Raw genomic sequence first — 47070 nt, 5'->3', positions numbered from 1 at the left:
GGGATCGTCCCGGTCGTGTTGAGCGTCGCCGCCAGCACGACGAACGCCGCCCCGGCGATCCCCGCCGCGCCCTTGGAGGTGAGCAGCAGCACCGCGATCAGCCCGAGTTCGTGCCAGACGGTCAGCTCGGTATTCGTCGCCTGCGCCAGAAACACCGCGACCGTGGTGAGGTACAGGCAGGTGCCGTCGAGATTGAACGAATAGCCGGCCGGGATGACAAAGCCGACGACGCTCTCCTCGCAGCCGAGCTTGCGCAGCGTCTGGATGAGCCGCGGCAGCACCGTCTCGGTCGACGTCGTGGCGGCGACGATGACGATCTCGTCCCAGATATAGCCAAGCAGCCGCCACAGGCTGACGCCGCCATACCAGGCTACCCCGCCCAGCACGGATCCTGGCTAATGACGCCATACACGGATCACCGTCGCCTCCAGGACTTTCGCCCGTTCTTATCGAGGCGGCGGCCCGTATCCGGTGTATGCCGGTTGCATCAGCGCCGCCATCGGTGCTCGGCCGCGTCAGGCACCAGGTGACATATGAGCGCAGTCTGGATCATGGCGGCCGGGAAGCCCGAGTCGGATAGCGACTGCGAATCGGGATGTACAAAAGACCGCTTTTGAGTGGAGACACAGTGCTTCTGAATGGTCGATAATGGTCATCCGTCATCGCGCGCCATACAGTCGCGCCGAGCAGGGTCAGCTTGGCTTACGTAACCTATTGGCGTAGCCTCCCGCCGAAGGGAGAGAATACCATGATAGCTCTTGCGTTGATGGCCTCCGTCGCACTGACTTTCACTGGCCAAGCCGCTCCATCCCCAAGCCGCAACGACGGCAGCGAGAAGAGGATATGCCGCCAAGATCCAAGCACCGGCACCATTCTGCCGAAACGGATCTGCCACACGAAAGCGGAATGGAACGCCATTCGGGCGCACGATGCTGTCGATACCGACAATGCCTTTGATCGGCGAGGTAATAACCGGTTGCCCGACGTTACGAAGTAGCGGCACGCAGGCGGGGCAGCATCTGCGATCGAAGCGCCTGCCGTGCAGCACGGGCAAAGGCGCGGAACGCAGCCTGCCACTTCGCGTCGGCTCCATCCCCCGGGAGATGTTCGTGGATCGTGGCGATGCGGCTGTGCCACAGCGTCTCGACATGAAGCTCGTCGACGGCTTCCACGGCGTTGCTTGGGCAGGGGCGACAGCGCGCGATCATCGTTTCAGCAGATCGGGGCATGGGTGCGGTTCGTGGACGTCCCATTCGCCGACCCGCGAATAGGCGCCGCCCGTCAGGTCGGGTTGCAGGATCACCGTTTCGCTGCGCGGCTCGCCCATGATTCGCTGAACCAGATCCTCGGCCACCGCATCGCGCGCTGCCTCGTCGGTCAGGCCCATCACCCGCTTCGGCGCAGGCTTCAGCACGGTGAACGCCACCCGGATCAGTGTCCGCAACTCGGAGCGTGTCATCAGCCTCAATGTGCCGGCCCCCATGGGTCGCGGGCGTCGAGCGTCCGCTCTTCGACGGTGCGACAGCTCACGAGGTGGAGCCGGTCAACCGATGGCAGGCGCCCAGACAATCCTCGCGTGACAAATTGATCGGAATAGGTCACGGATCGCCAGATCCGCGCAGGCAGATCGGCGAGGCTCTCGCCGCACGCAGCAGCGAGTGGGCGAAGGTTTTCGCGGGGCGACATGGGCGACTCCGAGTTCATCGATACCAAAGACGTTCTACATATGTTCCGGCAATAGCAACCCTGTCGTGTCGCGGAAATTGGGAACGTCCTCGGTCGCTCAGAGCTTTGTGCAGGTGATGACGCCGTCGATCGTGACGGTGTCCGTACCATCGCGCCAGGCGCGGAATGGGTGAGGAGCGTGCGATGCGGTGGCTTCTGGTGGGGATGGGAATGGGCCTGGCGCTGGCGGCATGCTCAAGCCCGGCGAAACAGGCTGAGCAGACCTACGACCTTGCATTTGCCAAGGGCAGCGCCGCCGAGCGCTGTGCGGCTGCGCGGGCGGTGAAGCAGGCCTATCAGAAGGCGGATGATACAGGCCAGGCAGAGACATGGCGCAGCAAGGAGGAAGAGGAGTGTCGGACGGCCCGGCTCGTCGGCAAGGGCAATGCCTCGCCTGCCGTAAGTGCGGCCCAGCTCGGACCCAATCCACCGCAATTCCACGAGACACACTGAGCGGGATCGTTGTCGGGCTCGGCGGCACCATCGTCGATGGCACCTTGCCCAACTCCCGCCTCAAGACCCTATGTCTGCGTCATCCGGTTTTGCGTCCACGCCGCGTGCCGCCAGAACGTCCCGCAGCTGACGCTGGATGCTGGCCCCGTTGAGATGACCATGAACGCCGTCATGGCCTTCCGCGGTCAGCTGTGATCGGATGTCGCCGACCGAATGGCACGCTCCGGCACGCGCAAGCTGGAACGCCCGTTCGATCGTGCTGATGGTGTTGTCTCTGCTCACGCTTTTGCCCCTGCCTTGGATTATTCTTTAGCCTTTTTCGGATCCGTCGCTCTGCGTCCCGTCGTACGCTCCGCAGCGACGAACTCCGAGGAGCGCAGGTTGATACGATCGTAGAGCTCCAGCAGCCGATTGACATCATCCACGACCGCGGCCTGCTCTCGTCGCCAGCGATTGGAAGCATCGGCAGTGGCGATACCGTCGCGACCGTCGTGGATCGTGAAGCCCTGATCGAGCAACCATAACGCATCCTGCGCCCGCGAGCGTTGCCGCCTCAGATGGGACACCCATTGATCAATAACCCCTGATGGGACCAGTCTTTCAAGCTCGCTCATTCTGGCCGCCTATCCGCGTTCCAATGCTCCTACCAGAAAAGGTTGGGGGTCAATTTGGGACCCGCGCCGTCCATGGCGATCCGAAGCCATGCACGCGGCAGGATCGATCGACCTCACAGCCTCATCATCGCCAGAACCAGTCCGGTCGTCGCGCCGTAAAAAGCCACCTGCCACAGCGCCAGAAAGCCGAGCGCCAAGCCCGGATTGCCTTGAGCATATTCGCGCCTGACCGCATTCTTCACGACCGCTGGAATGAGCCAGCTACGGTGCAAGACGTGCAGCATCCTGCGTTCGGCCGGCGACAGTGGATCTTGCATCATACCCCTCGTGATCGTCGCCCGCCGGCCGCATCAAGCGACGGTCAGACCTCGCTTAGAACCCACGCCTTACGATCCGCCACCAGCGTCTGATCCGTTCCAGCCAAGGGCGGCGAACACCTTTTGGCGGCCTTGGCGTCATGCGGCGTCGATCGCGGTAAGTGGTCTTCCGGCGGGCCATGCCCCCTGATGGCGAGCTCGGATTGCATAGACCGTGAACACGATCGTCTGACGCGGTTCAGCTACGCCTGCCGCCGACACAGCGATGATCAAGGCGAGCCGCAGGATTGGCGCGACGTTGCTGCTTGACGTCGCGAAATGGTCGACGCGGTATCGCGAGGCTCGATCAGCGGGCGGAGGATGCCCAATGGCTCCGTCAAAGCAGGTGCACCGGCTGCCAAGCGAACGCGGGTGGGGCGGGCATATGTTCCGCCCGCGCAAGCCCGCCAGTCCGTTTCGCTACGTCAACGCGTCACCTGCGGTGATCCGCTTGGCGGTGCTGCTGTCCGTGCGCCTCCCGCTGTCGCTGCGGACCGTCGAGGATTTGTGCCCCGGGCGGGGGATCGATAGCCGCCCGTTGCGTTCGACGAAGATGATGCCGCGCAACATCCGCGGGTTGCTCACCAGAGGCTTGCCATGGCTCTTGGGACGATACGGTTACAGCCGCTCAATCGGTACGATGCTCACATCAAATGGGTCCCAACGTTGGACCAGCTTGCGACAGGTCGATCCGATGGCCGGCCACCGACAATCAAGAGCCAATCTCCAGACGTATCGGGCGCGGCTGGTCGACGTGATCAAACGGGTGAACGATCTTGCTGTCGGGTCGAGGCGTATTTTCCCGGCGGTGTGCGTACCTCCAGACCCCGAATCCGATCAGAGAGACTGGAGCAGCCTTGTCCAAGCGATCAGCGGAGACCGATTTTGCGCGACTCGCTCTTGCCGAACTCGAAGCAGCAGCGGCTTCCGCCTCGCCTCAAGAGAAGAAGGCCCATTTGGATCAGGCTGCGGTCTATGCAGCCAGGGACGAAGCCGAGCGTCGTGTCATAGTCTCCGCATCGTCACGGCGGCTCGATACGAGACCATGACCCGCGAACCTTACGATGGGATGAGCGGGCTATCGGCCGGCTGAGGCGCCGGCTTCCGGGGTGGCCGCCGCGCGCGGCAGCACGCGGTCCTCATCGACGAACGGCATCGGCAGGGACGCAAGCCGTTCGCCTCGGTCGGCCGAATGTGGGTCTTCAGGGGCGGGTCGGTCGGCGGCCATCCTCGTTGACGACGGCAGCCGACACGCGACCGTCAATCGAGCCTGCCGGTCAGCATCAGATGACGAACAGCCTCATCGGCCTGATTGACCGCGCCGAGCCGCTCGATGAGCTGCGCCGGCCGGCTGCCCCTCAGACCGGCAAGCGTCAGCGTCTTGTCGCGGACATAGGTGTACATGCCGCTGACCGCGAACGCCGTGACGTGGCCGATATGCTGCTTCTGCGCCTCGACCGTATCGGAGAAGACGTCGGACGCGAAGAAGCGTCGCCGAACCAGCGGCGTGGCGAAGGTGAGATCGAGGATCGCCAGGCGCTCGCGTTCCGGCGGAACGGTGTGCGCCACGTCCGGCGCGGGGGGCGCGGGATCGCCATTATCATAGACCTCTGGCAGATGCAGGCGGACGCGCAGCAGCGCCGGGTCGGCGGCGAGCGTTTCGGCGAAAGCCGTCATGAACGCAGCGAACGCGTCCGGGTCTTTGCCACCCGGGCCGAAGTGGATGTGCATGCGATCGAACGCATCGTTGCCATTCGGACTGGGGTCGACGATCCGGTCGACCAACGTCCGCGAGCCGTGCGGCAGCGCATAGGCGATCGTCGCAGCAAACATATTCTGCTCGTCGGAGAAGAGGATCGACGATGCTTCGTTGAAGGTCGCCTGATCGGCAGCATCGGCGAAGCCGATCTCCACCCCGCCATCGAGCACATAGTCGGGGAAGGGTTCGATTCCCGCCTGCGCCGGCCAGAGGTGCGCGTCCTGTTCGCGGTCGAGATGATATTGCACGTACCACCCCAATCCCGGCACCCGCGAGCAGAGCGGTCCGTGTACGTCCCGCCAATAGGTCGCGAACACCTCATGGGGAACCTGCGGCCGCTTCAGGACGGTGGTGTAGGTGTTGATCGCGATGGCAGCGTCGCGGCTGGCGTAATCGGCATCGTGGCGATGATCATGGGTCATGGGCGTTCTCGTATAAGTCGGGTCAGGGGATCAGGCGATCGACACGCAGCTGCTCGAACAGCGCGAAGAAGGCATCGTCGGTCGGCTGATAGGCCGTGAAGCCAAGCCGGCGGCTCTTCGACATGTCGGTCACGACTTCGATGGGGCGGCCGAGATCGGCATCGGTATGCCAGGGGGAGGCGAGCCGGGTAAGATCGGGTTCGGCCAATCCTTCGCGTTCGGCGATGCGACGCCACGTCGGGCCATCATTCGCCATTTGCTGTTCGAGTGGCCGCGGTGTGCCATCGAAGGGCGCGACCTCCAGCCCGAACCAATCGGCAATGCGACCCCACATCCATGCCCAGCGGAAGACATCCCCGTTGACGATGTTGAACGCCTGATCGTGCGCGGCCGGCGTCTCTGCGGCCCACAGCAGCTGTCGGGCCAGCTGGCCGGCGTCGGTCATGTCGGTCAGCCCCGACCATTGGGCGGCCGAGCCGGGGAAGGCGAGGGGGCGGCCGGTCTCGCGGCAGAGGGTGGCGTAGACGGCCAGCGTCGTCCCCATGTTCATGGCATTGCCGACGGCCTTGCCGATCACGGTGTGCGGGCGATGGACGCTCCAGCTGAAGCCGTCCCGCGCCGCCGCCGCGAACACCTCGTCCTCCTGCGCATAATAGAAATTCTCGACGTCAAGCCGGCCCTGTTCCTCGCGGAACGGCGTCTGCGGCAGCGTGCCTTTGCCATAGGCCTCGAACGGCCCGAGATAATGTTTGAGGCCGGTGACGAGCGCGACGTGTCTCGGCCCGGTCGGCTTGGGCAAGCCATCGAGGAGGTTGCGCACCATCGCCGAATTGACGCGAATGTTCTCCGCCTCGCTGTCCTGACGCAGCCAGGTGGTGATGAACACGGCGTCCGGATGGATGCCGGAGAGCGCCGACTTCGTCGCTGCGGCATCCTGCAGATCGGCCGCGATCGGACGGAGGCCGGCTTGTCCGGTGGGACGTCGGGCGAGCCCGTATACCGTCCAGCCTTGCTCGACGAGCAGCTTTGCCGTCGCGCTGCCGACAATACCACTCGCGCCCACCACCAATGCTGTCTTGGCCATGATGATCCTTCCCAGTGTCTCGATCGTCCAGAGCTAGGCAGCGGATCGCCCGGGTTCTAGACGGCACCAAACAGGGGGCCAGGCACCGGGAGGTAACCACATATGCAGCCGGGATCGATCGAGGACGAATGGCGTGAGGATTGCGCGCCGCGGCGCGTGCTGGCGTTGTTCGCGACGAAGTGGACGAGCATGGTTCTGCACACGCTGCACGCCCGGCATCAGGGCGCCTGCCGGACGGGGGCGTTGCAGCGCAGCCTGCCCGGCGTGTCCAAGAAGATGCTCACCCAGACCCTGCGCGAGATGGAGGAGGTGGGACTCGTCACCCGTCATGTGTTCAGCGCCATTCCGCCGGCCGTCGAGTACAGGCTCACGGCGCTCGGCCAACGCTTCGTCGAACCGGTGGAGCTGCTCTACGCCTGGGGTCGCGACAATGCGGACGCGCTCGATCAGCTCGGAAGCCGCCCGACCGCCCGGCGTATCTGATCGAGGCCGCGTCAGGGGTGTTTGAATCGACCGCCGTGCCGCCTCATGCCCGCGACGATGGTGCCGTTTATATCTCGGCTGCGACGTCTGCGGCTTCGCATAGTTTTGCCACGAGCAGCGTTTCGCCGTGTTCCTCGGCAACGGTAATCAGGTAAGCTAGGCATTCGCGGAGATTCGTCATGGCGGATGGATCGTCCGTTCCCGCAGCGCGTGTCCCGCCCCCGTCACCGTCGAGCAATGCCTTGACGATGCAGGATGTATCGATCGGTTTCTCACACCGTTTGAGCAACGCATAGGCGGGGGGGACATCGGCGCGATCGTTGCCCGTGGCGAAGACGCATCTGGCGCCGCGGGCGAGCAGCACGTCGACGACCGGATAGACCTTCGCCTCTCCCAGATTGATGTCGAGCACGGCGGAATCGACATCGTCGTGTTCCAGCAGCAAGGCCAGCGCCCCTTCCACGTCCGATGCGGGGCCGATCACCGTCGCGCCGGCCTTGCGGAGATTGCGGCTCACCGCCTCGGCGATCATATATTCGTCTTCGACGACCAGAACGCGACGATCGTGCAGCAGGGCTTCGCTCATCGGTCTTCCTCACTCTCGTGGCGATCCGCGACCACCGGTACGCTGATCGTGCAGCGGAGGCCGTCGTCGGTAAAGGTGTAGCTCGTTCTGGCTTTCAGCTGGAACGGGAGCGCCCGTTCGATCAGCTCGCGTCCGTAACCGACGCGCGTATCCTTCCCGGCGGCGCGGGGCGGTGCCAGCCCGCTTTCGATCCATTCGACGGTCAGGATCCCGCGTTGGCCATCCTGCCGCGTCACCGACCAGGCAATCGCCAGCCTGCCCGATGCGACGGTCAACGCGCCGTGCTTGACCGCATTCGTGGCGAGCTCGTGCAGCGCCAACGCCAAAGCCTGCACGGCGCCCGACCGCAGCGGAATGCCGGATGGCCCGCGCAGGATGATGCGGGCATCCAGGGTATCGCCATCGTTGGCGCCGAGCGCGCACAGTTCGGATTGCAGCAGCGCGTCGAAGGTGACCTTCCTGCCGGCGCAGGCGTGCGAGAGCAGGCCCTGCACACGGGCGAGGGCCGACAGGCGATCGGCGAAGCGCGTCTTGAAGTCGGCGAGCGACGATGCGCCGTCGAGCGTCTTCTCTGACAGCGCCTGCACAACCGCGATAAGGTTGCGGGTCCGGTGCTGGAGCTCCGCGACCATCACGCCTTGGCGCGCCTGCGCCTGACGGAGATCGTCGATGTCGTTCGCGGTGCCGAGCCATTCGACGATGTGTCCGGCTGCGTCGCGGATCGGCTTGGCGCGCATCGCGAACCACCGATAGGCGCCGTCCTGCCGGCGCAACCGGTGCTCGCCCTCGAAGCAGCCGACCGCTGCCGCTTCGGTCCAGGCGGACAAGGCCGCGGCCCTGTCCGCGGGATGGAGGATGCGCAGCCAGCCGAAACCTCGGCTGTCCGCCTCGGACTGACCGGTGAAGGTCAGCCATTGCGGGCTGGCCCAAGTCCATTCCGTGGAGCAGTCCGCCCGCCAGAGCAGCTGGGGGATTCCCTCGAGCACGACTCGGGTGCGGCGTTCGCTGCCCTCCAGTGCCCGTTCCAGCCGCTTGCGCTCGTCGATATCGATGTTCATGCCGAGCCACTTGACGACGTGACCCGCCTCGTCGCGCAGCGGCACGGCGCGGACATTCATCCAGCGGTAGGTGCCGTTCGCCTTGCGCAGCCGATATTCGGCGTCGATGCTGCGCCGCTTACGAACGGTTTCGCGCCATTTCTCGCTGATGGCGGTACGATCGTCCGGATGTATCGCGCTGAGCCAGCCCTGGCCCTTCCACTCGTCGAAGCTTTGCCCCGTATAGGCGCGCCAGTTCGGGCTGTCCGTCTCAACGAGCCCGTCGCTGGCCGTTTCCCAAGTCGCCAAAGCGACGCCGTCGATCAGCAGCTGCGCACGCGCCTCGTTTTCCCGCAACGCCTCGGAGGCGCGCTTCAGCGCATCGATGTCGCTGATCACGCTCGCCTGGCCAGTGACCCGTCCCTGTTCGTCGTGAATGGGAACGGTGGCGACCCTGGTCCACACATGCCGATCCTGATCGACGCGGAAGAGCATTTCCTGTCCAGGCACGGTGCGCTCACCGCGCAAGGCGCGGGCGCCGGGATAATCGTAAAGCGCGAGTACCCCGCCTTCGTCGTTCCATGCCTGCCATCGGCCCCGGTTGGCCGGATCGCGCGACGGCATGATGCCTCCCGGCAAGAAGCGGCGATATTCGCTGTTCGCGACGACGATGCGGCCCTGCGTGTCGAGCATGGCAATCCCGGCGGGCACGCTTTCGAATGCCGCCGCGAGCTGTGCCTCACTGATGCGCAGAGCGGCTTTGGCGCGCGAAGCATCGATGGCCGTCGACAATCGGTCCGACGTCTCCTGCAGGATTTCGACATCGGCATCCTTGAAGCTCCGGGGATGCCGGTAGTGCAGGAAGATGAAGGCGCACAGCGCAACACCTTCGAACAGCGGAAGGGCGATCGCGGCTCCGACCCGCATGCCGGCATAAGCGGCTTTCTCGACAGAGGTCAAAGCGGGATCATCGGCGACATCGCTACGGACATCGACCGCGCCCCGGCGAAGTCGGTCGCATAACGGTATCGCGAAAGCGGCGGTTTGATGATCCCCGATCAGATATGGAGAGACGATGGCGGTGTCGCTGACCACCGTCACCGACCCGTCCGTCGCCGAGATTTCCGCATAGCCGCTCCGATCCGCCCGGAACTCCTCGTCCAGCATGGCGCAGGCCGTCGCTTGGATCTCCGCGGCGTCGTCGATCGGTCGAACGGCGGCGCCGAGGCGTCGCATGAAGCTCGGCCGATCCCCGATCTCGCCGACAGGCGACACGGAGGGCCCATCGTCGGAGGGTGCCACGCCTTAGGCTCGGTTTCGCATGGTCAATCCAGCGCTCGCTGAGCCGCGTACACGGCCTCCATGGTGGCGATGACGAGCCGATGACCTTTCTCGCTGAGCGCCAGGAACCTGTCCCGCCGGTCGATCAGCCCTTCCTTCTCCAGTGCCGCCACCCATCGTGCCACGACTCTTGGCGACGTCGCGCCGGGAACGTCGAGTTCGCCGATCTCGAGATAGCGGGCGTCGTCCTCCGCCACATGGAGCAGCAGGAGTGTGTCGAGCGGCGTCGACGCGTGATAGCCATGGGGGAGGGAGGCTGCGATCTCGCGAGACGCACTCAGCATGCGCTGGGCAAGCTTCTTGGTGGTCGTCGGCGCGAACCGTGGGTCTCCTCCCGCCGCCTTGAGAACTCTAGACAGCTGACACCCCCTTCGCCGTATCGCGGGAGGCTACCATCCGCCTGTTCGTCCTGTCGATAACCTATTGTTGACGTTGCGTTTGCGCCTTGCGCCGCGGCGTGTCGGGGCGCCGCCGGGCCAAGATTGATGAACAGGTGCCGGACGTCGGGCGGCGTATGCAGCGAGTCGAATGCCTGCAGTTACAGCGATCAGGCCGATGATCACTGTTGAACTATAGTCGAGGCCAGTGCGCATGCAGGATTCCCGCGACCGTGACGTGGCGGCACCATCGCCCGTGACGCTGCCGCCAGCTCCGATGATCGCGTCATCGCCGATCCAGACGGTGCGCCAATCCTTGGGTCGACATCGATCGACAAAGGCTCACCGGGTGGAGGCTGCGACCGCCGTCAGCGCTCGCGACCGTCGGCAATCGACAAAGGCATATCAAACGAAATTCGTCCAACCCATCTCGGTTCTTGCCGGGGCTGCAGGCTGGCCTCCGCGGTTCGCAGCGCTGACCTTCCGTACGCGGACGCCTTGGCTAGCGTGCGCTCCGCCTTCTCCACCGGTAGTTCGGCAGCGGACCAGCGGTGATCGGCCTCGCCCATCAGCAGTCCGGCCCGCCCGTGATGATCGTTGCGCCGCGCTCCAACTGTTCCTACCCTTCCGGCAAAGCGTCGCGTGACAGACGGCGATGGTGGGAGAGGGCGGCATGAAAGCACGGTTTGGCATGGCGGCGATCGCCCTGGCGACGGTTTGCAGCGCCGCGCCGGCGCAGCAGGCTGCGGTGAAGGTGACGGTCACCGGCAACGGCACCGGCCCCCGGATCGATCGCAACATCTTCGGTCAGTTTGCCGAAAATCTGGGGTCGGGCATCTATGGCGGCATCTGGGTAGGGGACCACTCGCCGATCCCCAATGTCCGCGGGATCCGCAGCGACGTCGTCGGCGCGCTGCGCGCGCTCAAGGTGCCGAGCGTGCGCTGGCCGGGCGGCTGTTTCGCGGACGAATATCACTGGCGTGACGGCATCGGCCCACGCGCGAAGCGCGCCGTGACGGTGAACGGCAGCTGGGGCAATGCGCTCGAGAAGAACGATTTCGGCACCGACGAATTCTTCGACTTCCTCGATCAGATCGGGTCCGGCGCCTATATCTCGGTCAACATGGGGTCGGGCAGCGTCAAGGAGGCCGCCGACTGGATGGCCTATATGACCGCCGATCCCGGGACGACGGCGGGCGCGGAACGCGCCGCCAACGGTCACCGCGCGCCCTATCGGGTCAAGTTCCTCGGGATCGGCAACGAAAGCTGGAGCTGTGGCGGTGCGTACAAGCCGGACTATTATGTCGACGAGATGAAGCGCTACGCGCGCTTTGCACGCAATCTCAACATCGAGCAGAACGGCACCGACAATCCGGCCGGCGGCTCGGTCGCCGGCACCGACCCGATGCGCAGGATCGCGGTCGGCCCCGGATCGCCCAACACCGATTATACCGAGGCGGTCATGCGCGCCTGGAAGGGACATGACTGGGCGTGGAGCATCGAGGGGCTGTCGATGCACAATTATACCTGGGTCGCCTGGCCGCCAAAATATGCCAGCACCGGCTTCGGCGAGCGCGAATATGCCACGCTCGTCAAGGATACGCTGAAGATGGAGGACATGATCCGCATCCATTCGGCGGTGATGGACACCTACGATCCCGAGAAGAGGGTGCCGCTCGTCATCGACGAATGGGGCGTCTGGCTGGAGAAATTGCCCGGCAGCCGCGACGGCTTCCTGCACCAGCAGAATTCGATCCGCGACGCGATCATTGCGTCGATCAACCTCAACATGTTCACGCGCCATGCCGACCGGGTGCGGATGACCGCGATCGCCCAGATGGTGAACGTGCTCCAGGCGATGATCCTGACCGATGGTCCGAAGATGGTCCTGACGCCGACCTATCATCTGTTCAAAATGTATGTGCCGTTCCAGGATGCGACGCGGCTGCCGATCAGCTTCGATGCCGGCAGCTATCGCTTCGGCGACGTGACCGTGCCACGCATCGATGCGATCGCGGCGCGCGGCACCGATGGCAAGGTGTGGATCGCGCTGACGAACGTCGATCCCAATCAGCCCGCGCGGATCGACGTGCAGATCGACGGTGTCCGTGGGCGTTCGGCGTCGGGAACCGTGCTGACCGCGGACCGCGTCGACGCGATCAACAGCTATGAGCATCCCGATAGCGTGGTGCCGCGCCCGATCACCGCGCGCGTTGATCAGGGGCGTGTGCAGATGACCCTGCCGTCGAAGTCGGTGGCGGTGATTTCTGTCGAACCATGAGGTGCGGCAAGACGCGCGAAAAGGTCGGGCATGTCGATCGACGACATGCATCATGTACCTTTCCGCAGCACAGGCACCTCTGTCCGGGCTTGCCCGGCCTTTCCACGGCACCTCAGGCGAGGGGAGCCCGATGAGCCGCATCACGCCGGCGCAGAACGTGCGCGGCAGGCATCCGGTCAGAAACGCAGCGTGAGCGCCCGACCTTCATAGGCGATTTGGCGTGTCTCCGGTGGCCGCGCCGGCGCTCCGCCGGCACCGGCCATCAGCGTGACACGCAGCGTCCGCCGCTTGACGAGGGTAGGGAAGGTGCCACGGCGCTCCCCGATCGTCAGGGTCCTCCGGCCGTCATCCCAATGCAGATCGTAGCGCGCCGACTGGCCCTTTTCATAGGCGTAGGTCTCGTTATCGTCCTCGTACAGCGTGAAATCGCCGTCCGCGCCCGGATAGATGCGCACGTCATACGGCGCATCTGGCTGCTCCGTCGCATAGTGGAGAACGGGTCCCATCGGCAGGATCGTCCCGGCGCGCACGTAGAGCGGGATCACGTCCAGCGGCGCGGCGCGTGCGACGGTCTGACCACCCGGATAGCGGTCGTTGGTCCAGAAATCATACCAGCTGGTGCCGCGCGGCAGATAGGTGCGCATCGTCAGATCGCGCGGCGCGTTGCGCACCGCCGCATCGCGGGCCAACGCACCCGGCGTCCGCCAGATGAAGCGGAACACGCGTCCGCCTTCGGGGTGGAAGAACTCCAGCCGCACCGGCAGCCGTTCCCCCCTCTTGAGCGTATTGCGCACCGTGCGGGTACGGGTGGCGCTGCGATTCCAGTCGTCGATGGCGGGCTTGCCGTTGAGGAACAGGCGCATGCCGTCGTTGCCGGTGAGGCCGATCTCATATTCGCCATCCTCCGGCGCGATCAGATCGCCCTGCCATCGCGCGGAGAAATGATCGAGCGAGCCGAGGCCCGGCGGCAGTTCGGCGAGCGGCGGATCGGGCCAGGTGTGATCGATCGTCGCATCGAGCGCACGCCCGGCGGGCCTGTCGAAATTCTCGCCGGCGAAATATTGGACCGCCAGCCCGGTCTTGCCGTCGGCGCTGCGCAAGACGTCGGCCGGCACCGTACCCGCCGCGGAGGGCAGGATATGGTACATCGCGCGCGTCACCGGATGGACGAGCAATGACGATCCGAACATGAAGCTGTCGTTGATGCTGCGCACCGCCGGGTCGTCGGGAAAATCCATCGGCAAGGCCCGCATCAGCGTGTACCCGTCCGACGTCACCCGCGCGCTCAGGCTGTAGATATAGGGCAGCAGGCGATAGCGCAGGTGCGCGCTGTCGAGCAGGGTCTTGTAGACCGCCGGATCGAGCGTCTTGAAGATATACGGCTCGCGCTCGACGCTGGTACCATGGACGCGCATGATCGGGTTGAAGGTCGCATATTGGAACCAGCGGGCGAACAGCTCGCGCCACGCCGGACTCTTCTCGCCACCGGGAAAGTCGCTGACGAAAAAGCCGCCGGTGTCCTGCGTCCAATAAGGGTTGCCGGTGATGGTAACGTTGACGCCGCCCGACACCTGTTGCGCGAAGGTGCGCCAGTTCGCGTAAATGTCGCCCGACCACGATGCCGCCGCGGTACGCTGCGCACCCGCCCAGGCCGAGCGCGTCAGCGTGAAGACGCGCTTGTCGCTGCTGGCGCGCTCGCCGTCATAGGTGCCCTGCGTCGTCAGCAGCGAATAGGGACTGAGGTAGCGCGTGAAGTCGCCCAGCGCGTTGCGACCCAGCGCCTTGGTGTCCCGCACATTGTCGACCGGATTCCACATCGCCGAGCTGACCTCGACCTCGGTGCCATCCATCCACAAGGCGTCGACGCCTTTGTCGAGCAGGCCGGACTTGACGTAGCGGAAATAGATCTGGCGGCCGAGCGGGCTGTACGCGTCGTAGACGCGGGCTTGCTTGGATATCCAGTGCAGCGGCTGGAAGCGAAGGCCGTGGCGGTCGAGCGCGCGGGCGAGCGGCGTGTCGTTGCCGACCGAGGGCCAGATCGACACCATCAGCTTCATGTGCAAATCGTGGATGTCGCGGCTCATCGCCACCGGGTCCGGATAGCGTTTCGGGTCCCACATCATCCCCGACCAGGTGCCGTCCTTCTCGCCGCCCCAATATTGCCAGTCCTGCACGATGTAATCGAGCGGGAAGCCTTCGCGCCGGAAGGTGCGCGCGACGTCGACGAGGCGGTCCTGCGTCGGATAGCGCTCCTTGCTCATGAACAGCCCGAAGGCCTGTTTGGGGAACATCGGCGCGTCGCCGGTCAGCCAGCGATAGGCGCCGACCACGCCGTCCATCGTGTCGGCGGCCATGACGTAATAATCGACACCGCCCGGCGCGCTCTCCGCCCAGAGCCGGGCGCCGTCCGCATCGTCCCTGAAGCGCATCTGCGAATAGCTGTCCCACAGCACGCCATAGCGTTCCGTCGAGACCATAACGGGGATGATGATGCCGACGTTGGTCTGCACCAGCAGCAGATCCTTGCCGCGCCGGTTGACCTCGTCGTCGGCGGTGAAGCCGAAGCCATAAATGCCTTCGTCCGGCTTGAGCGTGAACCGGTTTTCCACCTCGTAGGTCGGCGCGCCGGAGATCATGCGTCTGCTGATCGTCTGCGGCGCGTCGGCCTTCTCGCGCGTGAGCAGCCGGCCCGCCGCGTCATAATAACTGGCGGCACCGGATCGTTTGTCGATGACGATGCGCAGTCTGGCGTCGCTCACCGTAAGCGTGTCTGCGTCGTCGCCAACGGTGAAGGGCACGTCGCCGGGCGCGCGGATCACGACGAGGCTGCGGGCCGTCCAATAGGACTTGCCGAGGTTCGCGCTCACCCGCACGACGCCGGGGGCGTAGAAGATCAGCGATTTGGTCACGCCGCCGAGCGTGAACTGCACGCCGTTGCGCAGGCGCCGGTAGTGGAATCCGGCATCGGCCGGCACCGGCGCGACCGCCTGCACCTGCCCGAGCGCATCGAGGCCGGTGGGCGCCTGCGCGACGACGGGGGCCGTCGCACACAGCGCCGCAGCGGGAGCGATCCAATACCCCTTCATGCCTTCGCTCCCCTCGGCATCGCATCGAACTGCCAGCTATCCACATCCACCAGCGACGCGGTGTCACCGCCGCGGAAGATCAGGTACAGATCGTGCACGCCGCGCGCGGCGGAGACGGCGGCGGTCTTCTCCCGCCACGCGCCCGCGTCGCCGACCGGCAGCGTGCCGATCACCGGCCCGTCGGTACGATCCAGCCGCAGCTCGATCGTCGCGCCGGGCGTGCCGTTGGCGATGCGGGCGCGGAACGCGCGTGCGCCCGCGCCGAAATCGACGCCGGCGACCTTGATGTAGCTGCGATCGCCGGTGCGGGTGACATAGACGGCGCCGTTGCCATCCCCGGCGGTGGTGACGCCGGGCGTCCAGGCATAGGGACGATCGCGGTCGCGTTTGATCCGCGACGTCCAGGCGATCGTCTCTGCCTCGACCCGTCTATAGGGATCGAGCGTGCCGATCCGCGGAGCGCTGGTCCTGTCCCACCAATGGAGGTTGGGGATGGTGCCGTCGGCATTGTAGCTGAACTTCGCGACCGAGACGGAGCGACGCTCGTGGTGGATCGGCGTCAGCGCGAAGTTGAGATCGTAGCTGAAGCCGAACAGATAGGACCCGCCCTTATAGTCGATGATGCCGGGGTGGTTGCCGGTGGCGCGGCTGTCGTGGTCCATGATCGGCCCCTTGTACGTCCACGGGCCGGTCGGCCGCTCGCTCATTGCATAGCCGATGCCTTCGGAGCAGCAGGTCGAGGCGAAGGCCATGTAATAATGACCGTTGCGACCATAGAACCACGGCCCTTCCTGATAGTCGGTGAGGCGCGGCTGCACCTTGGTGACCGGTCCGGAATAGCTCACCATGTCGGGGTTGAGCCGGACGTACCACAGGTCCGGATTCCCCCAATACAGATAGGCCTGCCCGTCCCCGTCGATCCAGACGGTGGGATCGAAGAAGCCCTCGCCCGGCGCGATCAGCGGCTTGCCGAGCGCATCGCGGAACGGCCCGGCGGGACTGTTGGCGACCGCGACGGCGATCACGTTGCGCGGCGATCCCGCGACGGTGATCGGCGCGTAGAGGTAAAATTTGCCGTTGCGCGCGATCACCTGCGGCGCCCAGGCGTCGTTGGTCTGGTTCGCCCATGGGAAGGTCCTCAGCGACGCGACCGTACCGCGATCCGTCCAGTTCGCCATGTCGGTCGAGCTGTACAGGTGCCAGTCGAGCATCCTGAAGCCGTCGGCATCGTCCTCGTCATGGCTGGTGTAGAGATAGACGACGCCGTCATGCACGATCGGCGCGGGATCGGCGGTGAACCGCGTCTGGATAATGGGGTCTGCCTGCGTGGGGACGGGCAGGGTCGCCGCGAGCAGGGCGAGCGCGAGGGGATGGCGGAAGCCTGTCATCGCGGGCGTCTCCCTGAACGGTGCGACGGCGGCCGGTCCGCTGTCGGACATTCGGCGGCGCGGTGCGGGGGAACGGGCCGTACCTTGCGGTGGGTGCGCGTCTTGCGCCGGGCGGAGGCGGAGCCGACCGTGGACTTGGCGCGCACGACCGGAGTCATGAACATCCTACCGACGTCGCCATCGTTCGACACCTTCGGGGTGCGCCGGGTGACGGCAGCGGCGCGAGGCGCTTGGCGAACGGGGATCCCGCTCAGCATCGTTGCGCATCCCGGCAGGACCAGAATGTCCGCACCCTTGATCTCCCGTGGCGCCGTGTGTCCGGCTTTGCCGGATAATCTAGCTCGGGAAGCGGCAATTGTCCTACCAAATGTTCCTGTAGTGGGTTGTGTCCGATCAACCTGCTACGTGCGGCCAGATGAGGCGGCGGCGTCGGCCAAGCCGGTCCGCCCGCGTCACCGCGGGACGTCGGTAGAGCGTGCGCCGCGAGACGCTCGGACGCGGCTATGCGCGCTCAGCGTCTCCGCCACAGCAGGCCGCCGACCACCGCGAGCCCGACAGCCGCCCCGACGCCTGCCGCAGTCGCAGCCTTGCGGCGTCGCTCCGGATGGCGGCGGCCGCCCTCGATGCCGCTCGGCGCGGCGGGCGGATCGAACAAGGTGCCGCTGCCGTCCTCGCCGGGCGCGGCCTTTCCGTTCCAGCTGTCCATGAAGCCGTTCATCATCGCGGCGGCGAGGTTGGGGACGAGGAACTGGCTGACCTTCAGCGCCAGGGCGGGGGCGCCGATCGCCGTGGTGTTGCGGGGATGATCGGCGAGGCGCACCACCGCCTTCGCGACCGTCGCCGGGGCGAGCGAGCCCGGCGGCAGCGACAGCGCCGCCCCGGTGTAATTGGCGGCGTGATCGATGCCGGGCGTGTCGACGAAGGTCGGATAGACATCGCAGACATGGATGTGCGGGCGCTTCGACAGCTCGCCGCGCAGCGCCTCGCTGAACCCGCGCAGGCCGAATTTGCTCGCCGAATAGGCCGCGGCATAGGGCGTCGCGACGAAGCCGCCGACCGAGATCATGTTGATGAAGATGCCGTAATCCTGCGCCAGGAAGATCGGCAGCACGGCATGCGCGTCGTTCATATGCCCGACGAGGTTGGTGGCGATGACCTGCGCGTGCTCGGCGATCGGCACGTCTTCGTAGCGGCCGACGACGCCGACCCCGACGTTGCTGAACCAGACGTCGATCCCGCCGAGCTGCTCGCGCGCTTCGGTCGCGAGCCGTGCCACGGCCCCGGCGTCGGTGACGTCGACGACCCGAACGACCGCCTCACCTCCCGCGGCGCGACAGCGGTCGGCGATCGCCTCGAGGCCGTCCTGCCCGCGGGCGGCGAGCATTAGCCGCGCGCCGCGCTCGGCGAACGCCACCGCGGTGGCCGCGCCGATGCCGCTGGAGGCACCGGTGATGACGATCCGTTTCGCTATCGTGCTGTCGGTCACGCTATATCCTCGCTGAGACGTCACCAAGCGGGACGATCGGTCGCGCGCATCGTTCCGGGCGGCGGCTTTGGCTACATCGTCAGCGGCGTGGTATAGCCGGTCAGCTCCAGATAGCCCCGTCCGCCGTCGGTCCGCACGGCGCCCTCCCAATAGATCGGCTGACCGGCGGCGCGCGCATCGACCTCCTGATCCGGGAAGACCGGGCGGAGCGGAAAGGCGCGGATGCCGCCGGGCAGCCGTATGCGCAGCATCTGCGCGACCGGATAGCGGGCGCCGGTCCGGGCCGAGCGCCACGTCGCGGTGGGCGAGAAGGCGACATCCGCGGGGGACAGCCGGGTCATGCGCCCATCGGCGCGGCGATAGGAGCCGCCGGCCCATAATATGCCGCCGCCCTTGCGGCGGATGCGGAAGGCCATCAGCGCACCGCCATCGTCGAGGTTGAGCCCGGTCCAGTCCCAGCCGGCAGCGTCACTGGCGAGATAGTCGGACGACCATTCCCGGTCGAGCCAGGCCTCGCCCCGCAGCCGCTCGGTCCGGCCTGCGCGGACGACCGCCCCCGTCACCGCGAGATGCGGCATGGAGTAATAATAGCTCGCCTGTTCGGGCTTCGGCCCCTTGCGGCTGTACCCGTCCTGCCCCTGCGGCAGCGGCTGCTGCGTCGGCCGGAAGGTCAGGTCGAGCGCGAAGTCGCGGCCGCCCACCCGACTGGCGAAGCGGCCATCGGCCAGCCGGCGGAAGGTCCAGCCGTTGAGCCGCACGTCCGCATCGCCGGTCGCCGCACCCGCGAGCCCGAAGCCGGCGCGCGCGGCGCGCTCGGCGTGGAGGATGTGGCCGACCCGCGAATCCGACAGGGCCGCATGGGCAAAGATCACCTGACGCGCGGCGAAGCGGCTGGGATTGTCGCCGGCGGCATGCGGATTGACGCGGAAGAAGGTGATCTGGAAGCCGATGTCGCGGCCGTCCTCGCCCTTCAGCCAACCGGTGACGTACCACCATTCGGTGCGGAACGCGGGGTGCGCGCCGTGGTCCGCGGGGAAGGACAGGCGGATGCCGGGACGCACCACGGGATAGGGCGCCGGCGCCGCCAGCCCGGCGGCGGCGGCCAGCGCGAGGAGCGCGCGCATCACCAATCCTCCCTCACCGCGGCGACCGCATCGCCGGCGGTCGCGCGCCGGCCGGCCAGCATCGCGGTCAGCGCCGCCGCGCCGGTCAGCGCCGCCGTGACCCCGGCGATCGTGCCGACCGGCCAGAGCGTCGTCATCGTCCAGTTGAACGACTGCGGATTGACGACATGGATCAGCACCTGGCCGAGCAGCGCGCCGAGCGCGACGCCGGCGACCGCGCCGATCAGCCCGAGCAGCGCGCCCTCGCTCGCCAGCATCGCGGTCACCTGTCCGCGGGTCAGGCCGAGGTGGCGGAGCATGCCGAACTCCTTGGATCGCGCGATCGTCTGCGCCGACATCGTCGCCGCGACCCCTGCGAGGCCGACGAGGATCGCGACCGCCTCCAGCACATAGGTGATCGCGAAGCTGCGATCGAACAATTGCAGCGCGAAGCGGCGCAGCGCGGCGGGCTCCGCGATCGACACGCCCGCAGGCAGCACCGCCGCCGCCGCGCGGCGCACCGTCGCGATATCGGCATGCGGGGGGAGGGTGATCGCCGCCTCGTCGCGGCCGCGGTCGCCGGTCAGGCGGACATAGTCGCCATCCCGGATCACCAGCGCACCCTGCTGGCGGGCATAGTCGCGCCAGACGCCGGCGACGAAGAAGCGCGCCGGTCGACCGCCGATCGGAAGCTGCAGCGTGCGGCCGGGCGACCAGCCGTAGAGCCGCGCCGCGGGCTCCGACACCCAGACCGGCGTCGCGCCGGCGGGTACCGCCGCCCGGTCGAGCAGCACGAGCAGCGGGTCGCCGGCATCACCGCGGACCGGCCGGGCGATCAGCGTCACCGGCGGGCGGTCCGCCGCGACCGTCAGCGGCAATTGGCGACTGAACGCCACCCGGCCGATGCCGGGGATCGCCGCGATCCGGCGTTGCGTCGCAGGATCGAGATCGCCGCTTTCGGCGCGCAGGTACAGATCGGCCGACAACACCTGTCCGAGCCAGCTGTCGACGGCGCCGCGGAAACTGGTCACCATCGTCGCCATCGCGATCATCAGCGCGGTGGAGGCGACGATCCCGCACAGAGCGATCGCCGCCTGGCCCGGCGCACCCTGCACGTGGCGGATCGCCAGCAACCGCGGCACCGACGCGATCTCACGCTCCCGCCACGGCCACAGCAGCCAGCGGACCAGCCACGGCACGCCGGCGACGCCACCCGCGAGGAGCAGCGCCATGCTGACGAAACCGAACACCGGCAGGCCGCCCACGGCCGGCAGCAGCGCCGTGCCGCCGCCGGCGAGCAACAGCACGAGCGCCGGTCGCCACGGCACCGGGGCGCGCGGATCGAGCACGTCGCCGGCATTCTTGAGCGCCGCGGCGGGCGCCGCCCGTGCCGCCGCACGCGCCGGCAGGATGCTGCCGAGCAAGGCCGCCGCCAGGCCGAGCGCGAAGAAGGTCGCGGCGGCGACCGGCTGGAACACGACCCGCGCGGTGCCGCCGCCGAAATAGCCGCCGCCGAGGTCGCCGCCGAACAGGCGCAGCGCCGCCGACGCCATCGCATAGCCGGCGATCAGGCCGAGCGTCGCGCCGACGAGGCCGATGATGATCCCCTCCAGCGCCACCGCGGCGACGATGCCGCTGCGGGGCAGGCCGAGCGTGCGCACCAGCGCAAAGGCGCGCAGCCGACGGGTCACCGAGAGCGTCTGCGCCGAAAAGACCAGAAAGCCGCCGGTCAGCAGCGCGACGAGCGCGAGCATGTCGAGATTGACGCGATAGGCGCGGCTGAGCGCGTCGCCTTGCCGCGCCTGACTGTCGTCCGACACGATGGTCGCGTCCGCACCGATCAGGGCGGGCAGGGCGCGCTCGGCGGCGCTGCGGTCGGCGAGCTTGAGGTCGAGCCGGTCGATCCGCCCGAGCCGGCCGAAGCGCCATTGCGCCGCGGCGATATCGATGGTGCCGAGCGCCTGACCGGCCGCCGCGCCGGGCAGCGTGCCGGCGACGCGCAGGCTCACGGTGCGGCCGTTGGCGGTGACGGGCAGGCGGTCGCCGACGCGGGTCCGGGTCGCGGTCAGCGCGGCGCGTGACAGGAACAATGCATCGTCGGCGAAAACGGCGTCGCTGCGTGCGTCGGGTCCGGTGGGCCGCGTGCCGATGAGGCTGGGCGTCACCGCGGCGGCGCGGATCACGTCGAGGCCGAGCAGCGTGAACCGACCCGACCCGACCCGCGCCGACAGGCTGATCACCGGGCTCGCATCCGTCACGCCCGGCGCGGTCGCGATGCGGGGATAGCGGCGTTCGTCGAAGCCGAGCGGGGTGCGGGCGCGGACCTGGAGGTCGGCGGCGCCGTTGACACCGGTCACCGCCTGCTCGAACGAGGCGAGCGCCGAGCCGTTGACGAGATGCACCGCGAAGCCGAGCGCGACGCCGACGGCGATCGCCACGGCGGTGGCGGCGAAGCGACCCGGATGCCAGCGCCATTCGCCGAGGACGAGCCAGGCGAGCGCCAGCCGCGAGCGGAGCAGTCCCGCCTCAGCCATCCACGGCCACGAGCGGCTGCTCGACCAGGCCGTGTGCGGTGAGCCGGAGCACCCGGTCGGCGACCGCGGCGGTGGCCACCGAATGCGTCACGATCACCGCCGCCGCGTCTCGCGAGCGCACCGCGCGCGCGAACAGGTCGAGGATGCGCGTCGCGGTATCGGGATCGAGATTGCCGGTCGGCTCGTCGGCGAGGATCACCGCCGGCCGGTGGACCAGCGCCCGCGCGATCGCGACCCGCTGCAACTCGCCGCCGGACAGATCGCGCGCATAGTCGCGGCCACGATCGGGGAGGCCGACCTCGCCGAGCATCGCGCGCGCCTGATCCCGAGCAGCGGCGGCGTCCGGCGAGATCAGCGCGAGTGGCAGTGCGACATTCTGTTCGAGGGTCAGATACGGCAGGATGTGGAAGGCCTGGAAGACGAAGCCGATCCGCTCGCGGCGCAGGCGGGTGCGCGGCGCTTCGGCCAGACCGGCGAGCGCGATGCCCTCGATTCGGACCTCGCCCGCATCGGCATCATCGAGCCCGGCGAGGATGTTGAGCAACGTCGATTTGCCGACGCCCGAATCGCCGGTGATCGCGACGAGCTCGCCCGGCGCCACCGCCATCGACAGGTCGTGGAACAGCCGGCGGTCGCGCCCCACCGTCTTCGCCAGCCCCAGCGTCTCGATCGCATGCATCGTCACAAAACGGTCCCGCATCGGCTTCGGTCCAGACGGTCCATAGACGGTCAGGCGCGCCCGTCGACCGCGATCAACGGATCGCCGGAGCGCCCGTCCGCCAGGACCAGCGGCCGGATGTCGTGGAAGCCGGCCGTCTCCATATAGAGCCGGATGAGCGCGGCCTGACCTTCCATGTCGAGGTGGCGCCAGACCGCCACCGCCTTGGTGGGAAAGCAACGGTTCGAGTAGCTGGCGACGACCATGCCACCCGGGCGCAGCAGCCGCCGCAGCTCGCGAAAGACCGTCAGCGGCCGTTGAAGATACTGGACGCCGACGCAGATCAGCACGGCGTCGAAGTTGTCATCGGGCTCGGTCAGCCGGGCATCACGGTTGAGGTCCTGGACGAACCAGCGGGACAGGCGCGGGTTGGCGGCGAGCTCAGCGGCGTTCATGCCGTGGCCGACGACGTCGAGGTCGAGCGTCTCGGGCAGATGGCTGATCCAGCTCGACATCAGGTCGAGCACGCGATCCCCCGGCGCGAGCAACGCGGCATAATGGCGGGTGAGCGCGGCGATGGCGCCCGCGTCGATATGCGTGACGAGGCGCGGGTCGGCGTAGAAGGCAAGATCGCCCCCGTCGTCCTGCTTGTCGAAGGCATGCGCGGGCAGGCCCAGTTCCTCAGCGTCGCTCACAGCGTCTCCCGGTCTTCGCGTATTAGCGCGCGGTCGGCTGCGGAGCTGGCCGGGCGGCATCCATAGGTTCGAGACGCAGGCCGACCTGCAACGTTCCGCAAGCCCTGCACCCGGTGGCTTCCCGGACTGCGCGTTCCCATATCCGGGCGATGGCGTTGCCGCGGACCCTGATCGACCCGAAGCTCATCTATCTGGAACCGGCGGTGCGCGACTATTCGCGCGGTCGGCAGGTGCTGGCACGCTTTCCCGATGCGGAGCTGGTCGAGGTGGCGAGCCACTGGAAGATCCCGCAGCTCGCCGACCCGGCGCTCGCCGGGGACTGGCTGCGCGTCAAACGCGAGATCCTCGTGCTCGGCGTCAAGAAGGGCATGGCGATGCGGCCGAACGGACGCTCCGCCGATTTCATCGCGCCGTCGTCGTCGAACGGCTGCGCGATGGCCTGCGCCTATTGCTACGTCGGGCGTCGGAAGGGCTATGCCAATCCGATCAGCGTCTTCGTCAACATCGACGATGTGACGCGGGCGCTCGCCCGCCATGCCGCCAAACTCGGGCCCAAGCCGAAGCCCGACACCATCGATCCGCGCGACTGGGTCTACGACCTCGGCGAGAATGGCGACCTGTCCGTGGACGCTTCGCTGTCCGACAATGTCCGCGACCTGGTGACCGCGTTCCGGGGCATGCCGAACGCCAAGGGCTCGTTCGCGACCAAATACGTCAATCGTGACCTGCTCGACTATGATCCGCAGGGCCGCACCCGCATTCGCTTCAGCCTGATGCCGGAGACGATCGCGAGGGTGGTCGATGTCCGCACCTCGCCGATGAGCGAACGCATCGCCGCGATCAACGACTTCGTCGCGGCCGGCTATGAGGTGCACGTCAATTTCTCGCCCGTCATCGTCCACGAGGGGTGGGAGGCGGAATGGAAGGCCTTGTTCGCCGAGCTGGAGGCGGCCCTGTCGCCCGCGGCGCGGGCACAGCTCAAATGCGAGATCATCTTCCTCACCCACAATGACGGGCTGCACGACCTCAACCTCCGCTGGCATCCGCGCGCCGAGGACTGGCTGTGGCGGCCCGACATCCAGGAAGCCAAGTGGAGCCAGTCGGGCATGCGCAACCTGCGCTACAAGGCGGCGTGGAAACGGCAATGGCTCGACCGCTTCCTCGGCTGGCTCGACGCGGCGCTGCCGTTCTGCGAGGTCCGCTACGCTTTCTGAAAAAGGCCGATCGACCGCGCCGGCACGATGGCGTGGCCGCAGCGCCGTCCTAGCCAGAGCCATGGAGGCGTTCTTCCGCGACCGCGGCGGTGGCGGCCTGCAGGTCCGCGATCGAGCCGAATTGGAACGACACCTGCGATACATAGGCCGCGCACATCGCGAGCCGGTCGGCGCGATCCTGCTCGGTCAGTGTGTGGCGCAATCGCACCGTCTCGTCGGGTGCGGCGGCGGCGCGGCGAAGATAGGGCCAATCCTCCCAGAGCAGATGGTCCGCGCCGGTCGCGGCGAGCGCGTCGCGGACCACCCAATGGTCGACGTGATCGCCGATCGCGAGCGGACCGAGCAGCCGATCGGGCGCCAGTCGCTCGATCTGCTCGCCGAGCGCGACGGTCAGCGGCGCGAGCAGCCCGTCGTCGCTCCGCCGGTCGGCGAACAGGGCGGGGGCGCTGGCATAGCCGCGGTGCGGCGCCTCGAGAAACGGCAGGTGCACCGCCTCGGCGCCGATCACGGCGCAGGCATCGCGATCCTCGCCACGACGCAGCGCCATATAGTCGATGTCGGCGGAAAGGCCTTTGTCGAGCTGACAGGCGAGCGCGAAGCCGGTCGGCTGCGCGACATTGCCGGTGAAGCAGGTGACGATGGTGACGCGGTCGCCGGCACGCGCCCGCGCGGCGAGATACCCGCCGACCGAGAAGGCGGCGTCGTCGAGGTGCGGCGAGATGGCGACGATATGGGTCACAGCAGGTGCGGCTCCGCGCGAAAACGGCAGGGCTCGAGCGGTATCGCGGCGCTGACCCCGGCCGGCGGCGGCGCGGCGCGCACCCTGTCGTAGATCGCCATGATCTGCCGGCCCACCGTGTGCCAGCTGTAGGTCCGCCGGCATTCGATCAGCGCCGCGTCGGCAAGCCAATGGCGCAGGCCCTCGTCGTTGACGAGGCGGGAGAGCGCGGCCGCCTGCGCCCCGACATCGCCCGGCTCGATCAGCAGGCCGTTCTCCCCGTCGCGGATGCAATCGACGACGCCGACCGACCGGCAGGAGAGGACCGCCTGTCCGCTCGCCATCGCCTCGAGGATCGTATTGGAGAAGCCCTCCGCATAGGTCGGCGAGACGAAGACGTCGTGATCGCGATACAGGGCGGGAACGGTGTCGTAATCGGCATAGCCGCTGAAGGTCACGCGGTCGGCGAGGCCGAGGTCCGCGGCGAGCGTGCGGGCGGCGTCATAGTCCGGGCCGATCCCCGACACGGTGCACCGCCACTCGCCTTGGACGGCGCGCAGGGCGTGGAGCATGTCGAGCACGCCTTTGCGGCGATCGACGCGGCCGTGATAGAAGAGGCGGACCGGCCCGTCGGCCGGTCGCGGCGCTGCGGGCGGGGTAAAGCGCTCGGTATCGACCGCGCCGGGCACGATCGTGAAGCGCGCCAGCGGTGTGCCGAGCCGCGCGTGCACCTCCTGCGCGAAGCTGGTGCCGCCGATCAGCAGCGCATTGGCGTGGGCGAGTACCCGCTCCATCGCGATCCGGTGCGTGGTACAGCACGATCCCACCCAATGGCCGTCGCCGCCCTGGATCGAGACGACGCAGGGCAGGCCGAGCGCCTGCGCGGCGAGCAGGGTCGCCCAGCCGGTGGGATAGCCATATTGCGCGTGCAGCACGTCGAACGGCGCACGCGTATGTTCGGCGGTGATCGCCGCGACGATCGCGTCGACGTCCCGCTCGAAATCGCCGCCCGCCTGTTCGCCGAGCGCTTCCAGTCCGACGACGCGCACGCCCGCGACCGCCGGCGGCGGCCCGCCGCCGTAGACGCGCGCGCGCGCCGGATCGCCGTAGAATTGGCTGATCATCGTCACGTCGTGACCGGCCGCGACGAGCTGGCGCAGCAGGTTGATCGCATAGATCGACATGCCCGAGATCGCGGGAAAGAAGCGGCGCGAGACGAAGCAGATCCTCACGCCGCGATCCCCCGCAGATAGGCGATCGACTGGGGAATCGCGGCATGCGCCCGCGGACTCTCCCGCGACAGCTCGACGCAGACAAGCCGGTCGAAGCCGATCGCCTCCAGCGCCGACAGCACCGCGGGCACGTCCATGTCGCCCTCGCCGAACGGCAGATGGGTATGATCGCCGCGCCGCATGTCCTCGATCGCGACCGTGCCGATCCGGTCGGCATAGCGACGGATCGCCTCGGCGGGCTCGATGTCCTGCGTCACCAGGCAGTGGCCGGTGTCGAGTGCCAGCCGCAGGTGGGGATGACGCTCGGCCAGCGCCGCATATTCGCCGACCGTCTCGATCAGCATGCCGGGCTCCGGCTCGAAGCTCGCCTCGACGCCGACCGCCTCGGCATGGTCGAGGACGCGGTCGAGACCCTCGTCGAGCCACAGGCGCGCCTGCTCCCGCCCGACGCCGGGCTTCGGCACCCCGGCCCAGAAAGACATGGTCTCGCTGCCCAGCCGCGCCGCGACGTCGAGTGCGCGGCACAGGAAGGCGACGCGCCGGGCGCGCCCGTCCGCCGTCGCGGCGATCAGCGTGGGTTCGTGCTTGTCGCGCGGATCGAGCAGATAGCGCGCGCCGGTCTCGATCACGCTGCCCAGCGCAAGCCGGTCGAGCAGATCGGCGACGCGCGCCGACTCGCGCTCCCAATCGGGTGCGAAGGGATCGAGGTGGTGATGGTCCAGCGTCAGGGCGACGCCGGCATAGCCCGCGTCGGCGATCAGCCGCAGCGCATCGTCGAGCCGGTGATTGGCGGCGCCGTTGGTGTTGTAGGCATAGCGCAGGCTCATGCCGGCGCTCCCCGCCAGCCGACGTGATGCGCCTCCGGCTCGCGATAGAGCGGGTAGAGCGGCCCGACAAGGCGATCTGCCGCCTCGGTATCGAACAGCGGATGGCCGAGGCGCTCGGCATCGGCGGCGGGCAGGCGGATGCGCTGCAACGCCGCCCCGGCCTCACCGAACTGGATCAGCGGCGAGTCCATCGCCAGCAGCTTCTCGGTGTTGCGCGTGCCGATGCGGTAATAGCTCATCGTCTCGACCTCCATGCCGGGGACGATCACCTTGACCACGCTGACCGCGCGATCGTCGGGCGACATGTCGACGTAGAGGACGTCGAACCCCGCTGCCTCGACCGCGGCACGCGCGGCTGCGGCGCGGGCATGGCCGTCCGGCGCGGGCGCGGAGGGCAAAGCGGAGAAGGTGTGGCGCGACCGTTCGGAGAGGACGCTGTCGCCGAGCCAGTCGCGCAGCGTCGCCCCATCCTGCCGCGTCCATTCCTGCATCGCGGTGAAGGCGCGCGGGTCGCTCGATTTCGCCGCGCCGCCGGCCTGCGCCATGAAGCGACGGACATAGCCGTCCGGCGCGACGGTCTCGACCAGTGCGCGCGGGCCGTGGGCGAAGGCCTTGCGTGCGCGGCTGGCGGCATATTCGGTCAGGCACTTGTCCAGCGCGGCGGTGCGATCGGGGTGGCAGGCCTCGCCGCACGCCGTCACCATGATCGGCGCGGCGGGTTCGCCGCGCGTATCGACGCCGACGCAATAGAGATTGGGCAGACCATATTGGTCGGTGGCGAATTTCGGCATCGCGCGGATACCCGCCGCGTCGAACCGGGCGAGGATCGCCTGCGTCGCGGGCGGCAGCGGTTCGTCGAGATCGAGCATCACGCCCTGGTCGAGCGCGCGGAACAGCAGGCCGTTGCCGTCGCGTTGCAGGATCTCGCACAGGCCGTGGCCGATCGCCCAGTCGAGATCGGGACCGGCGCCCATACCGTTCGAGATGATCGTGGTGAACGGCACGTAGCCCGGCGCCAGTTCCTTCGACGAATACGCCGCGAGGTCGATCGGCACGAGCACGGTCGAGCCGTCCGCCCAGCGCTTCGCCTCGACCCAGTCGAGTTCGCTGTCCCAGTCGACCGGCGATCCCGCGGGCAGGCCGAGCGTCAGCGGGTCGGCGACCGCGCGGCTCCCGAGGGTACGGACGAGATCGGCGTAGCTGCCCCGCGTCTTCGCCCGGCGGGCGAGCGTCAGCGTCGGCCAGACCATCTCCGCGATCTCGCCGAGCCCGCCGAGGATCGCGGCCTCGTCGGTCGCGCCATAGCCGACGCCATAGGGCATGATCCCCGAGAGAGCCGGATCGTCCGGGAAGAGGGCGACCACCCACACCGGCAGGCCGAGCCGGTCGAGCGCGTGGATCGGGAAGGCGACCACGTCGCCCTTGGGAAAGGCGGCGAGATACCGCTGCGCCGCGGGGCCGAGGTCGGCCGGCATTCCGGTCATTCGCGGGGTCGATGTCACAGCGTCATCCTCTTTACGCCGGGCGCCCGCGCCAGCCCGTCGTCGAGCGCGCGCAGCGCCAGCGTCCGGTCGATGTCGGGGGCGAATTCGAACGGCGTCAGCACCGCGTCGAAGGCGAGCGGTTCGATTACCGCGCGGTACCGGCGCAGCTCGGCATGGGTCAGCGGAATGTCCTTGTGGAACGCCTTGTGGCTGGAGATCGCGTAACTGCGTCCCTCGCCATCCTGGTCGATCTTGAACATGTCGCCGCAGAACAGCCGCCGGCCGGGGGCATCGTAGAGGCAGGCCTGCCCCTCATAATGGCCGCCGACGTGATGGAGGGTATAGCCCGGCGCGAGTTCGAGCAGGTCGTCGAACGGGGCGGTGACGCGGAACGCCTTGGTCATGCGCAGATCGTCGCGCTGGATCGCGACGATCGCCGGATCAAAGCGGCGTTGCAGCTGGAACAGGGCGCCATAGCCGTGCGCGTGGCTGGCCGACAGACAGGCGATGCCGCCCAGGGCGGCGATCTGCTCCAGCATCGCGTCCGAATAATAAGGCGCCGCCTCGAAGGCGATGTTGCCGCCGTCCCGCACGATCAGCCAGCCGGTACCGGCGAGGCCGAGCGCGGGACGGGTGGTGAATGCCCACAGCCCCGGCGCGACCTCGCGGCCGCCGCCGTCATGCGTCGCGGCGACCTCCGCCTCGGGCAGGAAGTGCCAGCCGTCCTCGGGCAGGTCGTTGCGCACGTCGCTGCACACCGGGCAGTCGGGCGGGGCGAAATGATGCTGCCAGAAGCCGCAATTGGCGCAGGCGAACCAGCTCAAAGCCATAATCGGGCCTTTCCATAGGCGCTGTCGAACAGCCGCATCAGCGCGAGGTCGCGCGTCATCGAGAAGTCGTGCGGCGCGCCCGATGCCGCCCGCATGAACGCCTTAGCCTGGGCCGTGAAGGGCGACGTCGCGGCATCGAAGGCGATCGGCGTCTCGTCGCCGGTCGTCGCGCAGCGCCGCACCAGCGTGCCACCCGCGGTCTGCCCCATCGTGTCGGTGGCGACGAGCAGACCACGCTCGCCGAGCACCTCCAGCCGGCGGCGCGGCAGGACCTCGGCGCAATTGTAGGCGACGTGGCTCTGGAAGAGCACGCCGCTCGCCGTCACCCCGGTCAACATGCCGCCGTCGTCGACCGGATAGGCGTGGATCCGCCGTTGCAGCGCGATCGACAGCCGCACCAGCGGCTCGTCGAGCAGGCGCTGGCACAGATCGAGGCCGTGCAGCGCCAGATCGATCACCGCGCCGCCGCCCGCGCGCACCGGATCGGCGCGCCAATTGTCATGCGCCCCGCCGTCGGGCGTCCAGGCCGGATCGACCCAGCAAGCGTAGACGATCCGCACCGCGACCGGCCGCCCGATCCCATCCTCGGCGATCACGCGCGCGAGCGCGTCGTGCGCGGGATGGTGACGCTGATCGAAGGCGGTGCCGTAGAGCATGTCGCCCGACACCGCCGCCGCCATCGCCTCCGCCTGATCGAGCGTCGCGGCGATCGGCTTCTCGCACAACACCGGCACGCCCGCCGCGGCGCAGGCGCGCACCGGATCGAGATGCGCGTCGTTCGGCGTCGCGACATAGACGAGGTCGCAGGCGCCCGCGGCGAGCATCTCCGCCACGCCGTCGAACACCGCCAGACCCTGCGCCTCCGCGCGCGCTCGAGCGGTGGGCGACGGGTCGGCAATGGCGGTGACCCGGCCGCCGGCCGCGGCGATGCCGGGCGCCATATAGTCGCGTGCCACCCAGCCATATCCGGCGATGCCCCAGCGCATCACCAGCGCTCCGGCAGATCGACGAGCCGGCGCAGCCGGGCGGCGTCGGGGGTCGGTACAGCCGCATCCGGCTGCGCCCACAGGCAGCCCTCGCCATATTCGTCGCGATAGCGATCGGACGGCCACACCGCCCCATGCGGACCCAGTAACGGGTTGGGGCGCAGCGTCGCGCCGGGGAGCGGCATCGCCAGGCCGGCGTCGACGGGGCGGGCGGGGGCGTCGCCGTGCCGCTCGACCAGCGACCAGGCCTCGACGCCCGTATCTGCTACCCACCCGACCGGGCCCGGCGCGGTCCGTCGCATCAGCGCGTCGAGCAGGGTGCGTTCATCGTACACGATCGCGTCGGCGAAGATCGTTTGCCATGCGTCCGCGCGTCGCGCCGGTCCCTTGGCGCCGCCGGCATAGTCGAGATTGTGGAGATGGCTGATCGCCAGCACGCCGCCCGGTGCGACCGCGGCGCGCAGGCTGTCCGCCACGCGCGGCTGATCGGGCAGGAAATAGAAGGCGTCGTGACAGGTGACGAGATCGAAGCGCGCATCGGCGATCGGCCACGGCGCCGCCGCATCGAACACGACGTAATCGGCCGCCGGCGCTACCCAGTTCTTGGCGAGCCAGCATTTGGCGAACACGACGTCGGCGCCGGTGCACGCGACCCCGCGGGCGGTCAATTCGCGGAGGTAATGGCCGATACCGCAGGCGAGTTCGAAGGCGGTGGCGGGGGCCTGCCAATGCGCTTCCACCAGCGCGAGGCCGGCGAGATAGGTCGGATCGCTCCAGCGATAGGCGAAATAATCCGCCACCGGCCCCAGCCGCAGCAAGGCCATCGCCTCGCGCAGCGTCAGCTCGTCGCGTCGGCGGACCAGTTGCTTGAGCTCGCCGAGGTCGGTCGCCGGGCCGGTCCACCAATCGTCCTGATCGGTCAGCAGCGCGACGAGCGCATCGTCCGGACAGCCGGCATCGAGATGGTCGAGCGCGACCGAGACCAGCCCCTCGCTGTCGGTGCGCAAATAGGCGATGCCGTCGACGACCGGCCAGCGCTCGCCCGGCGCGGTCAGCGAGTGGGGGCTGTCCGCGACGAGCGCGCGGCCGGTGACGGGCGAACGATAGCTCACGCCAGACCTGCGTCCGCCAGGATGCGGTCGTGAAACGCCTTGACCGGGCCATCGTGGACGAGCCCGTACTCATCGAGCACGATCCCCATCGACAGGCGCGCGGCGCGCATATGCTGTTCGATCTCGAGGACGCGATCGAGCACGTCCGCGACGTGGAAGGCGCGCGCCTCCGGCGTCTGGTCGCCGGCGATCGGCGCCAGCGCCTCGCGTATCGTCTCGGCCAGCGCCGGGTTGGCCGCGGCGAGTTCGTCGAGGCTGGCCTCTCGCGCCCGCTCGATCACCGCCTCCAGCAAATCACCGAGCAGCATCTCGCCGGAGTAACCGCTGTCCGGCATGTCGGCATTGTGCAGGTGATGCGCCATGCCGGCGAGGAAGACGCGCACCGGATCGGCGCCGTGCCACGGGCTCGCCAGCACGCCGTAGACCGCGACCATCAGGCAGTGTTCGGCATGGTTCTCGGCCGGCTGCAAAACGATGCGCGGTGCGCCGGGGCAGGTCACGCCGGCGCGCGGCTGGCGCGCCAGCTTGCCGACGAAGGCCGGCGTGGCGCCCGGCGTCGGCCTGCCCTGCGTTAAGGCCCGACGCAGCCGCGCGCGCAGCGACGGATCGAGATCCGCCGTCATCGCGTCGAAGGCGCGGGCCAGCACGTCGACCGCGCCGTCTCCCGCGCCGAGCGCTTGCAACGCGGCCAGATCGAGGTCGCCCAGCCGCGACGATACCAGCGCCGCGCCGACGACCTGCGCCATCACCTGTGCCGGGGCGTCGCCGCGGACCAGTGCGGCCCAGCCGGAGACGAACAGGCGCTCGGCGATCGATCCCGGCGCCGTGGCAGAATGAATCCGCTTCAGGTCGCCGAGTTCGCGGAAGAGGGGGAGGGCGGCCGGCGAGAGCCTATCCGCCCCCGCCGCGTCCGCCGCCATCAGGCTCACGCGCGCGTGCCGTTCAACCAGGTGTCGAGGATCAGCTGCTGTTCGGGCACGCCGTGCACCGGATCACCCGCGCCCTGCGTCTGCGGCAGCTTGAAGAACAGGCCCATCTGTTCCTGCACGCCGCCCTCGCCGCGCTGCTGCGCGAGGTCGAGGCAGCGCGCGATCTCGATCGCGAGCGGCGCCGCCAGGATCGAGTCCTTGCAGAGGAAGTTGAGCTTGAGCTGCATCTTCTGGCCCATGAAGCCGGTCAGGTCGATATTGTCCCACGCTTCCTTGTCGTCGCCGCGCGGCCGGTAATAATGGATCATCACGATATGATCCTCGACCGGATAGCCGAGGATGGAGTTGAGCACGCTGCCCTTGGTGCCGAGCTTCGATTGCAGCGACTTGGGATCGTCGAGCGCGAGACCGTCCGAATTGCCGAGGATGTTGGTCGAGAACCAGCCGTCGACATGCAACGCGCGGTCGCGCAGCGCCGGGGCGATCACCGTCTTCATGAATGTCTGGCCGGTCTTCCCGTCCTTGCCGGCGATCGGCACGTTGCGCTCCGCCGCAAGGGCGGCGAGCGGCGCGACGTCTGCCGCGACCGAGGGCGTGAAATTCGCGTAGGGCGTGCCCGCGTCGATCGCCGCATAGGCGTAGAGCATCGCCGGACTGATCGCGGCATCGTCGGTATCGAGCCCGCGCTCAAACCCCTCGAGCGATTGCAGCGCCGCCTCCGCGAAGTCCGGCACGCGCTCGGTCGAGGCGAGGTTGACGACGACCACCCGGTCGAGCTGGCGGTCCGCGGCGAAGCGCTTGAGATCGTCCTGGATCTGGCGAACCGCCGCCCGATGACCGCTGGCCAGCTTGTTGCCGCCGTCGATATTCGCGCAATAGCCGGTCGAGCCGGCCGCTTTCCAGGCGCGCATGTCGTTGAGCGCGGAGGCGCCGTCGGCGAGCTCTTTCTCACCGATCACACCGTGGCGCAGCGCCAGCGTGCCGAGCGTTTCCTCGGACAGGTCCCAGCCGCCAAATTCGAGATCGCGATAGGCGATCATCCCGGCGATGTCGCGATGCGCGAGCGGCAGGCCGTCGAAGCTGTTCGACCCCGCCTTGATCATCTCGATCCCGGCGATCGCCGTCGTCGCCACCGCGCCGCCGACCCCGACGATCGCCACACCCAAACGTTCCGCCACTTATCGTCCCCGCCAACACCCGATCGGGCCAGTGGGGCGGAAAGGTCGGGGCGGATGCCCCCGTTCCCGCGTTTCGCGCGAACCGGAAGATATTCGGCGCTTACGATGATCTACGTCACCGAGCGGCGCTTTCGCGGTGACTTAGATCATCTTCTCACGCCGGTTCTGCGCCGACCGGCGGCAGCCAGTCGACGTCGATCTGGCTATGCCGGTCGTTGAAGTCGACCAGCGCCGCGAGCTTGTTGATATCGCTGATCCGGATCACCCGACCGACACGCGAGACGAGCCCGGTCGCCTCCAGCGCCTTGAGCGAGCGATTGACGTGGGTCTTGGTCAGACCGACCGCGTCGCCGAGATCCTTCTGCGTCAGCGGCAGTTCGAACGAACAGCCTTCGAGATTGTCGACGACGCGCAGCCGCGACCGGATGTCGAGCAGCAACGTCGCGATGCGGGTGAAGCCGTCAGTCTTGCTGATCGAGGTGAGGCGATCGGCCATCGCGACCTGTTCGGAGGAGGCAATGGCGAACATCAGCGCCCCCAGCCGCGGATGCTTGCGGAAGAGATGGCCGAACGCCTCCTTCGGCATCTGGAACAGGGTGGTGTGGCTCACCGCCTGCAGCGTGGCGGCGCTATAGCCCCAGGCGATCGAGAAGGTGGTGGTGACATCGCCGACGAAATAGAAGCGGAGGATTTGCCGATCGCCGCCCTTCATCTCGGTCGAGCCATGCAGCCAGCCGCTCGCGACGATGTACAGGCTGTCGAGCCGCTCGCCCTCGCGCACCACGACTTCCCCCGCCTTGAACGACCGCTCCCGCCGCTCCAGCGCGCGCAACGTCTCACGTTCAGAAAAGGTGAGGTCGAGATGCGTGGCGAGACGGGCTTCGAGCGGGCTAGACAGCATGGGGGCCAAACGCGGCAGATGACGAAGCTTTCCCGCCATGGCCGTTTCCCGCAACGGCGCGGCCGGAGGTGTCGCATCGGCGGATATGCAAAGCGGGTGACATCCGTTGATGGGGACAAAGCGCGCCGCTCGCCGATGCCGGCCGTGCGCCGGCCGGCTTGCGAGTCCTGGAGAACTGGCGCCGGTCGCTGTGATGGCCGACCGATGCCCGGCAGCCGCTTACGACTTGCCGGGTCCCTTCAGCTTGTCGAGCAGGGACTTTACCGCTTCCTCGGCGTCCTTGCCTGCCTTTTTGGCGGCGTCCTGGACGGCCTGAAGCGCGCTCTTGGCGGCATCGTCGGCGGCCTTCTGCGCGTCCGCGGCGTCTTTCGCCGCCTTGGCGGCGGCATCGGCGGCCGCCTTGGCGGCGTCCTGCTGCGCGGCCTTGGCCGCCTTCTCCGCATCCTTCGCCGCCTGATCCGCCTTGGCCTTGGCAGCCTCGTCGGCGGCCTTCTGCGCGTCCTTCGCCGCCTTGTCGGCGTCCTTGTCCGTCGCCGCCTTGGCCGCATCCTTCGCCGCCTTGTCGGCGGCAGCGGCGGCGGCATCGGCATTGGCCTTGGCTGCGTCGCGCGCGGCCTTGTCCGCCGCCGCCCGCGCCGCATCCTCGGCCTGTTTGAGCGCCGCGGCGGCCTGATCCGCCGCCGCCTTTTGTGCATCCTTGGCGGCGCGATCGTCGGCGGCCTTTTGGGCATCCTTGGCGGCCTTGTCGGCGGCGGCAGCGGCAGCGGCCGCATCGCGCGCCGACTGCGCCGCCGAGGCCTGCGCGGCCTGATTGGCCGCTGCGGCGGCCGCGGAGCGGGCGGCCTGGTCGGCGGCGGCCTGCGCCGCGTCGTGCGCCGCCTGTTCGGCCGCCGCGCGCTGATCGCCGGTTGCAGCCTGTGCGGCGAGTGCCGCCTGCTCCGCCGCATCGCGCGCCACCTTGTCGCTGGCGGCCTGCGCCGCGGCGAGGGCGGCGGCATCGGCGGCAGCCTTGGCGGTGGCGGCGGCGTCCTGACTGGCCTTGAGCGCCTGCGTCTGCGCGGCGGCGTTCGTAGCCTCCTGCTGCGTCTGGGCGGCGGCGGCCGCGGCGGCGGCGGCCGCGGCGGTCTGCGCGGTATCGTTCTTCGCGGCAGCCGCAGCGTCGTCCGCCGCCTTGGCCGCCGCGACGGCGGCCGCCTGCGCCTGCGCCTGCGCGGCATCGCGTGCGGCCTGTTCGGCGCTTGCCTTGGCGGCGTCTGCTGCCGCCGCGGCGGCGGCCTTGGTCGCCTGATCCGCGGCCGCCGCCGCGGCCGCCTTGGCCGCCTCGCTGCGATCCTGATCGGCCTTGGCGGCGGCGGCTTCGGCCGCGGATTGTGCGGCGGCGGCGGCGGCCGCCTGCGCGGTACGGTCGGCATCCGCCTTCGCCTTGGCAGCGGCGTCGGCCTCGGCGGCCGAACGCTGCGCCATTTCCGTCGCCTGCTCGCCGCTGCGCTGCGCGGCGTTGAGGGTGGCCGCGACCTCGACCACCTTGACGGTCGCGGTGGAGGCTTCGGTGGCGACCCGCGTCGCCTTGGCGACTTCCGCTATGTCGGCGCCGCCGCCGAGCATGCCGTCGACCAGCCCGCCCGTCGTCCCCGACAGCGAGACGGGTTGTTCGTACACGGCGGCGGTGATCGTCGGAACCGGCGCCGCGGCCGTCTCCACGACCGCGGTCGCGGCAGCCGTCGTCGTGGTGGTGGCAGCGGTCGTCGTTGCATCGGCCGTCGGCGCGGCGGTCGCTTCGGCCGGCGTGGCGGTCGAGGCGGAGGCGGCGGTCGCCGTCGGCGCGGCTTCCGCCGGCGCGGCGGGGGAGGTGATCACCTTGGTCACGCCGCCGCTCTCGACCTGCATGCGATAGCGGTTGCTCGAGGAGATCAACGCGACCGCGCCCGGCAGCACGAGATCATGCGCGCCCCCGTCGACCGTCGACACATCGACCGCGCCTTCGAGCACCTGGAGTGCCGTGCCCTGCTCGCCGACCCCGACGCTGAACGTCGTGCCTTTGACGACCGCGGCAAGATAGGGCGTCTTGACCTCGAAATGCGGCGTCATCTTCTTCTTGATCATGAAGACGACGTTGCCGAAATCCTCGAACACCCGGGTGAAGCCGCCGGCTTCCTCCTGCGCGGCGGGGAGGCGCAGCTGCGACGCGGGGGCGACCATCATATATTCCGTACCGCGGACGAGCACGGCGCGTCCCCCCTTGCCGGTGGTCACCGTATCCCCGGCGGCGACCACCAGGCCGCGGGCGCCCGCCTTGATGAGCCCGGCATGCGACACCTGCACCGGCCCGGAAGCTTCGCTGAGCGTCCATTCGCGCGGACCGGCCAAGGCCGCCGATGAACAGGTGACGGCCAGCATCACCAACAGCTTGCTACGCATTCCCAACTCCAGACCTGGGTGGCCCCTGTTCCACCCGATTTGACGCTATCTGTCCCCGCAGCTTTCGAGGACGTTGCGTGCCAAGGTAAACGGCCGCTTAGGAGCTCGCTTAAGCTAACTAAATCCAAAGACTTCTCCGGATAGGCGCAGGCATGTTCAGGGGAAGCAGGATGTCGGCGGCGGTGCGCATTTCACGTCTTATTGGTTCTATCGGAGCGGTCGTACTGGGAACGTCGGTCTCCGCGCAGGTGCGCCTCGATCAGGCGGATCCGACGATCGTCGAACAGGCGCTGCCCCGCCCGGTCGCACCACCGCCGCAGCAGCCCGCCGTCCAGGTCGACACCGCGGCGGCCGGCAAGGCAGCAGGTCCCGCGGTGACCGGCATGATCAACGCCGTGGTCATCGACGGGATCGATCCCGCGGATGCCGCGCGCTACGCACCGGCCTATCTCTCCGTCATCGGGCGTGAGCTCGATGAGGCCGAGCTCGCCGGCCTGGCCGGACGGATCGCCGACGTGGCGCGGCAGGACGGCTATCCGTTCGCCGTCGCCTCGATCGGTGCGCAGCGCGTCGAGAATGGCGTCGTCCGGGTGACGCTCGATCTCGGCAAGATCGATGCGGTGCGCGTCATCGGCGCGGCGAGTCCGCAGGCCGACGCGATCCTCAATCGCTTGCTGGTGACGGATAAGCCCGTGCGGCGCGACCAGCTCGAAAAGGCGATCCTGCTCGTCGGCGACGTGCCGGGCGTGCGCGTCGTCAACAGCCGCTACGTCCGGCAGAATGGCTTCGGCATCCTGCTCGTCACGATCAGCGTCGATCGCTTCAGCGCCTATGCGCAGCTCGACAACCGCGGCAGCGCCGAAGTCGGACCGATCCGCTCGACGATCCTCGCCAGCGCCCGCAGCCTGCTGCAATCGGGCGACGAATTTGCCTTCCTCGCAGCGCAGACGCCGGTGCAGCCGACCGAATTCGCCTTCGTCCGCGGCCGTTACAGCGCGCCGGTCGACGATGTCGGCTCGGTCCTCTCGGTGGCGGCGTCCTATGGCCGCTCGCATCCGGGGGCGTCGCTCAAGCCGCTCGATGTCATCGGCCATAGTGTCGACGTGGCGGTAGCGTACAGCCGGCCGATCGCCCGCAGCCGTGCCACCAGCCTGTCGTCGACGACTGAATTTCGCGCGGCGTCGATCGATCAGACGCTCGCCGGCCGGACGATCCGTCACGACCGGCTGGCGACGCTGACCGAATCGCTGATCGGCTTCACCGCCGCGGGGCCCGGTACGCTGCGCGGCGAGGTCGGCGTGACCGCCGGTCTGCCGCTGGCGGGGGTGACGCATCAGGGGGACGCGATGACGTCGCGGTTCGACGGCGACGCGCGTTTTGCGCTGGTCGGCTATACCGTGGACTGGACGACCAAGCTGGCCAAGCCGCTGACGCTGGTCCTCGCGTCGGCAGGGCAGCTCGCCTCGCGGCCGTTGCTGGCGACCGCGGAGATCGGCATCGGCGGCCCCGCCTTCGCCCGTGCCTATGATTATGCCGAGCGCACCGGCGACAACGGCATCATGGCATCGATGGAGATCCGCGCCGATGCCGGGCGCGTCATTCCGGGGGTGATCGAACGGCTCCAGCTGTACGGCTTCGTCGACGGCGGCAAGGTCAGCAATCTGCGCGACGGCTTCGGCGGCGGCGAGCTGTTCTCGACCGGCGCCGGCGGCCGGTTCGGGATCGGTACGGCGGACGGCATGATCGAGATCGCGCTGCCGCTCAACGCGGATCGCTTCGACACGGGCGATCGCAGCCCGCGCATTTCGCTGCGCCTGTCCAAGGGCTTCTGATGACCGTCCGAGCGCCGCGCCGATCGTCCATCGCCATCCTGATCCTTGCCGGGCTCTGTGGTGTGTTGCTGCTTCTGCCGGGGCTGGGCGGGCCGATCGATCGTGCGATCGACCCGCTGCGGCTGGCATTGCGCAGCGGCACGGCGAGCCAGAGCGTGGCGATCGTCGAGATGGATGCCGCGAGCGTCGCGGTCATCCGGAGCTGGCCGTGGCCGCGGCGTCATTATGCCACGGTGATCGACGCGCTGCGGCAGGCGGGCGCCGCCACGATCGTCTTCGACGTCGATTTCTCCTCGCCCTCCGATCCGGCCGACGATCGCGCGATGGCCGACGCGTTGCGCCGCGCCGAGGGGCAGGTCGCCCTGCCGACCTTCGCGCAAAAGGCCGGCGTCGCCGACAGCCGCAGCCTCGACGCGCTGCCCATTCCGGCGTTCCGGCCGCATGTCGCGCTGGCGTCGGTCAGCATGGCGCCCGACGCCGATGGCCTCGTCCGGTCGGTGCCGCTGGCGACGATGACCGCGGGCCTGCCGCGCCCGACGCTCTCCGCCTTCATCGCCGGCCGGTCGGGGCGCGCGGATCAGACCTTTCCCGTCGACCTGTCGATTGATCCCGGCACGATTCCGCGGCTGAGCTTCGCCGCGGTCATGCGGGGCCGGTTCGATCCGGCGGCCGTGCGCGGCAAGACCGTGTTGATCGGCACGACCGCGATCGAGATGGGCGACCGCTATGCGGTGCCGCGCTGGGGCGTGTTGCCGGGCGTCGTCATCCAGGCGCTCGCGGCCGAGACGCTGATCGCCGGCCTGCCGATGACCGGGTCGGCGGGCCTGCCGCTGCTCGCCGCGCTGCTGCTCGGGGTCGTCATTCTGTGGCGGCGGCGCACCGTCGGTCTGGTCCTGACCACCTCCGCGGCGCTGGCGGTGCTGATCGGTTCGATCCTGATCGCGCAATATCGGCTCCATGTGATCTATCCGATGGCCGGCGCCGTATGCACGATCCTGCTGGTCGCCGGCGGCTGCCTGATCCGCGACATCGTGCGCCGCTTCCGCATCCAGCGGCACACCGACGGGGAGACCGCTCTGCCCAACCGCGCCGCCTTCCTCGATCGCCGCTTCGCCGCACCGGTCGATGTCGCGGTGGTCCAAATCGGCAATCTCGACGCGATCATGGCGGTGGTCGGTCCCGACGATCTGAAAAACGCGCTGATCCGCACGGCCGAGCGGCTCAAGATCGTCAGCATCGACCAGCAGGTCTATCGGGTCCGCGGCCACCATCTCGCCTATGTGATCGGTCCCGATCAGCAGCTCGACGAGGCGATGGCAGGCCTGCGGGCGTTGCTGATGCAGCCGGTCGAGGTTGGCGGTCGCAGGATCGATATCCGCACCTGCGTCGGGACGAGCCAGGGCAGCGACCCCGACCGGTTGCTGACCGAGGCTGCACTGGCCGCGGAACAGGCAGAGGCGGCCAGCCTGTTCTGGACGCGCAGCGCCGCCCGGCACGACGATCTGGAACGCGCGCTGTCGCTGATGAGCGACCTCGACGACGCGATGACGGCGGGCCATATCGAGGTCTTCTATCAGCCGAAGCTGTCGCTCACCGTCGATGCCGTCACCAGCGTCGAGGCGCTGGTGCGCTGGCGCGACCCGGAGCGCGGCTTCATCGGCCCCGACCAGTTCATCCCGCTCGCCGAGAAATCCGGCCGTATCGAGAAGCTGACGCTCTATATCTTCGATGGCGTCCTGCACGACGCGGCCGCGTGGCGCGCGCGCGGTCATGACCTGGCCGTTGGCATCAATATCTCGGCGACCCTGCTGACTTCCCGCTCGTTCAACGATGCGATCGAGCGGCGCATCGCCGCATCGCCCGTACCGCCGGCGACGCTGATCTTCGAGGTGACGGAGTCCGCGGCGATGGACGATCCCGACGCGGCGGTGGCGGCGTTGCGGCGCTATCGTGACCTCGGCGTCGCGGTATCGATGGACGATTATGGCACCGGCCAATGTACCTTGAGCTATCTGCAGCTGCTGCCGCTCAACGAGCTCAAGATCGACCGGAGCTTCGTGCAATTCGCGCACACCAACCACCATGATGCGATCCTGGTGCGCTCGACGATCGATCTCGCCCACAGCCTCGGCCTCAAGGTCGTCGCGGAGGGGATCGAGGATGCGGAGTGCCTGCACTTCCTGCGGGCGAGCGGCTGCGACATGGCGCAGGGCTATCATATCAGCCGGCCGACCCCGTTTGCGGAGCTGATGACGTTCGTCGAACACCGGAAGGCGGCGGCCGCATAGCCGGCCGATCCGCCTCGGGGGCGTCGCGACGTAGACGACGCTCCATAAACAAAAGGGCAGCGCCGCGGCGCTGCCCTTCGCATTTTCAACGTATCGGCGCGACGGCTTAGTAATTCGCGCGCAGGATGACCGAGAACCGGCGATCGTTGGTGAAGTAGGAGCGGGGGGCCAGATCGTTGGAGCCCGCTTTATACGCCTGAAGCAGTTTCGTCGTCGTGTTGGTCAGGTTGACGCCCTGCACGCCGAGCTTGACGTATTTGGTCAGGTTGACGAACGCCGAGGCGTCAAGCTGGCCGGTCGCGTCGTTGAAGATCGACGTATAGGGGAAGATCACGTCGGCGGCGGTCAACAGGAAGCGCGAGCGCCAGTTATAGGCGGCGCGCAGCGAGATCGGCCCCATTTCGTAGAAGGCGGTGGCGTTGAAGTTATGCTTCGACAGGCCTTCGAGCGGCAGATTGCCCTTGGCGATCGTCGAGTCGGACGAGGGCGTACCGCCGTTGAGGAACGAGTTGGGCAGGCCCGAGCTGTCGATATAGGTATAGTTGCCCGCGAAGCCGAGGCCCTTGAGGAAGCCGGGCAGGAAGTCGAAGGTCTGCTGATAAGCGACCTCGAACCCCTTGATCTTGCCCTTGCCGGCATAGTTCGCCGGACCACGCGCCTGAATGTTCTGCGTGATGCCGTTGTTGGTGATCGAACGGTTGACCAGCGACTGGTAGAAGAAGCCGTCGACCGTCTTGTAGAAGGCGTCGACCGACAACTGGCCGACGCGGGCGAAATACCATTCCGCGGTGGCGTCGAACTGCCAGGCGGTGGCGGGCTTCAGATAGGGATTGCCGGCGTTGATGGTGACGGTGCCCGAACCCGGCTCCAGCGCATAGGTGACATAGGGCCGGATGTTGGCGAAGTCGGGACGCGTCAGCACCTTCGATCCCGCAAGGCGGAAGATCACGTCGCGCGACAGGCCCAGCTTGAGGTTGGCGCTCGGCAGGAAATAGCCGTAGCTGTTGGTGAAGAACGCCGGTTGCGAGGCATAGCCGTCCGTCGCGAAGTTGCGCAGGCGGTTGTATTCCGACTCGCCTAGGCTGCAGACGCCGCCGGGCTGGGTGGTCACGACCGTCCCGTCAGGCAAGGTCCGCGTCGTCGCGACGCAGCGTGTTGCATAGGGATCGACGACACCCAATTCGGTGCGGTTCGGCACCGCCGTCTGCGTCTGCGACAACACCGTGGTGTGCACGTAGCGCACGCCGACATTGCCCGAGACGCGGATGTTGCCGAACATCGGATCGTTGCTGCCGAATTGCAGCATCGCATAAGCGGCGCTGTCTTCCTGCGTCACGCGCGAGACTTCGGAGGGCAGGAACGCCGTGCCGGGGATCGCGCCGGCGCGCTGGCCCGCCGCGAGGAAGCGATTGGTCGCCGTCGCGCCGTTGGTGTTGCGCCAGATGTCGTTCTGCGTCTGGAAGAAGCTGACCGCCGAATTGTAGCCGTTGATCAGGTCGCCATTGTAATAATAGGCGCTCGGCGGTGCGTTGGTCTTGCCGCGGAAGAAGTTGTCGAAGCTGTAGAGCGACGAGCGGCTGGTGTCGCCCTGGTTGAACGTCACCGGCGCGCCTGACCAGACCTCGCTGATCGCACCCCAATTGTACGCCGTGTAGCGCACGTCCTGCGTCCGCTCGGCGTAACGGGCGCCGAACTTGATCCGGTTGAGGAACTTGCCGTCGTCGAACTTGTAGGCGAAGTCGCCCTTGATCTGATATTCCGAGCCTTCGCTATGCTCGATGTGATCCATCGCGGCACGCCAGAACTGGAAATCCCGGCTGGAGAAATACTGGCTGTCGGAGGCTGCGGCGAGCGCCGGATTGGGCGTCGCCCAATTGGCGGCGAGCGTCAGCGGCTTGTGCGGGATGACGACCGGGATATTGCCGGTCAGATCCAGCTCCGAGTCCGCGAAGGTCGAGCCGAACACGCTGAGATCGGTGACGTCGTGCTTGGCATACGTATAGTCGACGTCGAGGTTCATCGACCAATGGTCGTCCGGATTGAACTTCAGGTTGAAGCCGGCATCCTTGACGAGGTTTTCGTCATAGACCTGACGCCGCGACAGCGACTGCTGCGCACCGCCGGTCGGGACGGTGGTTGTCGCCGTGCCGCTCGACGCAGTCCGCCAGCCGGAGCCGGGCAGGGTGACGAAACCGCTCTGGAACAGGCCGTTGTTGTCATAGACGAAGTTCGGATAGGCGCCGGCATCCGGATTGTAGCCGTTGCCGCGCTGATTGGCGCCGAACTGGAACTGACCCGAGCCGTTGAGCGCGCATTCCGCGCGTGTCGTGGCGTTGCCGGCGCCGTTGAGCGGACCGTTGCCGTTCTGCTGACAGCCGGCCGGATAGGTATTGTATTCCGACAGGTCTGGCGCGGTCTCGAACGTATGCTCGCCCCACGCATTCGTGGAATGGGTACGGAGGAACTGCGCGGTGAAGGTGGCGCGCTCGTCGTTGCTCTCCCACTGGACGGCGAGCGCCTGACCATCGCGGCGGCGATCGTAATCCTGGCTGCGGAACTGGCCGCCGATCGGCGCATAGGCGAGGCCCATGGGATCGGCGAAGCCGTCCGCGCCCGCCGTACCGGCCGCGCCGCAGACGTTGGCCGGATTGGGTACCGCTTCACCGGCGGCGTTGTTGACGGTGCCGGGGATGAGGGTGAAGGCGTCGGTGGTGCCCGGCAGCTGGTTGCGGCAGGTCACGGTGGTGTTGGTACCGGTACCAGTCGCCGCTTGGACGCCGTCGCGCGTCTGATAATTGGTGACCTGGATGCCATCGGCGCGGCTGCGCAGGCGCGAGTAGGAGCCGTTGGCAAGGATGCCGAACCGGCCGAGCGGCGTGTCCCAGGTGTTGGAGATGAGCAGCGATCCGGTCGGCGCCCACTTCTTGGCGAAATCGCCGTAATTGGCCTCGATCCCGCCGCCGATGTGGAAGCCCTTGTTGTCGAACGGCTTGCGGGTGTTGAGATTGACCGTGCCGGCAAGGCCGCCCTCGATCAGATCGGCGGTCGCGTTCTTGTAGACCTCGACCGAGCCGAGCAATTCGGACGGCACGTCGGCGAAGTTGATCGCTTGGCCGCCGATGCCGGCGGAGAAGGTGTCGCGGCCGTTGAACTCGGAGCGGACGAAGTTGAGGCCGCGGACGTTGACGCCCGAGCCCTCGACCGAGAAATGGTCTGGATCGTTGTTGCCGGCGAAGCGGTTGATCGAGACGCCTGGGACGCGCTGCAACGCTTCGGTCACCGACCGGTCGGGCAAAGCGCCGATGTCCTGCGCGGTGATCGCGTCGACGACCGTATCCGAATTGCGCTTGATCGTCTGGGCGTTGGCAAGGCTCTGCCGGATGCCGGTGACGACGATGTCATTGGCGCCGGCATCGTCGGTGGCGGCGGCATCGCCGGTCTGCGGCGCGGCCGGATCGGTGCCCGGCGTATTGGGCGAGGTCGCGCTGCCCGCGGTATTCTGGCCGCTCGCCGCACCCGTCTGCGCATAGGCCGGGGCGCTCAGGGCGAACACGCACATCGCGGTGACGGATACACTGGTAAGAATTGCTTTGCTGCGAAACCGCGTCTGAACCACGCGCGCAAGCTGCCTATCGTCGGCCATCGTCTAGCATCCCCAACTTACAGTCCCTATCGATGTCTCGTCGCGGCACGCCGCGCGGCATCTTGCTGCATTGGGTACGAGCCCGGCGGCCTCGACGCAAGCAATTTTGTTTGCGCTACCACGATTCTAAAACATTGATCTAAATGACGGTTTGCGGACGCCGAAACTACGGTATGACACGGCTCATCACGGCGCGGGACAGGCGCCGGTCATGGAAGGGGCGGATGGACGGCAAGCGGCAGCGGGTGGTGGTCGTCGGCGGGGGGGCGTCTGGTTGGATGGCGGCCACGGCGCTGGCCAAGCTGCTGCCCACCCGGTGCACCGTCGAGCTGGTCGAATCGGAGGCGATCGGGATCATCGGGGTCGGCGAGGCGACGCTGCCGCATATCCGCGCCTTCAACGAGCGTCTCGGGATCGTCGAGGCGGAGTTCATGGCGGCGACGCGGGCGACCTTCAAACTCGGTATCGAATTCCGCGACTGGGGGCGGGTGGGGGACAGCTATATCCACCCGTTCGGCACCTTCGGCCGCGGCAGCGGCGAGGTGCAGTTCCACCATTATTACACGCGCCTGCTGCGCGCCGGCGTGACGCTGCCGCCGATCGAGGCCTATTCGATGGCCTGTTCGCTGGCGCGGGCGAATCGGTTCGGCCCGCCGGCGCGCGATCCCCAGCAGATCGCCTCGACCTTCGGCTATGCCTATCAGTTCGATGCGGTCGCCTTCGCGCCCTATCTGCGCCGCCTCGCCGAACGGCTCGGCGCGCGCCGGACCGAAGGGCGGATCGTCGCCGCGGAGCGTGACCCGGCGAGCGGCAGCGTGACCGCGCTGATCCTGTCGGACGGCCGGCGTGTCGAGGGCGATCTGTTCGTCGACTGTTCGGGCTTTGCCGCGATCCTGATCGGCCAGGAGATGGTGGAGCGGTTCGAGGATTGGTCGCAATGGCTGCCCGCCGACCGCGCCGTCGCGATGCCGTGCCGGACCGAGACGGCGGTGACGCCCTATACCAGCGCGATCGCGATGCCGGCGGGCTGGCGCTGGCGCATCCCGCTTCAACATCGCACCGGCAACGGTTATGTCTTCGCGAGCGACTTCCTGTCGGAAAGCGCCGCGACGGATGCCCTGCTCGCCTCGGTCGAGGGGACGCCGCTCACCGATCCGCGCGTGCTGCGCTTCAAGGCGGGGCGGCGCACGCGCAGCTGGGTGGGGAATGTGGTCGCGATCGGGCTCGCCTCGGGCTTCCTCGAACCGCTCGAATCGACCAGCCTGTATCTGGTCCAGCAGGCAATCACCGCGCTGGTCGAGCTGTTCCCCGAGCGCACCATCGCCGATGTCGACCGCGACGCGTTCAACCGCCTGATCAACATGGAATATGATCGGGTCCGCGACTTCCTGATCCTGCATTATCACGCCACCGAGCGCGACGATTCGCCGTTCTGGCGTCACATGCGGACCATGGCCGTGCCCGACAGCCTTGCCGAGAAGATGGCGCTGTTCCGCCGGCGGGGGCGCGTCGTCAAATATCGCGAGGGCGCGTTCCTCGATGCGAGCTGGGTGTCGGTCTATCTGGGCCAGCGCATCGTGCCCGCGGCCGCGGACCCGCGCGCCTCGGCACCGTCGACCGACAGCCTGCTCGCCGGGCTCGAGCGGATGCGCGGCGAGATCACCGGCGCGGTCGGCGCGATGCCCGATCACGCCGCGTTCCTCGCCGACTATTGCCCGATGCCGGCGGCATGACCGCGATTGACGCACCGATCGAGCGGATCGTCGTGGTCGGCGGCGGCATCGTCGGCTGGTCGGCGGCGGTGGCGTTGCGCCGGCGCGTGCCGGACGTCGCGGTGACGATCGTCGCAACGCCGCCCTCGCCCGACGCGCTTGCCGACCGGATCGCGCAGACCTTGCCCTCGACGATCGGCTTCCACGACGATCTCGGATTGCGCGAGGAGGATGCGGTGCTGCGCGCGGGCGGCGTCTGGCGGCTCGGCACGCTGTTCGACGGCTGGGCGGAGGGGCA

38 protein-coding genes (1 of these 38 only partly in view) are annotated in these 47070 nt (G+C 68.1%); 8 read left to right on the top strand and 30 right to left on the bottom strand.

Features of this window, described 5'->3' with window-relative positions; all coding sequences use genetic code 11:
• The 3 genes from V8201_RS10880 to V8201_RS10870 form a co-directional block, all read right to left on the bottom strand.
• Positions 1-386 (bottom strand): cation:dicarboxylate symporter family transporter (locus tag V8201_RS10880; protein ID WP_336545295.1); only part of this gene is annotated, 386 nt, incomplete at its 3' end.
• A gap of 600 nt (positions 387-986) precedes the next feature.
• Positions 987-1172 (bottom strand): hypothetical protein, encoded by a 186-nt coding sequence (locus tag V8201_RS10875; protein WP_336545294.1) that lies wholly within the window; start codon positions 1170-1172, stop codon positions 987-989.
• A gap of 32 nt (positions 1173-1204) precedes the next feature.
• A complete protein-coding gene (locus tag V8201_RS10870) occupies positions 1205-1459 on the bottom strand; it encodes a hypothetical protein (RefSeq protein WP_271299020.1) in 255 nt (84 codons plus the stop codon).
• Between the two features lie 410 nt (positions 1460-1869).
• Between V8201_RS10870 and V8201_RS10865 the strand changes: the two genes are divergently transcribed.
• A complete protein-coding gene (locus tag V8201_RS10865; protein ID WP_336545293.1) occupies positions 1870-2178 on the top strand; it encodes a hypothetical protein in 309 nt (102 codons plus the stop codon).
• A 60-nt stretch (positions 2179-2238) separates the two neighbouring features.
• On the opposite strand, the gene V8201_RS10860 is transcribed toward V8201_RS10865, so the two are convergent.
• From V8201_RS10860 to V8201_RS10835, 5 genes are all read right to left on the bottom strand, one after another.
• The gene (locus V8201_RS10860) at positions 2239-2460 is read right to left on the bottom strand and encodes a hypothetical protein (RefSeq protein ID WP_271299018.1); all 222 of its coding nucleotides are present in this window, start codon (positions 2458-2460) and stop codon (positions 2239-2241) included.
• 20 nt (positions 2461-2480) lie between these two features.
• Positions 2481-2792 (bottom strand): hypothetical protein, encoded by a 312-nt coding sequence (locus tag V8201_RS10855; protein WP_336545292.1) that lies wholly within the window; start codon positions 2790-2792, stop codon positions 2481-2483.
• Positions 2793-2905: 113 nt separating this feature from the next.
• Entirely contained in the window at positions 2906-3109 is a 204-nt protein-coding gene (locus V8201_RS10850; protein ID WP_152542217.1) for a hypothetical protein, read from the bottom strand.
• Between the two features lie 1299 nt (positions 3110-4408).
• Positions 4409-5329, bottom strand: a complete 921-nt coding sequence (locus tag V8201_RS10840; protein WP_336545291.1) for an EthD domain-containing protein — start codon at positions 5327-5329, stop codon at positions 4409-4411.
• Between the two features lie 22 nt (positions 5330-5351).
• Positions 5352-6413 carry an SDR family oxidoreductase gene (locus V8201_RS10835; protein WP_037533670.1) on the bottom strand — a complete coding sequence of 354 codons (1062 nt, stop codon included), beginning with the start codon at positions 6411-6413 and terminating at the stop codon, positions 5352-5354.
• Between the two features lie 102 nt (positions 6414-6515).
• Here V8201_RS10835 and V8201_RS10830 point away from each other — a divergent pair, with 102 nt between their 5' ends.
• Positions 6516-6896 (top strand): winged helix-turn-helix transcriptional regulator, encoded by a 381-nt coding sequence (locus V8201_RS10830; protein WP_037533673.1) that lies wholly within the window; start codon positions 6516-6518, stop codon positions 6894-6896.
• Between the two features lie 67 nt (positions 6897-6963).
• Here the strand turns inward: V8201_RS10830 and V8201_RS10825 are convergent, their stop codons facing one another.
• From V8201_RS10825 to V8201_RS10815, 3 genes are read right to left on the bottom strand one after another with little or no spacing between them, the layout of a single operon-like run.
• A complete protein-coding gene (locus V8201_RS10825; RefSeq protein ID WP_051583371.1) occupies positions 6964-7482 on the bottom strand; it encodes a response regulator in 519 nt (172 codons plus the stop codon).
• Positions 7479-9794 (bottom strand): PAS domain-containing protein, encoded by a 2316-nt coding sequence (locus V8201_RS10820; RefSeq protein ID WP_336545290.1) that lies wholly within the window; start codon positions 9792-9794, stop codon positions 7479-7481. Before V8201_RS10820 ends, V8201_RS10825 begins: the two co-directional genes overlap by 4 nt.
• Positions 9795-9844: 50 nt before the next feature.
• A complete protein-coding gene (locus tag V8201_RS10815) occupies positions 9845-10144 on the bottom strand; it encodes a hypothetical protein (protein ID WP_037533674.1) in 300 nt (99 codons plus the stop codon).
• Between the two features lie 766 nt (positions 10145-10910).
• Here V8201_RS10815 and V8201_RS10810 point away from each other — a divergent pair.
• Positions 10911-12518 (top strand): alpha-N-arabinofuranosidase, encoded by a 1608-nt coding sequence (locus V8201_RS10810; RefSeq protein ID WP_336545289.1) that lies wholly within the window; start codon positions 10911-10913, stop codon positions 12516-12518.
• Positions 12519-12694: 176 nt separating this feature from the next.
• On the opposite strand, the gene V8201_RS10805 is transcribed toward V8201_RS10810, so the two are convergent.
• The 7 genes from V8201_RS10805 to V8201_RS10775 form a co-directional block, all read right to left on the bottom strand.
• On the bottom strand, positions 12695-15604 hold the full coding sequence (locus V8201_RS10805) for a TIM-barrel domain-containing protein (protein ID WP_336545288.1): 2910 nt from the start codon (positions 15602-15604) through the stop codon (positions 12695-12697).
• Complete coding sequence (locus V8201_RS10800; RefSeq protein ID WP_336545287.1) at positions 15601-16992, bottom strand: glycoside hydrolase family 43 protein; 1392 nt, start codon at positions 16990-16992, stop codon at positions 15601-15603. The genes V8201_RS10805 and V8201_RS10800 overlap by 4 nt, the downstream gene beginning before the upstream one ends.
• A gap of 511 nt (positions 16993-17503) precedes the next feature.
• Positions 17504-18478 (bottom strand): SDR family oxidoreductase, encoded by a 975-nt coding sequence (locus V8201_RS10795; protein WP_336545286.1) that lies wholly within the window; start codon positions 18476-18478, stop codon positions 17504-17506.
• Positions 18479-18549: 71 nt separating this feature from the next.
• Positions 18550-19602 (bottom strand): lipocalin-like domain-containing protein, encoded by a 1053-nt coding sequence (locus tag V8201_RS10790; protein ID WP_271299010.1) that lies wholly within the window; start codon positions 19600-19602, stop codon positions 18550-18552.
• On the bottom strand, positions 19602-22115 hold the full coding sequence (locus V8201_RS10785) for an FtsX-like permease family protein (protein WP_336545285.1): 2514 nt from the start codon (positions 22113-22115) through the stop codon (positions 19602-19604). The genes V8201_RS10790 and V8201_RS10785 overlap by 1 nt, the downstream gene beginning before the upstream one ends.
• Positions 22108-22815, bottom strand: coding sequence for an ABC transporter ATP-binding protein (locus V8201_RS10780; protein ID WP_336545284.1), 708 nt, complete (start codon positions 22813-22815; stop codon positions 22108-22110). Before V8201_RS10780 ends, V8201_RS10785 begins: the two co-directional genes overlap by 8 nt.
• Before the next feature lie 29 nt (positions 22816-22844).
• Complete coding sequence (locus tag V8201_RS10775; protein ID WP_336545283.1) at positions 22845-23468, bottom strand: class I SAM-dependent methyltransferase; 624 nt, start codon at positions 23466-23468, stop codon at positions 22845-22847.
• Between the two features lie 155 nt (positions 23469-23623).
• Here V8201_RS10775 and V8201_RS10770 point away from each other — a divergent pair, with 155 nt between their 5' ends.
• Positions 23624-24682: a spore photoproduct lyase family protein gene (locus V8201_RS10770; protein ID WP_336545282.1), complete on the top strand. Its 1059-nt coding sequence runs from the start codon at positions 23624-23626 to the stop codon at positions 24680-24682.
• 49 nt (positions 24683-24731) lie between these two features.
• Here the strand turns inward: V8201_RS10770 and V8201_RS10765 are convergent, their stop codons facing one another.
• The 11 genes from V8201_RS10765 to V8201_RS10715 all read right to left on the bottom strand — a co-directional run bounded on the left by V8201_RS10765 (position 24732) and on the right by V8201_RS10715 (position 37297).
• Positions 24732-25421, bottom strand: coding sequence for a PIG-L deacetylase family protein (locus V8201_RS10765; protein ID WP_336545281.1), 690 nt, complete (start codon positions 25419-25421; stop codon positions 24732-24734).
• On the bottom strand, positions 25418-26632 hold the full coding sequence (locus V8201_RS10760) for a glycosyltransferase family 4 protein (RefSeq protein WP_336545280.1): 1215 nt from the start codon (positions 26630-26632) through the stop codon (positions 25418-25420). Before V8201_RS10760 ends, V8201_RS10765 begins: the two co-directional genes overlap by 4 nt.
• Positions 26629-27459, bottom strand: coding sequence for a sugar phosphate isomerase/epimerase family protein (locus tag V8201_RS10755; protein WP_336545279.1), 831 nt, complete (start codon positions 27457-27459; stop codon positions 26629-26631). Before V8201_RS10755 ends, V8201_RS10760 begins: the two co-directional genes overlap by 4 nt.
• The gene (locus V8201_RS10750) at positions 27456-28943 is read right to left on the bottom strand and encodes a YcaO-like family protein (protein ID WP_336545278.1); all 1488 of its coding nucleotides are present in this window, start codon (positions 28941-28943) and stop codon (positions 27456-27458) included. Before V8201_RS10750 ends, V8201_RS10755 begins: the two co-directional genes overlap by 4 nt.
• A gap of 14 nt (positions 28944-28957) precedes the next feature.
• Complete coding sequence (locus V8201_RS10745; RefSeq protein WP_336545277.1) at positions 28958-29773, bottom strand: MBL fold metallo-hydrolase; 816 nt, start codon at positions 29771-29773, stop codon at positions 28958-28960.
• Positions 29764-30759, bottom strand: coding sequence for a Gfo/Idh/MocA family protein (locus tag V8201_RS10740; protein ID WP_336545276.1), 996 nt, complete (start codon positions 30757-30759; stop codon positions 29764-29766). The genes V8201_RS10745 and V8201_RS10740 overlap by 10 nt, the downstream gene beginning before the upstream one ends.
• Entirely contained in the window at positions 30759-31871 is a 1113-nt protein-coding gene (locus V8201_RS10735) for a class I SAM-dependent methyltransferase (RefSeq protein WP_336545275.1), read from the bottom strand. The genes V8201_RS10740 and V8201_RS10735 overlap by 1 nt, the downstream gene beginning before the upstream one ends.
• Entirely contained in the window at positions 31868-32791 is a 924-nt protein-coding gene (locus V8201_RS10730) for an HD domain-containing protein (protein WP_336545307.1), read from the bottom strand. The genes V8201_RS10735 and V8201_RS10730 overlap by 4 nt, the downstream gene beginning before the upstream one ends.
• 5 nt (positions 32792-32796) lie before the next feature.
• The gene (locus V8201_RS10725) at positions 32797-33978 is read right to left on the bottom strand and encodes an inositol-3-phosphate synthase (protein ID WP_037533705.1); all 1182 of its coding nucleotides are present in this window, start codon (positions 33976-33978) and stop codon (positions 32797-32799) included.
• A 154-nt stretch (positions 33979-34132) separates the two neighbouring features.
• On the bottom strand, positions 34133-34879 hold the full coding sequence (locus V8201_RS10720; protein WP_037533707.1) for a Crp/Fnr family transcriptional regulator: 747 nt from the start codon (positions 34877-34879) through the stop codon (positions 34133-34135).
• Between the two features lie 219 nt (positions 34880-35098).
• Positions 35099-37297, bottom strand: coding sequence for a FecR domain-containing protein (locus tag V8201_RS10715; RefSeq protein WP_336545274.1), 2199 nt, complete (start codon positions 37295-37297; stop codon positions 35099-35101).
• Positions 37298-37545: 248 nt separating this feature from the next.
• Between V8201_RS10715 and V8201_RS10710 the strand changes: the two genes are divergently transcribed.
• Positions 37546-39129: a ShlB/FhaC/HecB family hemolysin secretion/activation protein gene (locus V8201_RS10710; protein ID WP_336545273.1), complete on the top strand. Its 1584-nt coding sequence runs from the start codon at positions 37546-37548 to the stop codon at positions 39127-39129.
• Positions 39129-41417 (top strand): putative bifunctional diguanylate cyclase/phosphodiesterase, encoded by a 2289-nt coding sequence (locus V8201_RS10705; protein ID WP_336545272.1) that lies wholly within the window; start codon positions 39129-39131, stop codon positions 41415-41417. Before V8201_RS10710 ends, V8201_RS10705 begins: the two co-directional genes overlap by 1 nt.
• Before the next feature lie 106 nt (positions 41418-41523).
• Here the strand turns inward: V8201_RS10705 and V8201_RS10700 are convergent, their stop codons facing one another.
• Complete coding sequence (locus V8201_RS10700) at positions 41524-44976, bottom strand: TonB-dependent receptor (RefSeq protein ID WP_336545271.1); 3453 nt, start codon at positions 44974-44976, stop codon at positions 41524-41526.
• Positions 44977-45284: 308 nt separating this feature from the next.
• Here V8201_RS10700 and V8201_RS10695 point away from each other — a divergent pair, with 308 nt between their 5' ends.
• Together V8201_RS10695 and V8201_RS10690 are read left to right on the top strand one after the other, a co-directional pair.
• A complete protein-coding gene (locus V8201_RS10695) occupies positions 45285-46793 on the top strand; it encodes a tryptophan halogenase family protein (protein ID WP_336545270.1) in 1509 nt (502 codons plus the stop codon).
• A protein-coding gene (locus V8201_RS10690; protein WP_336545269.1) for a tryptophan 7-halogenase crosses the window boundary here: on the top strand, positions 46790-47070 show its 5' portion. Its footprint extends 1204 nt past the window's final position; the window shows 281 of its 1485 coding nt (coding positions 1-281); the start codon lies at positions 46790-46792; its stop codon lies beyond the right edge, outside the window. Before V8201_RS10695 ends, V8201_RS10690 begins: the two co-directional genes overlap by 4 nt.

Source organism: Sphingomonas kyungheensis (assembly GCF_037120395.1).
In the GTDB taxonomy this organism is placed as follows: domain Bacteria; phylum Pseudomonadota; class Alphaproteobacteria; order Sphingomonadales; family Sphingomonadaceae; genus Sphingomonas; species Sphingomonas kyungheensis.
The sequence above is the reverse complement of the archived record's forward strand: the minus strand, read 5'-3'. Positions and strand labels throughout refer to the sequence as shown.

Bases quoted from the DNA above. Each gene is read 5' to 3' on its own strand.
- V8201_RS10870 (WP_271299020.1), bottom strand. From the start codon at position 1,459: ATGACACGCTCCGAGTTGCGGACACTGATCCGGGTGGCGTTCACCGTG.
- V8201_RS10865 (WP_336545293.1), top strand. From the start codon at position 1,870: ATGCGGTGGCTTCTGGTGGGGATGGGAATGGGCCTGGCGCTGGCGGCA.
- V8201_RS10855 (WP_336545292.1), bottom strand. From the start codon at position 2,792: ATGAGCGAGCTTGAAAGACTGGTCCCATCAGGGGTTATTGATCAATGG.
- V8201_RS10850 (WP_152542217.1), bottom strand. From the start codon at position 3,109: ATGCAAGATCCACTGTCGCCGGCCGAACGCAGGATGCTGCACGTCTTG.
- V8201_RS10840 (WP_336545291.1), bottom strand. From the start codon at position 5,329: ATGACCCATGATCATCGCCACGATGCCGATTACGCCAGCCGCGACGCT.
- V8201_RS10835 (WP_037533670.1), bottom strand. From the start codon at position 6,413: ATGGCCAAGACAGCATTGGTGGTGGGCGCGAGTGGTATTGTCGGCAGC.
- V8201_RS10830 (WP_037533673.1), top strand. From the start codon at position 6,516: ATGCAGCCGGGATCGATCGAGGACGAATGGCGTGAGGATTGCGCGCCG.
- V8201_RS10825 (WP_051583371.1), bottom strand. From the start codon at position 7,482: ATGAGCGAAGCCCTGCTGCACGATCGTCGCGTTCTGGTCGTCGAAGAC.
- V8201_RS10815 (WP_037533674.1), bottom strand. From the start codon at position 10,144: ATGCTGAGTGCGTCTCGCGAGATCGCAGCCTCCCTCCCCCATGGCTAT.
- V8201_RS10810 (WP_336545289.1), top strand. From the start codon at position 10,911: ATGAAAGCACGGTTTGGCATGGCGGCGATCGCCCTGGCGACGGTTTGC.
- V8201_RS10805 (WP_336545288.1), bottom strand. From the start codon at position 15,604: ATGAAGGGGTATTGGATCGCTCCCGCTGCGGCGCTGTGTGCGACGGCC.
- V8201_RS10800 (WP_336545287.1), bottom strand. From the start codon at position 16,992: ATGACAGGCTTCCGCCATCCCCTCGCGCTCGCCCTGCTCGCGGCGACC.
- V8201_RS10790 (WP_271299010.1), bottom strand. From the start codon at position 19,602: ATGCGCGCGCTCCTCGCGCTGGCCGCCGCCGCCGGGCTGGCGGCGCCG.
- V8201_RS10785 (WP_336545285.1), bottom strand. From the start codon at position 22,115: ATGGCTGAGGCGGGACTGCTCCGCTCGCGGCTGGCGCTCGCCTGGCTC.
- V8201_RS10780 (WP_336545284.1), bottom strand. From the start codon at position 22,815: ATGCGGGACCGTTTTGTGACGATGCATGCGATCGAGACGCTGGGGCTG.
- V8201_RS10755 (WP_336545279.1), bottom strand. From the start codon at position 27,459: ATGAGCCTGCGCTATGCCTACAACACCAACGGCGCCGCCAATCACCGG.
- V8201_RS10750 (WP_336545278.1), bottom strand. From the start codon at position 28,943: ATGACCGGAATGCCGGCCGACCTCGGCCCCGCGGCGCAGCGGTATCTC.
- V8201_RS10745 (WP_336545277.1), bottom strand. From the start codon at position 29,773: ATGGCTTTGAGCTGGTTCGCCTGCGCCAATTGCGGCTTCTGGCAGCAT.
- V8201_RS10740 (WP_336545276.1), bottom strand. From the start codon at position 30,759: ATGCGCTGGGGCATCGCCGGATATGGCTGGGTGGCACGCGACTATATG.
- V8201_RS10730 (WP_336545307.1), bottom strand. From the start codon at position 32,791: ATGGCGGCGGACGCGGCGGGGGCGGATAGGCTCTCGCCGGCCGCCCTC.
- V8201_RS10720 (WP_037533707.1), bottom strand. From the start codon at position 34,879: ATGCTGTCTAGCCCGCTCGAAGCCCGTCTCGCCACGCATCTCGACCTC.
- V8201_RS10715 (WP_336545274.1), bottom strand. From the start codon at position 37,297: ATGCGTAGCAAGCTGTTGGTGATGCTGGCCGTCACCTGTTCATCGGCG.
- V8201_RS10705 (WP_336545272.1), top strand. From the start codon at position 39,129: ATGACCGTCCGAGCGCCGCGCCGATCGTCCATCGCCATCCTGATCCTT.
- V8201_RS10700 (WP_336545271.1), bottom strand. From the start codon at position 44,976: ATGTGCGTGTTCGCCCTGAGCGCCCCGGCCTATGCGCAGACGGGTGCG.
- V8201_RS10695 (WP_336545270.1), top strand. From the start codon at position 45,285: ATGGACGGCAAGCGGCAGCGGGTGGTGGTCGTCGGCGGGGGGGCGTCT.